The 56312-nt window shown below is 50.6% G+C and carries 60 protein-coding genes and 1 pseudogene (1 of these 61 running past the window's edge); 37 read left to right on the forward strand and 24 right to left on the reverse strand.

Annotated features, from left to right (window positions below; genetic code table 11):
- Both repA and SSARUM_RS24060 read left to right on the forward strand, forming a co-directional pair.
- On the forward strand, window positions 1–864 hold the full coding sequence (gene repA, locus SSARUM_RS24055) for an incFII family plasmid replication initiator RepA (protein ID WP_128884999.1): 864 nt from the start codon (window positions 1–3) through the stop codon (window positions 862–864).
- A gap of 885 nt (window positions 865–1749) precedes the next feature.
- Window positions 1750–2619: a hypothetical protein gene (locus SSARUM_RS24060; protein WP_128885000.1), complete on the forward strand. Its 870-nt coding sequence runs from the start codon at window positions 1750–1752 to the stop codon at window positions 2617–2619.
- A gap of 211 nt (window positions 2620–2830) precedes the next feature.
- Here SSARUM_RS24060 and SSARUM_RS24065 read toward each other — a convergent pair whose 3' ends face one another.
- The 5 genes from SSARUM_RS24065 to SSARUM_RS24085 form a co-directional block, all read right to left on the reverse strand.
- Window positions 2831–3541: a replication initiation protein gene (locus SSARUM_RS24065; protein WP_128885001.1), complete on the reverse strand. Its 711-nt coding sequence runs from the start codon at window positions 3539–3541 to the stop codon at window positions 2831–2833.
- 567 nt (window positions 3542–4108) lie between these two features.
- Window positions 4109–6082, reverse strand: coding sequence for an acyltransferase family protein (locus tag SSARUM_RS24070; protein ID WP_128885002.1), 1974 nt, complete (start codon window positions 6080–6082; stop codon window positions 4109–4111).
- A 76-nt stretch (window positions 6083–6158) separates the two neighbouring features.
- Window positions 6159–7421: a translesion error-prone DNA polymerase V subunit UmuC gene (gene umuC / locus SSARUM_RS24075; RefSeq protein ID WP_128885003.1), complete on the reverse strand. Its 1263-nt coding sequence runs from the start codon at window positions 7419–7421 to the stop codon at window positions 6159–6161.
- Window positions 7422–7423: 2 nt separating this feature from the next.
- Entirely contained in the window at window positions 7424–7840 is a 417-nt protein-coding gene (gene umuD, locus SSARUM_RS24080) for a translesion error-prone DNA polymerase V autoproteolytic subunit (RefSeq protein ID WP_128885004.1), read from the reverse strand.
- Window positions 7841–8037: 197 nt separating this feature from the next.
- On the reverse strand, window positions 8038–8724 hold the full coding sequence (locus SSARUM_RS24085) for an SOS response-associated peptidase family protein (protein WP_128885005.1): 687 nt from the start codon (window positions 8722–8724) through the stop codon (window positions 8038–8040).
- Between the two features lie 309 nt (window positions 8725–9033).
- On the opposite strand from SSARUM_RS24085, the gene SSARUM_RS24090 reads away from it, so the two are divergent.
- From SSARUM_RS24090 to SSARUM_RS24100, 3 genes are all read left to right on the forward strand, one after another.
- A complete protein-coding gene (locus tag SSARUM_RS24090; protein ID WP_128885006.1) occupies window positions 9034–10029 on the forward strand; it encodes a DUF6685 family protein in 996 nt (331 codons plus the stop codon).
- A 97-nt stretch (window positions 10030–10126) separates the two neighbouring features.
- A complete protein-coding gene (locus SSARUM_RS24095) occupies window positions 10127–10582 on the forward strand; it encodes an STM2901 family protein (RefSeq protein WP_128885007.1) in 456 nt (151 codons plus the stop codon).
- Window positions 10576–10911: a DUF1493 family protein gene (locus SSARUM_RS24100; RefSeq protein WP_128885008.1), complete on the forward strand. Its 336-nt coding sequence runs from the start codon at window positions 10576–10578 to the stop codon at window positions 10909–10911. Before SSARUM_RS24095 ends, SSARUM_RS24100 begins: the two co-directional genes overlap by 7 nt.
- A 332-nt stretch (window positions 10912–11243) precedes the next feature.
- On the opposite strand, the gene SSARUM_RS24105 is transcribed toward SSARUM_RS24100, so the two are convergent.
- The 5 genes from SSARUM_RS24105 to SSARUM_RS24125 all read right to left on the reverse strand — a co-directional run bounded on the left by SSARUM_RS24105 (window position 11244) and on the right by SSARUM_RS24125 (window position 17066).
- On the reverse strand, window positions 11244–12050 hold the full coding sequence (locus SSARUM_RS24105) for a Shedu immune nuclease family protein (protein WP_128885009.1): 807 nt from the start codon (window positions 12048–12050) through the stop codon (window positions 11244–11246).
- 212 nt (window positions 12051–12262) lie between these two features.
- The gene (locus SSARUM_RS24110; RefSeq protein WP_128885010.1) at window positions 12263–13204 is read right to left on the reverse strand and encodes a hypothetical protein; all 942 of its coding nucleotides are present in this window, start codon (window positions 13202–13204) and stop codon (window positions 12263–12265) included.
- A gap of 48 nt (window positions 13205–13252) precedes the next feature.
- Complete coding sequence (locus SSARUM_RS24115) at window positions 13253–13423, reverse strand: hypothetical protein (protein WP_161568993.1); 171 nt, start codon at window positions 13421–13423, stop codon at window positions 13253–13255.
- A gap of 320 nt (window positions 13424–13743) precedes the next feature.
- Complete coding sequence (locus tag SSARUM_RS24120) at window positions 13744–15993, reverse strand: KAP family P-loop NTPase fold protein (RefSeq protein ID WP_128885011.1); 2250 nt, start codon at window positions 15991–15993, stop codon at window positions 13744–13746.
- 2 nt (window positions 15994–15995) lie between these two features.
- Complete coding sequence (locus SSARUM_RS24125; protein WP_128885012.1) at window positions 15996–17066, reverse strand: hypothetical protein; 1071 nt, start codon at window positions 17064–17066, stop codon at window positions 15996–15998.
- A gap of 283 nt (window positions 17067–17349) precedes the next feature.
- Between SSARUM_RS24125 and SSARUM_RS24130 the strand changes: the two genes are divergently transcribed.
- The 5 genes from SSARUM_RS24130 to SSARUM_RS24150 all read left to right on the forward strand — a co-directional run bounded on the left by SSARUM_RS24130 (window position 17350) and on the right by SSARUM_RS24150 (window position 21579).
- Window positions 17350–17850 carry a HEPN family nuclease gene (locus SSARUM_RS24130; protein ID WP_128885013.1) on the forward strand — a complete coding sequence of 167 codons (501 nt, stop codon included), beginning with the start codon at window positions 17350–17352 and terminating at the stop codon, window positions 17848–17850.
- Between the two features lie 12 nt (window positions 17851–17862).
- The gene (locus SSARUM_RS24135; protein ID WP_128885014.1) at window positions 17863–18651 is read left to right on the forward strand and encodes a hypothetical protein; all 789 of its coding nucleotides are present in this window, start codon (window positions 17863–17865) and stop codon (window positions 18649–18651) included.
- A gap of 15 nt (window positions 18652–18666) precedes the next feature.
- Window positions 18667–18960 (forward strand): korC, encoded by a 294-nt coding sequence (locus SSARUM_RS24140; protein WP_128885015.1) that lies wholly within the window; start codon window positions 18667–18669, stop codon window positions 18958–18960.
- Window positions 18961–20115: 1155 nt separating this feature from the next.
- Complete coding sequence (locus SSARUM_RS24145) at window positions 20116–20766, forward strand: hypothetical protein (protein ID WP_128885018.1); 651 nt, start codon at window positions 20116–20118, stop codon at window positions 20764–20766.
- 3 nt (window positions 20767–20769) lie between these two features.
- Window positions 20770–21579, forward strand: coding sequence for a site-specific integrase (locus tag SSARUM_RS24150; RefSeq protein ID WP_128885019.1), 810 nt, complete (start codon window positions 20770–20772; stop codon window positions 21577–21579).
- A 528-nt stretch (window positions 21580–22107) separates the two neighbouring features.
- Here the strand turns inward: SSARUM_RS24150 and SSARUM_RS24155 are convergent.
- A complete protein-coding gene (locus SSARUM_RS24155; RefSeq protein WP_128885020.1) occupies window positions 22108–22329 on the reverse strand; it encodes a hypothetical protein in 222 nt (73 codons plus the stop codon).
- Window positions 22330–22428: 99 nt separating this feature from the next.
- Between SSARUM_RS24155 and SSARUM_RS24160 the strand changes: the two are divergent.
- Window positions 22429–22919, forward strand: a pseudogene (locus SSARUM_RS24160) (tyrosine-type recombinase/integrase); the annotation flags it as partial.
- Between the two features lie 168 nt (window positions 22920–23087).
- Window positions 23088–23366 carry a helix-turn-helix transcriptional regulator gene (locus SSARUM_RS24165; protein ID WP_128885021.1) on the forward strand — a complete coding sequence of 93 codons (279 nt, stop codon included), beginning with the start codon at window positions 23088–23090 and terminating at the stop codon, window positions 23364–23366.
- Window positions 23367–23398: 32 nt separating this feature from the next.
- Here SSARUM_RS24165 and SSARUM_RS24170 read toward each other — a convergent pair whose 3' ends face one another.
- Both SSARUM_RS24170 and parA read right to left on the reverse strand, forming a co-directional pair.
- A complete protein-coding gene (locus tag SSARUM_RS24170; protein WP_128885022.1) occupies window positions 23399–23602 on the reverse strand; it encodes a plasmid partition protein ParG in 204 nt (67 codons plus the stop codon).
- Complete coding sequence (gene parA, locus SSARUM_RS24175) at window positions 23599–24225, reverse strand: ParA family partition ATPase (RefSeq protein ID WP_128885023.1); 627 nt, start codon at window positions 24223–24225, stop codon at window positions 23599–23601. The genes SSARUM_RS24170 and parA overlap by 4 nt, the downstream gene beginning before the upstream one ends.
- Before the next feature lie 461 nt (window positions 24226–24686).
- Here parA and SSARUM_RS24180 point away from each other — a divergent pair, with 461 nt between their 5' ends.
- From SSARUM_RS24180 to SSARUM_RS24290, 23 genes are all read left to right on the forward strand, one after another.
- Entirely contained in the window at window positions 24687–25457 is a 771-nt protein-coding gene (locus SSARUM_RS24180; RefSeq protein ID WP_128885024.1) for an N-6 DNA methylase, read from the forward strand.
- A gap of 457 nt (window positions 25458–25914) precedes the next feature.
- A complete protein-coding gene (locus tag SSARUM_RS24185; RefSeq protein WP_128884948.1) occupies window positions 25915–26418 on the forward strand; it encodes a hypothetical protein in 504 nt (167 codons plus the stop codon).
- Between the two features lie 46 nt (window positions 26419–26464).
- Window positions 26465–26806, forward strand: coding sequence for a DUF3085 domain-containing protein (locus SSARUM_RS24190; RefSeq protein WP_128884949.1), 342 nt, complete (start codon window positions 26465–26467; stop codon window positions 26804–26806).
- Window positions 26807–27064: 258 nt separating this feature from the next.
- Entirely contained in the window at window positions 27065–28039 is a 975-nt protein-coding gene (gene parM / locus SSARUM_RS24195) for a plasmid segregation protein ParM domain-containing protein (protein WP_128884950.1), read from the forward strand.
- Window positions 28040–28041: 2 nt separating this feature from the next.
- A complete protein-coding gene (locus SSARUM_RS24200) occupies window positions 28042–28446 on the forward strand; it encodes a plasmid partitioning/stability family protein (RefSeq protein WP_128884951.1) in 405 nt (134 codons plus the stop codon).
- A 79-nt stretch (window positions 28447–28525) separates the two neighbouring features.
- On the forward strand, window positions 28526–28933 hold the full coding sequence (locus SSARUM_RS24205) for a hypothetical protein (RefSeq protein WP_128884952.1): 408 nt from the start codon (window positions 28526–28528) through the stop codon (window positions 28931–28933).
- A 68-nt stretch (window positions 28934–29001) separates the two neighbouring features.
- Window positions 29002–29634 carry an IS66-like element accessory protein TnpA gene (gene tnpA, locus SSARUM_RS24210; RefSeq protein WP_128884953.1) on the forward strand — a complete coding sequence of 211 codons (633 nt, stop codon included), beginning with the start codon at window positions 29002–29004 and terminating at the stop codon, window positions 29632–29634.
- Window positions 29631–29978: an IS66 family insertion sequence element accessory protein TnpB gene (tnpB, locus tag SSARUM_RS24215; RefSeq protein WP_128884954.1), complete on the forward strand. Its 348-nt coding sequence runs from the start codon at window positions 29631–29633 to the stop codon at window positions 29976–29978. Before tnpA ends, tnpB begins: the two co-directional genes overlap by 4 nt.
- A 19-nt stretch (window positions 29979–29997) precedes the next feature.
- Window positions 29998–31563: an IS66 family transposase gene (gene tnpC, locus SSARUM_RS24220; protein ID WP_128884955.1), complete on the forward strand. Its 1566-nt coding sequence runs from the start codon at window positions 29998–30000 to the stop codon at window positions 31561–31563.
- Window positions 31564–31778: 215 nt separating this feature from the next.
- Window positions 31779–32717, forward strand: a complete 939-nt coding sequence (locus SSARUM_RS24225; protein WP_128884956.1) for a pectate lyase family protein — start codon at window positions 31779–31781, stop codon at window positions 32715–32717.
- A 629-nt stretch (window positions 32718–33346) separates the two neighbouring features.
- Entirely contained in the window at window positions 33347–33751 is a 405-nt protein-coding gene (locus tag SSARUM_RS24230) for a DUF1281 family ferredoxin-like fold protein (RefSeq protein WP_128884957.1), read from the forward strand.
- Window positions 33752–33805: 54 nt separating this feature from the next.
- Window positions 33806–34042, forward strand: a complete 237-nt coding sequence (locus tag SSARUM_RS24235) for a hypothetical protein (RefSeq protein WP_128884958.1) — start codon at window positions 33806–33808, stop codon at window positions 34040–34042.
- 349 nt (window positions 34043–34391) lie between these two features.
- A complete protein-coding gene (locus SSARUM_RS24240) occupies window positions 34392–34895 on the forward strand; it encodes an antirestriction protein (protein WP_128884959.1) in 504 nt (167 codons plus the stop codon).
- A 518-nt stretch (window positions 34896–35413) separates the two neighbouring features.
- Complete coding sequence (locus SSARUM_RS24245; RefSeq protein WP_128884960.1) at window positions 35414–37462, forward strand: ParB/RepB/Spo0J family partition protein; 2049 nt, start codon at window positions 35414–35416, stop codon at window positions 37460–37462.
- Between the two features lie 42 nt (window positions 37463–37504).
- On the forward strand, window positions 37505–37969 hold the full coding sequence (psiB, locus tag SSARUM_RS24250) for a conjugation system SOS inhibitor PsiB (RefSeq protein WP_128884961.1): 465 nt from the start codon (window positions 37505–37507) through the stop codon (window positions 37967–37969).
- Window positions 37966–38730 (forward strand): plasmid SOS inhibition protein A, encoded by a 765-nt coding sequence (locus tag SSARUM_RS24255; protein WP_128884962.1) that lies wholly within the window; start codon window positions 37966–37968, stop codon window positions 38728–38730. The genes psiB and SSARUM_RS24255 overlap by 4 nt, the downstream gene beginning before the upstream one ends.
- 518 nt (window positions 38731–39248) lie before the next feature.
- Window positions 39249–39689, forward strand: a complete 441-nt coding sequence (locus SSARUM_RS24260) for a dehydrogenase (RefSeq protein WP_128884963.1) — start codon at window positions 39249–39251, stop codon at window positions 39687–39689.
- Between the two features lie 94 nt (window positions 39690–39783).
- Complete coding sequence (locus SSARUM_RS24265) at window positions 39784–40035, forward strand: type II toxin-antitoxin system Phd/YefM family antitoxin (RefSeq protein ID WP_128884964.1); 252 nt, start codon at window positions 39784–39786, stop codon at window positions 40033–40035.
- Complete coding sequence (locus SSARUM_RS24270) at window positions 40032–40319, forward strand: type II toxin-antitoxin system RelE family toxin (RefSeq protein ID WP_125460859.1); 288 nt, start codon at window positions 40032–40034, stop codon at window positions 40317–40319. The genes SSARUM_RS24265 and SSARUM_RS24270 overlap by 4 nt, the downstream gene beginning before the upstream one ends.
- 643 nt (window positions 40320–40962) lie before the next feature.
- Entirely contained in the window at window positions 40963–41421 is a 459-nt protein-coding gene (locus SSARUM_RS24275; protein ID WP_128884965.1) for a hypothetical protein, read from the forward strand.
- A 57-nt stretch (window positions 41422–41478) separates the two neighbouring features.
- On the forward strand, window positions 41479–41628 hold the full coding sequence (locus tag SSARUM_RS24280) for a hypothetical protein (protein ID WP_161568991.1): 150 nt from the start codon (window positions 41479–41481) through the stop codon (window positions 41626–41628).
- Window positions 41629–42089: 461 nt separating this feature from the next.
- Complete coding sequence (locus SSARUM_RS24285) at window positions 42090–42911, forward strand: DUF932 domain-containing protein (protein WP_128885025.1); 822 nt, start codon at window positions 42090–42092, stop codon at window positions 42909–42911.
- Window positions 42912–42933: 22 nt separating this feature from the next.
- Entirely contained in the window at window positions 42934–43260 is a 327-nt protein-coding gene (locus tag SSARUM_RS24290; RefSeq protein ID WP_128884966.1) for a DUF5983 family protein, read from the forward strand.
- 71 nt (window positions 43261–43331) lie between these two features.
- Here the strand turns inward: SSARUM_RS24290 and SSARUM_RS24295 are convergent, their stop codons facing one another.
- Entirely contained in the window at window positions 43332–43646 is a 315-nt protein-coding gene (locus SSARUM_RS24295; protein WP_238476108.1) for a mobilization protein MobC, read from the reverse strand.
- Window positions 43647–43919: 273 nt separating this feature from the next.
- Between SSARUM_RS24295 and mobA the strand changes: the two genes are divergently transcribed.
- Together mobA and traI are read left to right on the forward strand one after the other, a co-directional pair.
- Window positions 43920–44261 (forward strand): plasmid mobilization protein MobA, encoded by a 342-nt coding sequence (mobA, locus tag SSARUM_RS24300; protein ID WP_128884967.1) that lies wholly within the window; start codon window positions 43920–43922, stop codon window positions 44259–44261.
- Window positions 44258–46186 carry a TraI/MobA(P) family conjugative relaxase gene (traI, locus tag SSARUM_RS24305; RefSeq protein ID WP_128884968.1) on the forward strand — a complete coding sequence of 643 codons (1929 nt, stop codon included), beginning with the start codon at window positions 44258–44260 and terminating at the stop codon, window positions 46184–46186. The genes mobA and traI overlap by 4 nt, the downstream gene beginning before the upstream one ends.
- 52 nt (window positions 46187–46238) lie before the next feature.
- Here the strand turns inward: traI and SSARUM_RS24310 are convergent, their stop codons facing one another.
- From SSARUM_RS24310 to SSARUM_RS24355, 10 genes are all read right to left on the reverse strand, one after another.
- Window positions 46239–46556: a hypothetical protein gene (locus SSARUM_RS24310; protein ID WP_128884969.1), complete on the reverse strand. Its 318-nt coding sequence runs from the start codon at window positions 46554–46556 to the stop codon at window positions 46239–46241.
- Complete coding sequence (locus SSARUM_RS24315; protein ID WP_128884970.1) at window positions 46553–46891, reverse strand: phospholipase D-like domain-containing protein; 339 nt, start codon at window positions 46889–46891, stop codon at window positions 46553–46555. Before SSARUM_RS24315 ends, SSARUM_RS24310 begins: the two co-directional genes overlap by 4 nt.
- A gap of 23 nt (window positions 46892–46914) precedes the next feature.
- Window positions 46915–49095, reverse strand: a complete 2181-nt coding sequence (gene trbC, locus SSARUM_RS24320; RefSeq protein ID WP_282495020.1) for an F-type conjugative transfer protein TrbC — start codon at window positions 49093–49095, stop codon at window positions 46915–46917.
- A 56-nt stretch (window positions 49096–49151) separates the two neighbouring features.
- Window positions 49152–50090: a thioredoxin domain-containing protein gene (locus SSARUM_RS24325; protein ID WP_128884971.1), complete on the reverse strand. Its 939-nt coding sequence runs from the start codon at window positions 50088–50090 to the stop codon at window positions 49152–49154.
- A 24-nt stretch (window positions 50091–50114) separates the two neighbouring features.
- Window positions 50115–51440 (reverse strand): secretion/conjugation apparatus DotM-related subunit, encoded by a 1326-nt coding sequence (locus SSARUM_RS24330; protein ID WP_147823515.1) that lies wholly within the window; start codon window positions 51438–51440, stop codon window positions 50115–50117.
- Window positions 51441–51586: 146 nt separating this feature from the next.
- On the reverse strand, window positions 51587–52165 hold the full coding sequence (locus SSARUM_RS24335) for a hypothetical protein (RefSeq protein ID WP_128884972.1): 579 nt from the start codon (window positions 52163–52165) through the stop codon (window positions 51587–51589).
- Window positions 52162–54306: a DotA/TraY family protein gene (locus tag SSARUM_RS24340; RefSeq protein ID WP_128884973.1), complete on the reverse strand. Its 2145-nt coding sequence runs from the start codon at window positions 54304–54306 to the stop codon at window positions 52162–52164. The genes SSARUM_RS24335 and SSARUM_RS24340 overlap by 4 nt, the downstream gene beginning before the upstream one ends.
- A gap of 46 nt (window positions 54307–54352) precedes the next feature.
- The gene (gene traX, locus SSARUM_RS24345; protein WP_128884974.1) at window positions 54353–54922 is read right to left on the reverse strand and encodes a conjugal transfer protein TraX; all 570 of its coding nucleotides are present in this window, start codon (window positions 54920–54922) and stop codon (window positions 54353–54355) included.
- Window positions 54915–56135 carry a conjugal transfer protein TraW gene (gene traW / locus SSARUM_RS24350; protein ID WP_147823517.1) on the reverse strand — a complete coding sequence of 407 codons (1221 nt, stop codon included), beginning with the start codon at window positions 56133–56135 and terminating at the stop codon, window positions 54915–54917. The genes traX and traW overlap by 8 nt, the downstream gene beginning before the upstream one ends.
- Before the next feature lie 130 nt (window positions 56136–56265).
- On the reverse strand, window positions 56266–56312 hold the end of the coding sequence (locus SSARUM_RS24355; RefSeq protein ID WP_128884975.1) for an ATP-binding protein. It continues 3028 nt past the right edge of the window; 47 of the gene's 3075 nt are visible here — the last part of the coding sequence; its start codon lies beyond the right edge, outside the window; the stop codon is at window positions 56266–56268.

A 56312-nucleotide genomic window follows, 5' to 3' on the forward strand; every position in this document is an offset into this window, starting at 1 on the left:
GTGGCTGAACAGTCGAACAACCAATTTACTCATTATCGGCAGGTCAAGAACCCGAATCCGGAATTTACACCGCGTGAAGGGAAGAATACGCTGCCGTTCTGTCGCAAGCTGATGGCTAAAGCCGAAGGCTTCACATCCCGTTTTGATTTCTCTATGCACGTTGCCTTTGCGCGATCGCTTGGTAAGCGCCGCCGTATGCCTCCGCTTCTTCGCCGGCGGGCGATTGATGCGCTGTTGCAGGGGATGTGTTTCCACTATGATCCATTAGCTAATCGTGTACAGCGATCTATCACAAATTTGGCCATCGAATGTGGATTAGCCACGGAGTCCCATAAGGGCAACTTGTCTATCACTCGGGCGACACGAGCCTTGTTCTTCATGTCCGAACTCGGGCTGATTACATATCATACGGAATATGATCCGCAGATAGGTTGTAACATCCCGACCGATATTACTTTCACACCGGCGCTGTTTTCTGCTCTAGACGTTTCCGACGTAGCTGTTGTAGCTGCACGGCGTAGTCGTGTGGAATGGGAAAATAAGCAGCGTGAAAAACAGCACCTGTCACGCCTTGGAATGGACGAATTGATCGCAAAAGCCTGGCGGTTCGTGCGCGAACGCTTCCGCAGCTATCAGTCCGAACGTAAGGCACACGGACTCCGTCGCGCTCGAGCTCGCCGCGATGCCGAGCGCACTCGCCGCGATATTGAAACCATAGTGAAGCGACAGCTGACGCGTGAGATCGCTGAAGGGCGTTTCATTGGCAACCAGGCTGCAGTCTTCACTGAGGTGAAGCGACGAGTTAAAGAGCGCATGCTCATGTCTAGGGGAAACTACACCCGCCTGGTACCTGATCCCACCTGAACCACCTTTTTATGATCCGGTTGACGCCGGAGGACCCGTCACGCCTATCATACACAGCTGTTGAAAATTTGCACAAAACGACTTCTCGTGGTCGTGTTATTCACCGCTAGGTAGGCGTGAAAATATAGAAAAACCTATCACCGACAATCAACTGATGTAATCAGAACAGTTATACACATATAACTGCAAGGGAAAGTTCCACAAAGCTACAATCGATAGATCCATAGAGTGCGAAACGTGTATGTTTTAAGGTGCGTGGTTCCTTTTAAAGAACTAATGAATTCTTCTTTTAAAGACCTTTCTTTTCTTCATATAAAAATAAAACCTATTCATCGTCTGCCCTGTGGACAGACTCAAAAAATGTCCGCCCTTGCAGCGGGCATAGCCCGCGCCGGTTCGGTATCGAGTACCTCCCATTGCTACGCAACGGGCCCCATTAAGAAACATAAGTTAAAGCCGCTACGTAGCTGTTATAGCGATAAGAACAAGATACACGCCCGTAACCAGCCCTAACGGGCTGCTAACGCGGAGATACGCTCCAGCTGCGGCATAGCCTTGCTGGACCCACTCCGACGGCGTACAGAAGCTCCTGAAGCGCTGTAAGCTCGCTCGGTCTAGCAGGGCGAGGGGAGGATTGAGGCTCTATGAAAATATCGAACCGGCTTCGCCGGGCTACCGGCGACCCTAACCTGTCGCTGATATCTGTTTAGCCCATCTGTCGCCTACCTGTTACCCTCTTAATCTGATCGATAAGTGATCAATCAAATTTAGAGCTTGCTCAAAGTCAGGGTATGTTGGCGATTGATTCAAGGGGTTTGGGGTGCTATCAGGATAAATCTTAAGTATATTAGGAATTTAGCAACTAACTTAACCAGACAGGCATTTATGGCGACGTTGTTCATCGATCTACTTATCAAACCGCGCAAAAGATTTCGAGTTAAAACAACGTCTCAGGATGAGTTGACGCAGCAACTGGTGTTGTATGTGCAACGTCATTATCTGCGAGTGCCTGGCTGGGAGCTCTATAAGTATGGGCGTAGCTGGGGGTGTTTATGCCAGGTCGTGCCGCTTCCGTTCTTAGACTGGTTATCTTCGAACGAGAACTGCGCAAAGGCTAAAGAGATCGCTGAGACTTGCCGGCCGTTCGTAGAAGGTGCACGCAATACTGCCGTTCCGCCGATCGCTGTATATATTCCTTTAAGCTGGTTATGCATCATAATTCCGCCCCTGGAGCTCATGCTTCGAGAACATTGGCAAACTCAACTCAGAACAACGCGGACGGCGCCAGATGTTGATAGCGATACATCCTTCAAACCGTCTGATTACTACCTGTTATGCGAAGGACGGGCAATTCCTGACGTTTGGCAGCGGCATTTTGAATTATGTATGAAAAGAGGTATGCCGTTCATCGTTTTATGGCATTTTCCTCCTAAGCAGGCCAGATTTGCCTCACGCTACGACATTCTTTTTTCTTGGGAAACCTTAGTTAAAAACCATGGCCATGTATTTGATAACCCCGATTTTCCTGATATCACTACGATCGTGACTAAACGTATTATGCAGTTATTGAGGGAGCGACGACATGAAGAAGGCTTTGGCCGGGTATCTTTGCAGAATGTACTTGGAGAAGGGCAAATAAACATTTTAAAGTTAAGTTTTGAAGCTGCTGAACAGCTCACTCTTGAGCTGGTGAGATTGATCCAAGTGTTGATTAACGAAGCAGAAGTAAGTTTGCAGAATAACTTGTTAGGTTAACAAAATAGATATCAATCAGTATGTTGGTTTTCCTTTCTAAGGAAAAGCCGCTTATGCGGATTTTTTATTTGGTCGTCAAATAAGATCTTAGCATGAAGGCAGACCAGACAGATTCAGGTATGGGAAACACCTAAAGTAGGTTCTTGAAGTAGTGCTATCAGGGTATGGGAAATAGCACATGTTCTTAAAGGCCATAGTATGTGGGAAACGGCTAAAGTAGATGGGCTGGTTCAGGGGTTTTGGTTACGATCGTGAAAATAAGTTTGCCATCACCAGATTCAGACATCGTGGCCATCAAAGGGGTTTCTTTGCTGATCTTTTCCAGTGCAGGCTTGATAAATGTGCGTTTCATCTCGGCGAAGTTATCGCGCTGTGACTGTGGGAGCTGATAACGTTCGGCTAGCCAATCCGCGGTGGTGATCCAGATCCCGGACTTTCGATACTGGCATAGGCTTTCGTACAAGCGGATTGCCCTCACACTGTTGATTCGGCCGCAATCATAAAGGTTGTAGGTCGTGAATTGACTGCTTAGGTCCAGCAAATACGGCATTACCTTGTTGTTAAATTCTATGTTCCATGAACCCCTTCCTCGCTTCAAGCCTGCCTCAGCAAGCCAGGGGCGTTTACGTTCTTCATATTCACCATCCGATGGGAAAAAGGTAACAGAGCTATTGGAAAGCGCGTCAATACCTTTCCTAACATCAGTGCTTGCAGTCGCCTGGCTAACCTTAAACAGGCGCTGATAATCAGCGACCCTGACAGTGAACGTGCCTGGATGCTCGTCTTGTCTGTAAGTTTCCATGAGGCACAACCACAGGACTCGCTTAGCCTGTAATGACAGATAATAGGCAGCTTCCGTTAGCTCGTTTGATTGAGCAATGGCAGGTCTGTTGGTTTTCACAATCCCTTTATTTTCAGTCATATGTTGTTCTATGGGTGGTTTGGATTTACCCCATAGTTACATTCGTTTTATAGCATGGTCAAGGCAAACTTTTGGTGATTCCCATACCTGAATTAACTTTAGCTATCCCCCATAGAAACTTTAGCTGTTTCCCATTCCAACTTAAGCTTTTACCCACAATAACTTTGGCTGTTTCCCATACCTGCTTTATCCGTTTCCCATATTGACAGCCCTGAGAGGCAAGCGTGACAAGGCTTTAGAGCATGTCTAAAAAGCATTTAAAATCTTTAAAAATCAAAAAAATCTTTAAAAAACATTACTGTGGATATGTTGATATCTAAACTATGGGAAATACCAAAAGTTTCCTTCATGGAACTGCAGTAGCACCCACCGGGTAACCGGTGGGCCCCAAATCACTGCCTCAACAGCTCAGATCCTGCCTCAGAAACCCATGGTAGCTCTTTGTCTGTAAGCCAAGTGTCGCAACGGCTCGTTGCGATCTAGGCTCCTGTGGTGCGTCCAGCTTCGAAAAAAGACTGGTCTTAGCAGGATCGGGGGGGGAGGATCCTTTAAGATCCTCTATGGTTGCTATTTGATGAAAGGATTTCCTTTCGATTGGAGATACATCTGACCAAAAACATGTGATGCATAATCGTTGAGATGGCCAACATCCCTATACACGCTCACTCCATTAACTTCTGTAGCACATCCAGTCTCTGAACATTGAACGTCTTTTATGTCAATAATCACTAGAGATGGATGTGATTTTTTTAATTCTTCAAATTTTTCATCAAACCATGAAGGAGAAGGCTTAGTATTGCGAAGTGAGTTGCATTCACCATTTTCAAAATCATTTCTTCCTATCAGTTTCCTTTTCAAACAAAACTCATAGCCGTCTGGTCTATTAAATATTTCTTTCATTATCACCGGAGTGGAGCCTGCTTTTTCGATGATTGTAAGCGCTTCATTAATAGCAGAGCTTAATCTCTCTTTTGAAAGTTCTAAGGTACGGGTATCTCCTTGATTATTTATAATCTTATCGCTGACATACATTGGCCATAGCTCACCAATAATAACATAGTCATATTTATTATTTTCTATTTGTTCATAATATTGCTTAGTGTTTTCATGACAAGTTTCATAAACTGTATTAGAAAAGTGCCACCAATCAAACTGATAGAGACCTGGCAACGTTAAACAACTTGCTGTGCTTTTTGCAGTAATTGCTAAATTAGCATCTTTTGCTAAAGTCTCTAAGAACATCCAGTAGTGATTAGAGTTTGAATCTCCAATGAAGAATGCAGTCTTTTTTGGGGATTCAACTCCGAACGTACAGTGTTCGTTTGAATATTTTCCTTCGATTTCATCTGTAAGACAATCTGAACGATGTCCCGACATTTTTTTGTACTTTAATTCAAGGTTTGTTGCTGTGTTAAATGAACTTCCAAATCGCCATGGGAAGTAGTTTTGATTTTTTGCAACAGAATATAGAACAATGCTTAATAATAATGGCGTTACAATTAATAAAAGTATTGATGCTTTTAGGTTTTTATTGCATTTCCGCAGGGGCATCTCTATATAACTATAAGAAACACACGCAAGGAGTAATGATGATGTAAGTAATGAAATAAGCAGAAGTGAGTCGTTAAACACATCCATATAATGCAACAATGCCAGGCAAGGCCAGTGCCATAGGTAAAGAGAATATGAGCGTTTACCAATGGCTACGAGAGAATTTGATGCAAGCAACCTCGATGCATAGGATCTGGATGATTCACCAGAGAGGATTATAGCGCCAGTTGCTAATGCAACCACAAGGGTATACCCATTTGGGTAGCCAGATATTAATTCTGGAGACATTGAAAGAGTAATAATTAGAGATAGTGATACGATACCAACAATATTGGATAGCTTATGTTCTATCCTAAATGAGGTAAATGCGATGCAACTGCCAATTTGCAATTCGAAGCAACGCGAGAAAAAATCATAGTATCTCACTTTACTAGTTGTATAGGATAGGTATAAAGAAACAATAAGAAAAACGGCTGTAATCACATAGTTTGCTAAAGCGACTTTGTCTTTTTGATAAGACTTTAGTGTAAAATACAGAATTACAGGGAATGTCAAATACCATTGCCACTCAATAGAGAGAGACCATGTATGAAGCAACAATAAGTAGCTGGAGTCTTCTGAAGCATAACTAGTTGTTACACCAGAAAAATACTGGTTTGATGTGAAGTACAGAACATTTTTTACGCTGTGCAGGAACGTGTTGTAATCGGCTGGAAGGTAAAAAATGCTACCGATAATTATAGAAATGAAAACGATGAGTAGCAGCGATGGTTGTAGTCGCCAAATTCTACGAGTATAAAAATCACTTAAATTAAATTTTTGGTCATTAGTTCCGTCTAAAATTATTTTGGATATCAAATATCCCGATATGACGAAAAATACATCAACACCGATGAATCCTGCAGGGAATTGGCTTAGTCCCGCATGAAAAAAAATGACTAAAGCGACAGCTATAGCTCGTAAGCCGTCAATATCACTACGGTACTTCATTTTTAACCTCAAAGTTGTTTTTTTCGTTTATATTATAATTTAATTCCGAGGTCAGATAAATATACAAGTTTACATTTTAAATTATTTTGGCAATCGGTATATCGCTTAATCGTGTGGTGTAGGAGGGAGAGAGTAATTCGCGGCGCATCTTCCAGGTTTTACTTATCCCTTGGCCGGCAAACCAGACTTTCCCCAGCCCGGAGTGATTTATGCCATCGACGGCTTTCATCAATTGTTCGCTACCGGCGCGCGGTGGATGTTCGTCGAAGAGATCGATCTGGCCGGGTTTGTCACAGAAATCGTTAAGCATGATGCCCGCTTTTTGATAGCGAAAACCGTCACGCCAGATCGCATCGAGGGCTTTCACAGCCGCCGCAACAATGTCGCGGGTGTCTTGCGTGGCCAACATGAGCTGGACGCTGTGGCTGTTGGCATAATAAGGCTCATGAGGTGCAAATGGGCTGGTTCGTGCAAACACTGAAATGTGCCGGCAGTATTGCCTCTCTCGGCGGAGTTTCTCGGCGGCCCGCTCGGCGTATTGGCACACCGCCTGGCGCATGTCCTGCAGCTGCGTGACGCGCTGGCCAAATGACCGGCTGACGATGATCTGCTGCTTTGCCGGCAGCGCATCGATCGAGATACACGGCACACCGTTTAGTTCACGCACGGTGCGCTCGAGCACAACCCCGAACGTCCTGCGTATCAACGCCTGGTTGCTGTCGGCAAGCTGCAGTGCAGTCGTGATCCCCATCGCAGCCAGCTTTTTGGTCAACTGGCGCCCACATCCCCACACTTCGCTGACCGGCACCAGCGCCATCAACCGTCGTTGCCGATCGCGGTTTGTCAGATCAACCACACCGCCGGTAGCCGGCCAGGTTTTTGCGGCGTGATTAGCCAGCTTTGCAAGGGTCATCGACTGCGCAATTCCAATGCCACAGCTGAGGCCTGTCTGCTGTAGAACGGTATTACGCACACGGTGGCCGTAGTCTTCGAATGACTCTGTGGCATCGATGCCGGCAACGTGAAGAAATGCCTCGTCGATGCTATAGATCGTCATCGCCGGCGCGAGGGATTCTAAAATCGTCATGCAGCGTGCCGACATGTCGCCGTACAAGGCATAATTGCTTGAAAAGACAGTTACGTTTTGATTTTTAATGATTTCTCTGGCCTGAAAAAACGGCATGCCACGTTTCAGGCCGAGCTTTTTTCCCTCGCGGTTGATTGCCACCAGGGCGCCGTCGTTGTTCGAAAGAACAGCCACTGGACGCCCTTTAAGATCCGGACGGAAAACCTGTTCGCAGGCGCAGTACATCGAATTGACGTCAGCCAAGAGAAACATGGTCACCTCACGAACGAGTGCAGGGCATGGATCACTACCCCGAAAATTTCCAGCGTTTCGGGATAAATAGGACTGTAGGCGGGATTCATCGGCGCCAGGCAAACCTTGGGCGTAAGCAGCAGCCGCTTGACGGTAAACTCACCGTCGACCGCGGCGATCACGATGCTGCCATGCACGGGTTTTTCAGCCCGATCTACGATCAGCAAATCTCCTGACAGTATGCCGCCATCGCTCATTGACTCACCCGTTGCGCGGATGAAATACGTGGCGGCCGGGTGTCTAATAAAATCATTTAAATCAATGGATTGCTCTATGTAATCGTCGGCAGGGCTGGGGAAACCTGCCGGGCATGGTGTCCCGTATAGCGGGAGTTTGACCGGTTGACCTGGTGAAAAAAAGTACAATTCTCTGGCATTCATAATAGTAATAATTTATCTGTATATATATACAGTAAATCATAAACGAAACGTGCGCACACGCAAGCCTGAAACCGGGTCTCGTAGCGAGATCCGACGTAATATAATAATTTTCTGAGTGATTTTTTTCTGCAGCTTTTGGCGTTCCTCATGTGTGCTTGCACACATGATATCCACCAAAACTGTGGATAACGCGCAGTTCAGACCGTTGGTGTATCAATGGCCAGGATGAGTGAGGGATTGTCATTGCGAACGGCGCCCACAGCCGGCGAGACCGGTTGCCAGCTGAAATCCTCCGCTTGCAGGCTGTACACGTCAGCATGCATATGGCCAGAGGGCGGAACTAAGCTGGTATCGAGCCAGTCGCGCGCGGCAGCGGGTGGCAGCACCAGAGGACGTCGATCATGAATATCCGCCAGGCCGGCATGACTGGCGGCCGTGATAATGATAAAGCTGCCGCTGCCGTCGCTGGCTGCTACGTACAGCGCCGCAAAGAACAACGGCTGGCAAACGGCGCCACGGATAAAATAGGGCTGCTTCAGCCGTGGATTCTCCGTCGACTTTTTCCATTCGTACCAGCCCGATGCCGGCACCAGCGCGCGGCCATGCTTCCAGAGCGGGGCGAACATCCGGCTGTGCTCCGCGGTTTCAACGCGGGCATTGATGAGCGGTGGTTTTCCCTGTTCACGCCACCATTCCGGTGCATAGCCCCAGTTGACCAGCGTCAGCTGCAGCTGGTCATCGTGGTGATGAAACACCGACACTGGCGTGCCGGGGGCGACGTTATACCGTGCATGCCAGTCGCCGGCGGTGCTAACCGGCGTATCAAGCGCCAGGGCGGTGAGAAATTCGTCTCGGCAATGGAATTGTGCAAAACGGCCGCACATTGCGCCTCCTGACTTAAATAAACTAAGTGTAGAAAATTATTATAAACCTTGCACAATATATATAAATTCAACTCGATTATTATGATAGTATTATAAATACTGTATTTTATGGGTTTGGTTTTTATTCCATGATTAGAAATTTATTTTTCATCTCTATTTTCTTTGTCTTTGTGGCGTTCCTTGCGTCCATTGGTGGCTATTGGATGGTTTCGGGACTGGCTTTTATTAATTTATTTATTTGCTTGATTTTTATATTTATATTCTATGTGGTAAGGTTTTATAGATATAGAGGGGTGAGATGAAGAAACTATGAGTGATGATCCGGGAAGAAGTAAATTTGTCGATCTGCCGGCAGATGCCAGACCTTCTTTCTGGCGCAGCATAGCTGGCAGGGTATACGAAGGGATTATGCATTCTCTGGGACGGCCTGCCCGCCTGGAGAATGCGATTGCTTCCGGGCAGCTTATTCCCTGTCCGCTCATCGCCCCTGTCGACACGTTCTGGACACGGTCTGTGGTTTACTGGCAGGACTGGATGTCTTCACCTTTGCCATCATTCCATTCTAGCCCTTGGACGATCGACTACCGCAAACTGGGCTACCAGCGCGAACTCGAAAGTCATTCACTTGCTGTTCCCGAGCTTCAGCAGCTGATTAGCAAAGAAGATGTCCCTCATTTTACATGCGACATCACGGATATCCGGGGAATGTCGGCATCGAAATCTATGGAGCATGATATCCGGGACATTGATGAATTTCCCATCCTAAGATGCCGTGAACTGGCTGAACCCGTGACTAAAGAGTACTTGTGGAAAAATATGAGTCACAGGGAATTACGGCTCGACCGGATGCGATTTGCTGAATATCTGTGGGCAGAGCGGAGGCTCTACTGGCTGAACGAAGGTGGCTCACACCATTTTGGCGCTGCACGCTATCAGGCATGCCGCCTGGGCATTGCGGTTCCACTTACCGGCAGACTCTGTCGCTACAGTGTTAACGCGAGGATGGCCTCCGCTTTACGTCAGCAATGGCACCTGTTTGCTATTCCGGCAGACGAACTCTTCTGCAGCTTTTTAGATGCCATGAATGCTTTTGAATGCCCATTTGGTAATTCAGATTTGCCGCGTCACATGCATGATGCGGACAAATCAGGTATAGCTCTCAAACTCGTCTGGCTTGATCGTAGCCACCCCAGAGCCAATGCTGTTGCTGATGTACTTTCCGCCGCGGGTTTCCCTGATTTCGGTAAACAGTTGAAGCTGCTGGCGACCCAGACGGCTGAAACAATATCCCGAGAAGTAAATTAAACCTGTTCCTGGTCTTACCTCCCTGTTCATCCTTTGAACATTGATAACTTTTCTACCATTGGCTATGTTACGAACATATTTAGCCAAGGAAACGGGTATGGATACTGTTGAAGAGTTAGGTGGCACCTATTTTTACGCTGGAATGGAGCGCCTTGGCGCTGGTGAGCTGTTCTTCTGGGTTTTTGTGGATAAAACCATGCAGCAGCTGGGCGTCGGTGATGTGGGGGCTGTAGCGGCCATCGTCTCAGGCATGGCTATTTTACCGACCAGGCAGAAACCTGCCGGAGCCAAAAAGGGAACATCACTCGCCAGTGTGGCTTCACGAAAGGTCTTTGGGAACGCTAAATTCCCGTATGGAATTCAGCTACCAACATTTATCGGTAATCCCGTGGAAGGCATTAGGCGAAAGATGATCTCGAACATCGGCACCTTCGTTGGCCGGACAGTACCGGTCGTCGGCTGGCTCATTCTCGCCTATGATGTCTCACGGATCGGCGTCGAAAGCGTTGTAGCCTATAACAAAATCGCCCGTGCTGAGGATCGCTTATGGTAATCGAGACGCTTGAAGAGCAGGTAATCGCCCTCGTCAGAAAGCATTATGGTACGGTCATCACTGGCTGTTCACCCGAGATAACACCAGGTTCTGATATTGATGCTGACATTGGCATGGATTGGGCTGACGCAGAAGGGCTGATGGAGGATTTTTTTGAAAAGTTCTCAGTCGATAAGGCCAGCTTCAATATCAAAACCTATTACCCCGATCCGCCGATGGGGACATTACTCAAAAATTTGTTTAGGCGTGAAAAGGAGCTCCCCGAAGTACCCCAATTTACCGTCAATATGCTTATCGAGTCCGCCAAGGCTGGGCGTTGGTTGTACTGACGCCAGCTATGCAGTGTTCAGTCAGGGATATACCAGGCGTATCAATCGTCGGCATGTCGGACACTGAGCAGCAAGAAATTTATTATGCCGTATTTCATTTGTGGGCATACGACCTGCTGGGCACCATCCAGTGGCGTGGCGTGGCGTGGCGTGGCGTGGCGTGGCCTACCACTCGCGTGTCGCAGCTGCAGGCAGGTGACCTCAACTGGTTAAATAATGCTCTTAACGTACAAAATTTTCCGATCTCCAAACTGACCCCTATGTTGAAAAGGCCGCTGAGAAAAATTCTCCCGCAGCGGCCTCTTTAGCATAACGTCATTATGCGAACCATATTATATTATTTTTATTTTTGGAAGAACTTCCTCCATGACTTTGACGGCTTTTCCATCCTTGATTACATGGCTATTCCAACTACTTGATTGTGCCATCGCATCATCGTATATTCCTTGTGATATAGCTAGTAAGTCCGTATTTACCCATGAGAATAGACCTTCATCAACAAACTTTTTTGATATTAACTCATAGTGGCTGTTCTTTTTTAATGCAACATATAATGGGTATTTTTTTTCAATATTTTCAGCCAAACTGTCAAATGAAATTATTGAGAAGTCGCTTCGTTGCTGGCCTCTTATTAATGCTGTTTTCTGTGTGTTATTCTCATATTCTGATCTACGTCCATGCACTAAAACATACTTGAAGTTAAAAGGATTTTTACCCATGTGAGCAGGTTCAATGAAGCCTTGTAATATATTATTTTTGAAGTGACTTCTATTGGATTCTTCATCAAACCAAGCCCTCCATGTATTCATTTGCTGCAAGGCAAGATTAAAGTCAGCATGGAAAGTTGTGGAGTTATTCTTGAAATATTTTGAAGATGGCTTTTCTATCTCAACTAAAATTACATTCCAGTTGTCAGAGCTTTTAGAAAGATACACAAAGTCTGGTTTATAATCACTCGATAACGGTAATTTTCTGAATACCGTACAGAAATGAATTCCATGATTCTGTTCAAACTCTCTAGGAATAAACATTGTATTTTCTTCAAGATAGGTTTGATAAACTTGTTCTTTTTCATTTTTATTTAGCAAGTCAATATACTCTTGCTTTTTTTTGTTTATTTCTTGACCTGTAATGTACATGAGATTTCCGTTTTTTAAATTTAGGATTGTGTATAGTAACTATTTTTAACTCATTCTAATCTATAAAAACTCAATGTTACTTGTAATCTAGCTGTTACGAGTATGCCGCGAAGCGGTTCGATGGCCTACATCAGTTAGTATTATTCTTGATGCCTCCTATTAGGTGAGCGAGGTTATCCGATATCTCTTTAGTCATGACTGTAATTCCAGTTTTAACCTCGTTGAAGCTGTTTGTTTTTTGTAAGTATTTCGCGATGAATCTGTGCTTTTTTGCGCTCGATTTGTAACGATAGCTGATGAATAGTATTTGGTAGTTCTTTTGTTAGGAATGCATGATTATTTTCTTCAAATTCTCCTGATTCGGATAATTCAGAGTGTATGAGTTCAAGCATCTTGATGATATCAATTTGATGTTCTACTATAAATCTACGATAAGCTGTTTTCCCTACTTCTCTAACGAACAGATCTAGAAACTTACGGCCGTTACGAAATTCTTCAATGAAAAACTTTTCAATGATAAATGCAACCACAGGAACCATCAATGCCTTTATACGGGCAACTTCTTGCACTACATTTCTTTTAACCCCTTGAGTGACGTTGTGAAACCTTGATGCCATACAAGTAATGGGATTCAAAACCCTGACTTTATCATGAGCTGTATATTGAAATTTCTCCATGGGTAAATGAAAAACTTCTGTATTGATAATAAGTTTTCTGCCGTTAAAATCAGAGGGAGTAAGATATGAAGCGCTCGACAGGACATCCACAATGTTGGGTTCTTCAATGTGACGGTCATCGAAAATTTCTTTATTGACAAACTTTTTATGAAAATATGTTTTAATTTTCCCGTCTTTTATGTTTTTTAACGGCAGGATTGCCAGTGAAGGTGGTGAGCCATCATTATAATTTACGGGTACATCTAATACTGATGATATTACTGAAATGTCGATATTCCGTGCTGTCACATCAATATCATTGGAAGTAATATAATCAATAGGGGGATGTTCGGAGTAAATATCCTTGTACCATACCACCCAGTAGTGCACAGCCTGACCGCCTACGGTCACGATTGGCGACGTGAATTTATCACCATGCTTCATTAGTTCAGCGTTAAGGATATAGAGTTGGTCCAACGGACTCATATGTTCTGACATAAAAAAACCACCTTAAAAAAGATGGCTTATTATCACGTAATCATATGATTAGGCAAACGAGAATTTTTTCTGCAGCTTTGCAGTAGACTTCAGCTGACCAAAGTCAGATTTTGGTGAAAATGGTTGAGGCTCACGTTCACCTGCTTCGATCATGTGAAGCCTTTTTTCATAGAGCTCATGCTGTAACTGTTTAATGCTTCTCGCTGAAAGGTTTGCCATCGCAATCACCTGAAGTTAGTCTTTCAAAACCTACTTAATGTACGAATTATGCGCGTTTTTACGAAGGTCGTCAAACTTTCCTAAAGGAGAGCCTATCTGCAAAGCGGTGGCTTCATGCTATTGCTTTGCATAGAGTGTTTCTGCCAAGGGCTCGATACCAAGCTGATAAGACTATCGGGTGGTAGGGTTCAGAAGTTACATGAACTTATCAAATTTTTTAACCTCCCTGTCGCCGCGCCGCTGAGGTGCAGGGACAGGAACGGCGGCAGGCCGTCGTTGGCGCCCTGCCCCGCGATCAACCACAATGAATTCCACGGTGATTAACGGCTTCTACTGATCGACTGTTCGACCTGTTTAACCTGTTCCGCGAACTTGCCGGCCTGCTTGATGTGTTCAATACGCGCTAGCACTTTCTGAGTCTCGCCCAGATATTCAGTCATATTAGTCAGTGGCAGCGCTTGATAATACCCATGCGCGCTACTGAAGCCATGATACCGGAGCTGCAGCAGCACGCTCAGAAAAGCCTCATCCTTCTTGACTTGGCGATCGACCCATTTCCGTACTGCCTGGATCCCGCTAATATCACGCCATGCCCAGATATATCTATTCAGCAGGGGAAAGGCCGCCAACTGTTTGGTGATGGCCGGGCTGTTCAGTCTCTTCCCCATGGTTTTCTGTAAGATGACGACGTTACTCCGCTCCATCCACTCTTCCAGCTGATGGCCCGTTCTGTCTCCGACTATCCCATGTTGCCACAGCAGGTGACGGACATACTCAGCGCCCCAGTACCAGGCTTTCCCAAGCTGGAGTTGCGCAGTCAGGAACTTATTGGTAGATGTGACATCCTCACGTAGCATTCGTTGGATTAGCCGATCGGCCACGCTGTAGGTATCCAGGTCCTGCAGCTCAAACCACTCGTTGTCTTGCCGATAGCGTTTCACCATGTCATCCCCGTTGTCGAAGAAGAACTGCAGCAGACCCTGGCACTCGGCCAGCGTTCTGGAATCAATCTGGGGGGATGTTAGCTCGGCCAGCATGTGCTCAAACCAGGTGCGGGAAGATAAGTTCTTTTTTCTCTGGATATGACCGAGCAGGCGTTGTGCCAGTTCCTGCTGCTTTTCAGGCTGGTCATGCTGGCCGGCGAGCGCGAAGATTTGGTCAAAATCTTCCGGTAACAGGATATTTTGTGGCGCGCAGAAGGCGAAGTAGTAACGCCAGTATGCCTGGCTGCCAAGCCGCTTCCCTGCTGTGAGCCAAGCACTTTCCTGCGGACCGGTGCTTACAAAGAGTTTATCGGGATGCACTGTCAGTCCATCTAAGATCCCCGGGACCCATTCACTCAGCTCCGTGATGGAATGCGCTTTGGCCGGGAAATACCGCATCAGGTGTTGCTTAAGGTTGTCTGTCAGGACTTTCTGCTCCTCTTTACTGACATGGCCATCTCCGGTCTGCACCACGTTCCGTTCCGACAGGTATTCTTCCACCCAGTCATACAGACCCGAATTTGTCGTGCGGAGCAGCTGCAGGAAGCACAGATCCGGGAAATACACATAGTCCCGTATGCCCGCATAACGGAACCGTAGTGCATTTAGAACGGTCTGGACTTCCCGGGGCGATTTCAGCATGGCGCCATAAATATTCGCGACTGCCGTCAGGTCATCCAGTATGCCCTTCTCCGGGGGAGATTTATTCACCGTTTGGTATAACTCAATGGCATCATCACGAAATTGCTGGCGCAGCGCAAAGGATTCCGGGCGCGGCAGTCCGAATGAGATCTGGACAATTTTCTGCAGGTACAGGCTCCCGTCGGTGACGCCCAGCCCCTGGCTGATGGCCTGTGACAGCACCGCCTTGTCATAACAGAGCAGGTAGCGGAAGCGGGGAAAATCCGCGACCGACTTCACCAGTCGGATCACCTCCACGGCCTGGGCCGGTTCGAGGCGATCGAGATCGTCGAGCAGGATAATGAAGCTCAGATCCAGCTCTTCGATTTTCTGAGCAATCTCGGCGCGCATGTCGGCCGTGGTTTTTTCCTTTTCTTTCAGCCAGTGCGAGTCTGCCACGGCGTTCAGTGCGCCGCTGGCATCGGGGACACCGGGAATGACCGCGGCGATCTGAGCGACAGGCGACAGATTCCGGGCGGTGGCCCGGGTGTAGTCCATCAGCGTCTTGGCGGTACCGGTCAGCGCTTTTTTCTTTTTGAGGGCTGCCCGTTCCTTCGCTGAAAGCCGACGTTCTTCTTCCTCGGCAATGATGCCAGCTACCGGAAGCAGTAAGGACGCCACCAGAGGCGTATCACTGCCATCGAGCCAGGGGGAAATATTCAGCACGAAGGTTCGCGCTTCCTGTTGTTTATCCAGCGCCGTGCGCAGCAGATTAAGGAGGCTGGTTTTCCCCGTCCCCCAGGCGCCTTCGATACCGATCACGGCACTGCCCTCCCGGCCGATCTCCTTAATGGCGCGGGCCAACTCGGTGGCAATGTGGGTGAAACCATAGCGGTCTTCGTCGTTATTGCGGATGGCGCGATCGGGATGTTGCCCCTGGCGGTTTTCTTGCGGTGAATGCGTCATGGTTACAGATCCCCGTACAGTGCGGCGAGCTCGGCCAGCGCCGCGGCTGTGGACGGGTGCTCCAGCTGCGCCAGCAGCTCGGCCTCGAGCGCGGTGAAGGTGTCCGGCGCCAGCCGCAGCCGCAAATTCGGCAGCACCAGACCGATGTCGCCGCTCTCCGGCACATGCAGCGAGACATGCCGCCCCTGATAGCTGCGGGTGCGATCGCCGTCCTGACGCGCGCGCAGCAGGCGGCGCAGTTCGGCGAACACCGGCCAGCCGAAGGTCGACTGGAAGACCGCGCCGCTGATGTGCAGGGACAGGAACGGCGGCAGTCCGTCGTCGGCGCCCGGATAGGCGCCCTGACCGGCGACGATCTCCACCGTGGCGCTGAGCTCGCCGGCGGCGGCGATCAGCTGCTGGCGCTCCACGAAGGGCACGGTCAGCGCCAGGTACTCGGCCAGCGCCGGATCGTCGGCGCGCTGCGCGGCGACCGCCAGCGGGAAGATCGCCCGCAGCCGCACCGGGGTGCAGGCGCGGGCCAGCGCCTCGTCGCTGAAGTCATCGAGGTTCAGCACGCCGCTGGCCAGCGGTCGGGCGAAGAACTCGGCGCTGCCGGCCGGCGGGGTGCATGTGGCCGTAAAGCGGTCACGCAGCGCCTGCAGCCAGTCCTCGCCGCGCAGGCCGAAGGTGCGCCGGTAATAGTGGGGATCGACATCGAGCCCGCCGCCCACCGCCGTCTCCAGCAGCGCATCGGTGATCAGCAGCAGCGCGGACAGCGGCGCCCGGTTGACCGGCCCGCGGCCATCGCGATAGGCGATCTGCGCCTGGCTGAACAGCCAGCGCAGTTCGGCGCGGCTCAGCGCCTGGCCGTCGACGGTTTCCGCGCGCACGACCTTGCGGTACAGCTGGCCCAGGGTGGTGTACGGCGCCGCGCAGAGCGCGCGGTATTCGTCGCCGGCGACCGAAGTGGCCAGCGTTTGCTGCAGCAGACGTTCTGCCAGGGTGTTGACCGGCACGGCTTCGGCGGCGGCGCGGTTTTTCAGGGCGGCGATCAGGGATTTCGGAAAGCGGAGGTTCAGCTGGCTGAGCATGGCGGTGTCCTGCTGTCATAGGAATCTATTGTGATGATAGCAACATCCTATAAAGCAGAAATGGAAATTACAATGCTTTATCCAATGCAGCTAGCTTCCTTTTACTATGGTTGCAACAATGAACCATTGCTAACAATTTCGCGGTCTGCTAGCGAAGCTGAGTGCGGCGGTCGGCGTTTTTGCGTCGCAGATCCGAAAAAGCCCATAATCGGAAATCCCGTACCTGAGCCGTCAGGCTGACCGGATGATATAGTGGATTCTCGAACCGGAACGGGAGGGTTAAATGGGAAATTATTCAGATTTTGAGACCGATTTTGTTCAGCGAACACTGGCGCTTATTGATCAATATAACGAAATGATTGAGGTGCAGGGCAAGCCATTCAGGGAGCAGTACAACTACACATTGACCCTGAATTGCCTTCTGGGTCTTATCGTGTTACCGAAAGAGAGGGCGCTCTCTTTCCTGCCTGCCGAACGTTTAACGCTGCAGCTTAAAGCTGAAATGGGATTACATGAGTCACAGCTGCCCGGACCCGAAATGAACCTGCGGGAGTTGATCCATAAGATGCGGAATTCAGTGGCTCATTTCTGTGTCCAGGTAGAGTCAGTCAACGATGCACACCTTGTAGACTGGATTGTTTTCAGGGAATCCCAGGGAGATGGGGACGTCTACGCCAGGTTCAGCGCTCCGGAGCTTTTACCCTTTTTGAAATATTATGCGACCCTGCTGCTCGACAATATGGCCCGCCGTCGAGCCAGAGCTGTTAACGTATTGGATTTGTAAGGGATTTACACAATGTTGATTCTCGATTGTTCCTCACGACCTCAGGCGTTGCATACATTATCTGCCGGGTTTGGCTGTAGCCCAGAAAAGCTGAAAAAATTACTGCTTTCGCTCGATCTTGAAAGTATCTACGAGCTTAATCCTCGCTTGTTGGTTGATGCACCCCATTACCTGAGAGAGTACGTCTGTGCGGAACTGGGCGAACCTGGTCCATTCACCCGAGCTCTGTGGTTTCATGGTACCCGGACTTTCGCCGGTAATACTTTTCCGGCGGGGTTACTGGCGCTAAATCAGTCAGAGCCACTCGCCATGAAAATGCTGCTCGAGCTGGCCCCGAGTGAGATGGTCCGTAAAAACCTGCGGGAATGGGATGTTCCGGGGGGCGTCCCGGACGAGATGTTTCAGCTCAGAACCGGCGATAAAATGCACTGGGGACCTTATGGTCATCTAGTCCGGGAATTACATTTTAACGCCAGTGAAAATGGACAGCATGATTACCTCTGGCTGCCGGAGCTGGTCGAGGATGTCTGTAATGCCTACCAGGAGAAATATGGTCACGATCTTAAACCGCATTATCTCAGAGTGCTTCATCCCTGTATTGTCTGGTTCGAGGGGGAGATTGTTTATGAAAAAGGAGTTCTTGAAACAGCTCTGGCATATGCCTATACATCAGTCCGTGACCTCCCGCCGGACGGGAACGCAACTTTCGGCATAGACTGTGAGGGAAAATCTGTGTCCAGATCGGCCATTGCCAGAATTGAGTTTCTGCAGCACCGGGTTCCTGGCCTCAGTGGCTCCTGACAGGTGGATGGCACGATGAGCAATCAAGCACACTTGGCGCACATCCACTTGCTGGTCAAAACCAATGCGTTTAACGTTTACACACTGGCCAGCACAGAGACCTGGCAGATGCCTTCGGTCCGGGACATCGCCGTGGTCCGGGGGCTGATCCCCCTGACCGACATGCAGCTGGCCCACCGGCTGGCGGTGGACGAGCGTACCATCCGCAAATGGAAATCCGGTCAGACCCGGATGGTGTACACCACCTGGTGCTGTCTGTGCTGGATGGCTGGACTGGGGATGCCGCTCGATAACATTATCAGTGACTAAAGATACGCTTCCAGATGCGTCTGAGTATGAAACGTCTCTGGAATCGCCAGTTTCGTTTCCAGATATGAAGAAGGTCGTCAAAATTGGTCAAAAACCACGTTAGACCACGGTAAGCGACCACGATTGCCCAGATGAACTGGCCGATGGCGATTAGGGTATAGATGACAGCTAATACTGCAGTTATTAATGTAGACATATTGTTCTCCTTAATGTCTGTGTTTATCTGCAAATATTTACTGCCAGGGGGGCGGCCTTTAAGGCCGGTTAGAAAAAAAAACTGAAAAAAAGTTTTCCTTTCCTCTTTGTTGCTATTTAAGGCTTAGTCATTAAAGAATTTTGCACATCAGGCAATAATCCCCAATTCGCAACAATGTGCAGGTTTTTGTGACTTTTTAGCAATAATTCTTCTTTCCCTCTCTGCAGATCCGAAAACTCATTGTTTCGGATCAGCGGATCGTCACACTGCCCCGCTACCCCGGAAACCACAACATGTGGCACCGCTTAAGCTGCGTTTTCTTCTATATATTGTGTTTTACCGGGGTGATCGTTAACGGCGGTTTTTGGCCGACAACCGCGCTGGGATTATTTTTACGCCGTGGTACACTTCCGGAAAGTTGCCATAATCCAGAAAGTCGGATCACCTGAAAACCGTCGTCCGGTAATTTAACGACGTGGCTATATGGCTGCTTATTATAATGTGAGTGATGTTTACGGCAGGAAACTGCGAGGGCGATCATCGTCACTGAGGGGAAGGGGTAAGGTGATTGCGGGAAGTGATAATTTTATTAGAGGGTAAAGCTAGGATGGTTTATAAGGACGTGATTGATGAACTGATTGCTGACGGTCATAAAACAGTCACCCTCTATGAGAATAGGCTGAGCACCGATGACGACGATGTACCTATTACCCAATATCTGATTATTACAGTAAACGGTGACGTTGTTGCCCGACGGATCGTTTCCTTCGGCTGCAACTGGTCAATGATCTTTTGGCCGCTTCCTTCCTCAATGTGCTCATCCCTACGGGAGATTTGGGAAATCGATTTATCCAACAGAGAGGAAGCGTACTCACTATTGAGCATATTTCCGTAATGCTGTCCGGGGAGATTAAAGAGCTGTGAGGCAGACAGGATTTTACACTCAATAAGGAACACACATGGGTGACTGGTTTATTGCCACCGAGGGCGTGAAGATCGTCAAAGACAGCCCCGGCCTGTGGCCGCAGATCATCACGGCGGTGGCGTCCATCGGGGCGGCGCTGGGTGGTGTGGGGCTGACGCACCGCTTTACCCGCAAACGGGAGCAGGCGGCCGCTGAGCAGAAACTCGCGGGGGAGCGTTATTTCATCGCCACGGAGCTGGTATTCAAGCTGGAAGACTTTGCGGAAATGTGTGCGGAAGTCTCGCAAGATGATGGCAGGCGGGATGAAGGAGATGAATTCCGGCCTACTGTCAGTGTGTACTCCCTTGAATTTGATGATGTGACCGGTGACTGGCGTGCCCTGCCTCCCCCGATCATGTACCGGGTGCGGGAAATGAGCGTTCTGCAAGCTGAAGCGCGCGGTTCGATTAACTTCCGCGATGAAGTCGACACTTCCTCAAGGCATGACAGCTATTATCGAGAGAGGCAGTATCAGTATGCACGCCTCGGCCTGCGGGCTCTCTTGCTGGCCAAACGTCTGCGCAAACTCACCGGCATGCCCTCTTCTCGCCTCGACAAGTACGACTGGTCGCCGCAGAAAATCCTGTGGCAAAGCTGGCGTGAAGGGCGAAAGTTTAGAAATGAGGAACGACTGGATGAGGAATAATACATGAGCGGTTTAGTGGTGCCGGCATTCTACCCGGCGATGCCGGCGCAACCGTCGGTGGCTGGCGTTTCGTTGCCGGTCGCCATCGACTACCCGGCCGCGCTGGCGCTGCGCCAGATGGCTCTCGTCCATGACGAACTCCCGAAATACCTGCTGGCGCCGGAGATCAGCGCCCTGCTCCACTACGTGCCGGATCTGCACCGCAAACTGCTGCTGGCCACGCTGTGGAACAGCGGCGCCCGGATCAACGAGGCGCTGGCGCTGACGCGCGAGAATTTCGCGCTGGCGCCGCCCTACCCGTTCGTGCAGCTGGCCACCCTCAAGCAGCGCACGGAAAAGGCCACGCGCGGCGCCGGCCGGTTGCCGGCGGCCAGCACGCCGCCGCGCGTGGTGCCGCTGTCCGATCCGCAGTACGTCGCGCAGCTGCAGACGATGGTGGCCACGCTGAAAATTCCGCTCGAGCGCCGCAACGCGCGCACCGGCCGGATGGAAAAGGCGCGGCTGTGGACGATCACCGATCGGACGGTGCGCAGCTGGCTGGCGGAGGCGGTTGATGCCGCGGCGCGCGACGGCGTGACGTTCTCGGTGCCCGTCACCCCGCACACCTTCCGCCACAGCTACGCGATGCACATGCTGTATGCCGGCATTCCGCTCAAGGTGCTGCAGGCGCTGATGGGGCACAAGTCGGTAAGCTCGACCGAGGTGTATACGAAGGTGTTTGCGCTGGATGTGGCGGCGCGGCACCGGGTGCAGTTTCAGATGCCTGAGGCCGAAGCGGTCAGCATGCTGAAGGCCCTGAGTCCGGGGCAGTAAACCCCTTCTGCATAAAGGCATCCTGTACTGTTCCGGATTGTCGTTCTACCTCAACGAAAAAATACGATCAGCAAAAATTTTTGATGGACAATTTTTCCGAAAGTGCCGGAATGTCCAGGCTGGATAGCATTTTTTGTGCGTCCCCGGGGGGCGTCAGTGGAAGGTTTATCATTGAGGAACGCGAGCTGGACAGAATACCTGAATGTCTAACGGCGCGGGTAATTAAACGAGAGCCGTAAAAAAGGCCGCTGGCGCGGCCTAAATGTATGACTGTTTACTCTAAAACCCACGTTATGCCACCATCGCGGCTTCTGTGGACAGTGTTAAATGCTGGTATATTTTCGTGATATTGCTTTATGACAATTTCACTGTCCGAAATTATCTCAACATCAGCGGTCATCGTGCCGTAGTTGATTCTGCACTGGCCGATGCAATAAATGTGATAAAGCCCTGTTAATACATCACTTCTAAGCGGCTTATGCATACTCTCTCCTGTTTCCTTACTGAATGATTTTGGTACATAGATTTTCACGGGTTAATGCGTTTTTCGGTGTCATCCAGTAATCCCGGATTGTTGAACCAATTCCGCGCTTCTGCATAGTTACCAACATCGATTGCAGCCATGACGTGAGCCAGCGAATTCATAGCGCTGTCACGCGACAAGGTTCCGTTCTTATAACCATCAAGAGCAGCATTGATCAGGTTTTCCATACCTTTATGGTCGGCGGTAGTTAAAGTTTTTTTAGTCATATAAAAGCCCAGAGCTATTGGTTAGTGGAATTGAGAATATGGGGATAAATCCGTGGGTTTCAAGGTGTTAGCCGCGTCAAAAAGTGCTAGATGCAACTGAGGGAACTGGACAGAATGACCTGTATGTCTAACTGCGCGGGGATTAACGAAGCGCTGGCCCTGACCAGGGGTGATTTTTCACTGGCACCACCCTATCCGTTTGTGCAGCTGGCGACACTCAAACAGCGTGCGGAGAAAGCGGGGAAACGGCCGGGAGGACTCCCGCCGGCAGTCAGGCGTACCGGCAGAACCGAGAAAGCGTGCATCTGGGAGATTACTGACCGCACCGCCCGCACCCGGCACACCTGCAGCAGACGGGGTGACCTTCTCTGTGCCGGTGACGCCGCACTCGTTTCGTCATTCCTACTCCATGCACATGCTGTATAACGGGATTCCGCTGAAAGTGCTGCAAAGTCTGATGGGACACAAGTCGAATCAGTTCGACGGAGGTGTATACCAAGGTGTTCGCCATGGATGTGGCGGCGCAGCAGCGCGTGCAATTCTCGATGCCGGGGGCAGAGGCGGTGGCGATCCTTAAAGGTCGGCGCTGAATGGCCGATAGGTGAAACAGGCAGGCCGGTCAAATGACCGGCCTATTTTTTTCCCTGGTGTTTTCTGGCGTACTGCATGGTTGGTGTCTCAGATGTTTAGTAACTCTAAACAAGTTTGATGTTAAGTGATGCTAAACATGTCGTCAATCCCTTATCTGACGACTGCCTATGGTTCCTCAACGACTGAAAGCCGCGCGCCGGCGAGCCGGACTCACCCAGGAAAAACTCGGTGTGCTGGCCGGTATCGATGAGTCCACCGCCCGCTCGCGGATCTCCCAGTACGAGAACGGTACTTACACGCCGGCGTTCACGACGATGTGCGCCCTGGCACGCGTGCTCAACGTGCCGGAGTGCTATTTCTATATACTGGATGAGGGGTTTGCGGAGAAAGTTCTGGGATTATATGAGTCTGAGATTACATCATTACACGATGACAGGATTGTATAATCCTATAATTAAATAATTATAGGATTACATGATTATTCATTATCTTTCAGCCAATTACCAATCAACTCTATAGTGATCTCGGTCATTTCCTTATCTTGTTTCAGACAAGCTAGCTTAAATCTCTTATGCAGGTCTTCGTCGATATTCATCTGCAGTTTCTTCGTCAGCCCCTTAGGGGCCTGAATAGCCTGCAGAGCCGGGTTCAGCTGTTTATGTTGTCCCAGTTTCATCTTCATTGGATCAGCTCCAGGATTTCTTTGGTCATTACATCAATTTCTCCTTTCGCTTGGCTGTCTGTCGTATCATAGACGGTGCCGCCATCCAGCATGGTTCTGATGTATGCCTGCCGCTGGCCTGTCCCGGTTTTTAATGCTGGGATGCCAGTATCGGCAATGGATTCTTTGAGGACTTCCAGCATTTTTGCAGACGACACTTTTTTGGTTATCAGGAACCTGGCTGTTATAGGTTGTAGATTTTGCCTCGCCTCTATAACTGCAATAATTGCGCTGCATGCTGCGAAATCTAGCGGGGAAGGTGTTACCGGGATTAAAACGAGATCGCTAACCATAACTGCAGCCGATGAGATTGCCGAGATTGCCGCGGCGCCATCGATGATGATGAAGTCATAACCTGTGAGCTGTTTCCGAACGGTGTAAACCTCCTTCTCAGAAGACGCTTCCGCCAGGTCGAACTTGCATTTATCTTCCTCATACCAGTTGCCAATACTTGCCTGTGGATCTGTATCGACAACAACTACGCGGAAACCTTGTCTCGCCAGACAGGTTGCAACGTTGATAGACGTCGTTGTCTTCCCGACCCCCCCTTTACCATTCAAAAATGAAATAACGTTAGTTTTCATACATAACCTCACTGTAGAGTAATCCTGTAATCCTGTAATCCTGTAATCCTGTAATCCTGTAATCCTTGGCGGATCTCCGATTAGAATCACATAGTTATTTGATTATGTAAATATGTAATCACATGATTTTGTAATCCTGTAATCCTGTAATCCTGTAATTATGAAATCCTATGATTTTATGATTCTGTAATCTTTTAAGGCTATGGCCAAGAAACTCTGTGTTGCCGTTGTTTCCATTGCAGCGTCACCCATTAACTCGCCGCGCCTAACATAGCCTCGCCTTGGTCTGCGGCAAGTATTCGCTACCGCCGGCTGCTTTACCCGTTCGCACTCCCTCCACGTTGTTCCAGTCGCTTGCGCATGCGGCTTCAGCAGCCGTACCTGCCTCATCCCTTGCCGGCGTGGCTAGTTCTTGCGCTATGGCGAGAAATGGGTTCTCGCCTCCATAGGGAGACAACACCGTGAACAACCAACTTTCCTTCGATGCTTTGCTGACAACTGAAGCGCCAGTGAAAAATGAATCAAGAACCACGCCCAGTGAAGCCAGGAAACTATTTATCAAAACGTTCTCGTGCGTTGCTACTTACCATCGGCGCCTCGATGTTTTCCGTGACTTTATTCGGCTGGCTTCTAATGAACTTGACCTGGCACGCGTGCGATCGGAGGAGGGGAGGGAAGAGGCAATGCAGATTTGTAAACGGTATGAGGCTGCCGATTTAGAAAAGATGCACCATTTGTTCTGTTTCCTGGTTGATGCGTTGGAAGCTGGAATGCATGACCTGTTGGGGGGGGTATTCATGGAACTGGAATTCGGCGCCGCATCAATGGGGCAGTTTTTCACGCCGCTTGAACTTTCGCGCTTGATGGCAAGGCTGACAATCGGAGAACACGTTAACGAGCTGAAACAGCGACCGTTTATTACGTTGGATGAGCCGGCCAGCGGATCGGGAGGGATGGTGATCGCTGTGGCCGAGCACTTGTTAACGCAAGGCTATAACCCGCAGCAGCAGTTGTATATTCGTTGTACTGATATCGATCCGATGGCCGCCGATATGTGTTTTGTACAGCTCGCATTATTGGGGTTGCCTGCAACAGTTTATACCGGCAATACCTTATCCATGAGTATGTCGAAGGTTCGCCATACGCCGATTTATTACATTAATGGATGGGGTGAGAAACTTCGCTTGCTTGATATCGCAACTCGATTCCAAAAAGTGCTGCAAGCGGTTTAGTTTTAGGGAAGGGGAGACAATTCTCCCCTTTTTGCTATTGGTTTCCGGCGACGTTGAGTCGCCAAAAACCAACGATCGGTCGCTTGCAGCCGGCGATGCCGGCGCCGCTTTCACTGCCCGGCCGCTTGTGCGGCCGTTCGCTAAGGCAGCCAGGCTAAAGGCCTGGCACTTTCTGGTGCATCCCCTCAGGCCCGGCATCCGCGCAGAGAGACTGTCCCCGTGACAGACGCTGAGCCGGGGCGCCGCCGGCACAAGGGTAAGCGTTGCCGGCGTCCTCACCCGTTCGCACTCCCTTCCTCCCTGCGGTCGTTTGGTCGCTTGCGCTGCGGCCTGCGGCGCCGCCCTTGTACCGTCAGCTGATACCCCGTCTCGGTCTTGTTGTCACGGCGCCAGGCTCCCCGCGCCGGCGAAAGCCAAAAGGGGAATACACCAGAAAGAAGTCGTAACGGGAGGGTTTATGACGAAATCACTGAAAGAGATGTTGGCCGAGCTGGCTGTTAGCAAACAGGGCAATCCGCTGCAGGACGAGCGCACGGAGGACAATTTGGCCCGCATTTCATTGGCAGCGGAGGCTGTGTTGGCTTTCTTGGCTAGATGTCCGGGTGATGAACGCGACGTCACGTCGATTTTCGCTGATTTAATGGCCGATTTATTCCACTTGGGGCACCGCCTGCACATGGCTGGATTTTATGCCGATTTTCCATTATGGCGGCAGTCTGTATTACTCACCGCCATGGGCCATTTTGACGCTGAAATTACCGAGTTTTCAGAGGAGGTGATTTGTCATCCTCATGCGGCCTTCGCACTGCTGTCGTTCCTAAACAGCCGTAAGCAACCTGATCAACACATCAGCGTATCGGCACGCTTACTTGCGACTGAACTGGTCATGATGAATACCCGTCTTGAATCGTTACCGAAAGCTAATGCACTGGCCGCCGTCATCGCCGAAATCTACAAGTAATCATTAGGGCGGTGCGCCTGCCGCCCTATCTAATTATGGTATCAATATGAATAATAAGATTTATTTTAAGGGTAAAAAGACAATTGAGGTGATCACACATGCGCGTCAACAGGGGAGTGATGTGCTGTTGGTCAAGGATGAGGGGGTGTATTTGATGGCGGCATCGCATGCCAAAGGAAAGCGGTTATTGGCCTATGCGGAAGGGTTGGATCCGACGACCCGTGACAGTAGAGACGTATTTGATGAAGCCTGCCGATTATGTGGCGGTGACGACTTTATGGAGCGTCTCCCGTCGGACGACCCGACCTTTGATCATCTGCTGGAGAAACAAGGTTATCTTGAGTTTCTCATTACACAAACCGAGTTCTGTATGACGTCTGTGGGTTAAAAGCGACGCCCGGTTCGCATTGGTGATAGTTCCGCGGTGTGGCAAAGCCCCCTTGATACTCATATTGAGCATCAAGGGGGCCTGTGGCGGGAACTCTTCAATAATAAAGTGACTCAGTTTGATGCGTAACAACGAAAGTTAGCAACCAATAAACTCATATTGAGTTATTTAAATTACTCATTTTGAGAAACTATAGCTTGATGCGCTCTCTGATTTACTTATAATGATACTCAAATTGAGTAACTAAAGGGTTGTGAAATGCATATTTGCTGTGATGATGGTTCTACCAATGTGAAGCTGGCCTGGTATATGGCGGGGAATTTACATACGACCCTATCGCCTAATTCTTTCCGTCCAGGATGGAAAATCGACGGCATCGGCAGCCGTCGGACGTACAACTATTCCGTTGATGGCCTGAAGTACACCTTTGACGATGTTAGCCAGCAGGCGATCAGCACGACCAATATTGAGTATCAGTACGGTGATACCAATCTGCTCGCGGTTCACCATGCCTTGCTAAACAGTGGCATTGAGCCACAATCGGTTAAGCTGACTGTCACATTGCCAATCAGCGAGTTCTATACCGATGACTGTCAGAAAAACACAGTCAATATTCAGCGAAAAATCGACAACCTGCTTCGACCTGTGACGTTGAATAAAGGAGACGCTTTTACGGTGACAGCAGTTGAAGTGATGCCTGAATCCCTACCGGCGGTGTTTTCTCACTTGGTCCAGGAGAATGTTGGGCCGCTGGAAACGTCCCTGGTTATCGATTTGGGTGGCACAACGCTTGATGCCGGGGTGATCGTCGGGCAATTCGACGATGTGACGGCGATCCACGGTAATCCTACCCTGGGTGTTTCTATGGTGACGCAGGCCGCGCTGACGGCGCTGCGTATGGCGGACAGCGATACGAGCGCCTATGTGGCGGATACGGTGATCCAGCGTCGTCACGATCGGGCCTTTTTGTCACAGCTGATAAATGATGCTTCCCGTGTTGATGACGTTATCGCCGCGATAGAGCACGGTATCACCCGGCTTGGCGATCGTGTAGTGAACGAACTGGCGCGATTCCGCCACGTTAACCGGGTTTGGCTGGTCGGTGGGGGCGCTCCGCTGATAGAATCCGCCGTAAGAAAAGCCTGGAAACTGTCGGCGGAACGTATAACGTTGGTCGAAAACCCGCAAATGGCGCTGGCGAGTGAAATGGCATTGTATAAACAAGAGGGATAACCGTGAGCGAAAACAGCAGTGATACCCGCCGAAAATTTACCAGCTATTTGCAGCTGGACTGCGAGGCAGATCGCCAAGCTCTGAATGTGGTTGAATCCATTTCGCAGCGAGTGCGCGGGGATTTTCTGCGTAATGCCATCATCACAACGGCGGCATTACATCAGCTCGATTCACGATTACCAGTATTGTTGGCCACGATGTATAACGGCCAGTTGACCAGCGAGCAGCTGGTCAACCTGGTCAGTCAAACAACAGGCTGGAGACCCGAAATGGCCGCGATCCGCGACGTGGTTATGGCGTTGTCTGGTGATAATTGTCGATTGGTGGATCCGGTTGAACCTGTACAGCAGCGTAGCGAATTGGGGCCCCTGGATGAGGCTCGCAAGAAATTGGATAAATTGCTCTAAGGGGCAATTATTGCCGGTTTGTCTGCATTTTTGTCTCGTTTAGGGTGCAAAAATTGCCTGTTTTTTAAGGGGGCAATGCATGGATGTTTTTGAGTTGAGATTATGGCGCGCCGGCCAATACTTTTCGCTGTCTGAGGCGCGTTCGCTGCGCCTGGGGAGCCATTGGCGGCAAGAGGATGCCGCCAATGCTCTGGGGGTGTCAGAACGGACTTATCGGACCTATGAAAATAGTGGCGTGTCCCGAACAGCTCGCCTGGGGATCCAGACACTGATGCTGGTCCGCTTGTTACCCGATTTGCGTCGAATGGAGCAACCGCAAATCGTTTTGCAACTGCAGGCGCTAACGCGCCACGATCAGACTACACCTCAGTCCAGGGGCGTGGTATCACTTATTATGCCTTCAGCAGGTATGAAGGCATGGCGAGGGGCGCTGGGTTGGACGCAAAAGCAGACCGCGGATTATCTTGGGGGTAAGCGTCACATTTGAACCGCCTGTCAGAGAGGCCCGCTTTCCCTGAAAATAATGTCCATCATCTGTTTAATGGACATTATTTTATGAGTGAACGGGCATGGTTGTTTGAGGTCTTTCGTCTTCACTATCAGGAACAGCTGTCTCAGAACCGCATCGCCAAACAGCTGGGGCTACCCAGGTCAACAGTCAACAGCTGTTTCCAGCGCGCTATCAAGGCCGGTGTTCGTTGGCCCGTCAACGAACTGACGCTGGAACGCACCCTTTATCCCGGTAAAAAACGGTCACGCTCCTCAGCATCACCGCCGCTACAAACACCGATAACGGCCGTGCCATCAAAACCCAAAAGAAGGGGACGCAGACCCAACTTCCCGCTGGCGTTCAAGCTGGCGCTGGTTGAACAATCAATGCAGCCTGGCGTCAGTACCGCCAGGCTGGCGCGCGAGCATGGCATCAACGACAACCTGTTGTTCAACTGGCGCAACCTTTACAAGCAGGGGCGCCTCGGCACGCCTCTTCCCGCTGAGCACTGCCTGTTGCCGGTGGAACTGGAAGATATGCCATCATCACCGCCTATAACTGAAGCAGATAAAACACCACCCTCCGATGCCGCGGAATGTGAACTGGTGCTGCCTGCCGGCACGTTACGGCTCCGGGGTGCACTCAGTCCTGCCTTGCTGAGCATGTTGATCCACGAGTTGAAAGGAACGCGCCGATGATGTCGCTGCCGGCGGGCAGTCGCATCTGGATCGTGGCCGGCATCACCGACATGCGTAACGGTTTTAACGGGCTGGCTTCACGGGTTCAAAATACTCTGCGTGACAATCCCTTCTCGGGCCAGGCCTTCATCTTCCGAGGGCGCCGCGGCGATATGATTAAAGTGCTGTGGGCCGACGCAGATGGCCTGTGCCTGTTCACCAAACGCCTGGAGCGCGGTCGCTTCGTCTGGCCGGCGGCGAGAAACGGCAAAATTCATCTGACACCGGCCCAGCTGGCGATGCTGTTGGAAGGCATCAACTGGAAACACCCGCAACGGATGGAACGGCCTGGCCTGAGGATATAACCTGTTGTAAGGTAGGGGTATGGTTGCTTCCTACCCCGATGAAAACGCCCGACTCCGGGCGCAGCTGCTGGAGCAGCAAAACACGCTTCGACAAATGGCGGAGTACAATCGCCTGCTCTCGCAACGGGTGGCGGCGTATGCCAGCGAAATCAACCGGCTGAAAGTCCTGGTTGCCAAACTGCAACGCATGCAGTTCGGCAAGAGCTCCGAAAAGCTGCGGGAAAAAACGCAGCGCCAGCTACGCGAAGCGGAAGAACACATCAACGCCCTGCAGGAAGAGCTGGCTGAGACGCTGGGCGAACAGCATGATCCGGCGTTGCCGCAGCCGTTACGGCAGTCCTCTGCTCGCAAGCCCTTGCCAGCTAGCATACCGCGCGAAACACGCGTGCTCCCTCCGCAAGAAAGTACCTGCCCGGCGTGTGGCGGCGGCCTCAGCCTGCTCGGGTGCGATATCTCGGAACAACTGGAGCTCATCAGCAGCGCCTTCAAGGTCATCGAAACGCAGCGGCCAAAGCTGAGCTGTTGCCGGTGCGACACCATCGTGCAATCGCCGATGCCCTCAAAACCTCTCGAGCGCAGCTACGCCGGTCCCGGCTTACTGGCGCGCATCGTCACGGCGAAGTTCGCCGAACACACGCCGCACTACCGCCAGTCGGAAATCTACCGTCGACAGGGTGTGGAGCTGAGTCGGGCCACGCTCGGGCGCTGGTCTGGCGCGGTGAGTGAACTGCTGGAGCCGCTGTATGAGCTGTTGCGGGAGTATGTGCTGATGCCGGGCAAGGTGCATACCGACGACATCCCGGTGCCGGTCCAGGCGCCGGGGAGTGGCAAGACCCGCACCGGCCGTCTGTGGGTATACGTGCGTGATGATCGCAACGCGGGCTCGGTGATGCCGCCGGCGGTGTGGTTCGCGTACTCACCGGACCGCAAGGGCATCCATCCGCAGCAGCACCTGGCCGGGTACAGCGGTATCCTGCAGGCCGATGCGTATGGGGGCTACAACGCACTGTATGAGAACGGGCGCATCACGGAAGCCGCCTGCATGGCGCATGCGCGGCGAAAAATCCACGATGTTCATGTCCGCACACCGACCGACATCACCACGGAAGCGCTGAGACGCATCGGTGAGCTGTACGCCATCGAAGCCGAGATACGCGGCAGCCCTGCGGAGAAGCGGCTGTCGGTCAGAAAAGCGAAGACGGTGCCGCGGATGCAATCGCTGTACGACTGGATCCAGATACAGATGAAAACGCTGTCACGCCACGCGGAGATGGCGAAGGCGTTCGCTTATCTGCTGAAACAGTGGAATGCGTTGACTCTCTACTGCGAGAAAGGCTGGGCGGAAATCGACAACAATATCGCAGAGAACGCCCTGCGCGGTGTCGCGCTGGGGCGAAAAAACTGGTTGTTCGCCGGGTCAGATGCAGGCGGAGAACGTGCTGCGATACTGTACTCGCTGATCGGCACGTGCAAACTCAACGGCGTGGAGCCGGAAGCGTGGCTGCGCTACGTCATCGGACATATCCAGGACTGGCCGGTAAACCGAGTCCGCGATCTGCTGCCATGGAAGGTCGATATCATTTAATATTGAGCGCCTGTACGACCTGTATGTAGCTCTTATAAAAATAACATCACTAATTAAATTATAAAGTTGGTGTTATTGCATAAGTTTAGATATATCACGTCCTGTGAGCCCTCTCACAAACGTAACCTTTATACAAGGAGTACGACGCCGTCGTAATCTTACTTCGTCAATTACTGGCTCATTTAAACGGGCTCAACTTACGAAGAGAGGTTCCAATGTCATATCCACAAACGAAACTATCTGGTCTGACTGGTTTTGCTAAAGCGGCCAACGTTACAGGGGGGTGGTCAGGTTCAGTGGTGAGTATTACCACGCTAGATCAACTTAAAGAAAATATCGCTGACAACACACCGCGAGTCTTGGTGATCGACAGAAACATTTCCGCACCAACCCTCACAAAAGTTCCGTTAGGCGCCAACAAAACCCTGGTTGGCTCCTTTCAAAGTCGTACGCTGAATAACATTCATCTGCGTGCCACGGCGAGCTCGCAAAATATCATATTTCAGAACTTGGTATTTCAGCACTCACAAAGCATCAAGGATAATGATGATATTCAATTATACCTGAACTACGGTAGTAAGTATTGGGTCGACCATTGTTCGTTTGTGGGGCATAGTTGGTCATCAAATGATGGAAGTCTGGATAAGCTTCTATATGTTGGTGATAAAGCGGATTATGCAACCATTAGTAACTGCTTGTTTTCAAACCACAAATACGGTCTAATCCTCGGCCATCCGGCGGACGACAATAACACCGCCTATAACGGCTTCCCTCACCTGACACTATGCCACAACCATTTCGAAAACATGGAGGTCCGTGCACCTGGCCTGATGCGTTACGGTTATTTTCACGTTTATAACAACTATATTAACCATTTCCACCTTGGTTTTACGCTGGCGCAAAACGCCAATATCCTTTCCGAGAACAACTATTTTGGTGCGGGTAGCGAGAACAACGGCATGTTGGATGACAAAGCCAACGGTACTTTTACTGATACAGGCAGCGTTCCCGCCATCACAAATCAGAAATCGCCAAAAGCGAATTGGACAGCGTCGTCCAATTACAGCTACACCCTTAAAACCGCCGTGCAGGCGAAAGCCTTTGCCACCACTAACGCCGGAGCACAGTCTGCTTCGCTGGTATTTGGAGGATAATCAGGTAGTGACGTAAATTTATAAAAAAGGTTCCGGAGGGGGATTTGTCTCCTCTCCGGAGCATTATAGTAAGCATCAATACGGTCTGCATGTGACGCTTACTCTTGGGGTTTCGCTTCGGACCGTCAAGAACTATGAGCAAGGGGTTTTGCCGCGTCGACTGATGTTGGCCGCACAGGCTGTTACGCTGATAACGTTGTTGCCGGTCTGGGCAACCTATCCGTCAGCCAGGTTACTGCAGGTTCTGGAGCAACTGGTTAATATTGAAGTGAAATAACACACTGTTTATGGTGGCCAATTCTGGCCACTCAAAGGATCCCCGGCCTTGCCGGGGCCCCATCTCTGACTTCAACTTCTGCGATTTGCATTTTTTCCGCCCTGCGGGCGGGGATCTAAATGGTATGTCGTCGCCTGGGCTTACGCCGTAGCCCGAACGTAGCCGTGCCGCTGCGCCTGCAAGGGTACGCGTTGCCCATATCCTCACCCGTTCGCACTCACTCTCTCCCTGCTGTCGTTCGCTCGCTTGCGCATGCGGCTTGCGGTATGGCCCCTGCATTCTCCGCTTTCCGCACGTCTGTGTTTTGGCTACGGCGCAAGCCGATATCCGACAACCTGACTGGAGAAGAATTATGCCGAATTGGTGTGCAAACCGCCTTATCGTGACTGGGACGCCTGATCAACTTACCGCTTTGGCCGAATTTTCACATTGCGAAGGAAGTGACAGTTTTTTCAGCGATGTTGATGTTGCATTAGTGGAGTTCGACGGTGAAATACAGCTGGATTTTCATACCCGGTGGGCTCCCCCTGAAGGTTCCGAGATCCGCAGTCTGAGTAAGCGTTTCTCCTGCCATATTTGCCACACGTTTTGCGAGGAGGGGGAGGGTTTTTGCGGGTATCACGTCTATTCAAGTGGCGAATATATAGATAGTGCCAGTGACGATATTGAATGGTCAGACGATCTGGACGAATACGGATATGCCGAGGTTGTAGGCCCGGAGTATGTCTTGGGGAATGTACCAGATTACGGTGGTTAACGATTTTCTCGCGCTCCTGACAGGGCGCTTAACTGAATAATACGGAATATTAGGATGCTTGCAAAAATGACTATCGCAGGGCTTATTGCCCGGCTAAACCGTTATCCCAATGACGCGCTGTGCGTGGCCAGTTTTTGGCTGGATGATGATTTTCTCGCGTTGGATGCAACGTTGACGGCTGACGATATTGAGCTGGCGATGGAGGTTGTCCATGACAATCATGATGCCAATATTGGCATCAACTGGGACGTGCTGCAGAACGCGATTGATATTGTAAAAGTTCAAGAGTGATAGCTTGCAGCCGGTCTATGACCGGCGCCGCATCCACTGGCCGCCATGGGCGGCCGTTAAGGAAAACCGTTACAACGGCTTCATGGCGCACTTTTCCTGGCATCTTGTGCCGCGGCGTTCACTTATGCTGTGACGGACGCTGCCCCGTTCCGGTACGACAACAAGGGAAAGCTGGCGCCCGCTGTCCTCACCCGTTCGCACTCCCTGCGGTCGTTTGCGCTGCGGCTTCCGACATCGCCCTTGCTGTCGTCCCCAATGGAACGTGGCGGTCTGGTGTCACAGCAACGTGCTCCCCGCTCTGTGCAAGAGCGAGAAAAAGTGCACCATAAGTGAAGCCGGAGAATGAAGTATGAATACTGCAGTAAACGCCACCCAGCCAGCAACAGAAGTGAGCAGAATTGAAATTACCGATCCGCGTCGCCGTTTAGCTTTTGTACCTCAATTATTCGCCACGCCGGTAGGTGAACGCTTGGCCATCAACTTTTTAAGCAGACACAGCAATTACGATGGGGGAATGTGGAATTTTTATGAGGTTCCAGTAGGGCTCACCGGCCGAGTCGGGCCATGGGCTGACATGATTATTAACCACCCAACCGGTTACATCGCGCCAGCGGATGGGGTTTATCGTTTAACTATTCCGGGTAATTACTTCGATGCTGATGTTTCGGCGGATGCTGCAGGGATCATCGCAACGCTTTTTGTTTTGAATCACCTTTCCTGGAAAGCTTCAGAACTGGGGAAAGATTATGCGCTGACCTGTCAACGATTAATCGAGCGCCAAGATGCGCTTAAAGATTACATCAGTATCATTCAACACCCTGAAAAGTCGCTGATATTCCAAGCCATCGATTAATAATTTATCCGGGCGAGTAGCCCGGATATCTCCTCCACGTGTGATGTATCGACGTTGCGCGCGTTTGGTTTTTAGCGACGTTGAGTCGCTAAAAACCAACGATCGGTCGCTTGCAGCCGGCTTCGCCGGCGCCGCTTTCACTGCCCGCCCGCTAATGCGGCCGTTCGCTAAGGCAGCCAGGCTAAAGGCCTGGCACTTTCTGGTGTATCCCCTCATGCCCGGCATCCGCGCAGAGAGACTGTCCCCGTGACAGACGCTGAGCCGGGGCGCCGCCGGCACAAGGGTACGCGTTGCCGGCGTCCTCACCCGTTCGCACTCCCTTCCTCCCTGCGGTCGTCCGTTCGTTTGCGCTGCGGCCTGCGGCGCCGCCCTTGTACCGTCAGCTGGTACCCCGTCTCGGTCTTGTTGTCACGGCGCCAGGCTCCCCGCGCCGGTGAAAGCCAAAAGGGGAATACACCAGAAAGAAGCCGGATTGGCCTACCGCTGGATGAAATTCATTACTGATGGAGGAGTTAACCATGCCAAAGACCATAACTAAACCAAAAGCTAACAAAGCAGAGCCGAAGAAAAACGCGGCGGCGAAGTTTGTCGAAGCCGCGCTGGCCAAGGCCGAGCGTAAAAATCTCATGCTCAAAGAGCTGACTTTTTCGGATCAGAACGCGCGTATTACCCCTCGCTCTGAGGAAGATATTGAGGAGATGGCAACCAGCATCGAGGCCACGGGTCTGTTGCAGAATCTCGTCGTTCACCGCATGGCGGATGGCCGATACGGTGTGGACGCCGGTGAGACCCGCCGTCTTGGGATGGATTTGTTGATGGTGCAAGGGCGTTCAGCTGCTGGCGTCCCGGTAACGCCGGAGTTTATCGTTCCTGTTTTAGTCGTCGATCAACAGGACGCCTATGCGATTTCTGTCGCGGAGAACGTGCGCCGCACCAACCTGCAACCTGCCGATCAGCTCGAAAATATCCGTTTGTTGGCGATGAAAGGAACGCCCCCTGAGCAAATCGGCGCCATCCTCGGCTTCAGTACCCTGCATGTTAAAAAATGCCTTAAGTTGACAACCGTAGCCCCTGCGCTGCTGGAGCTGCTGAAAAAGAATCAAATCAATTTTGACCAGCTGGCGGCGTTGGGCGCGACGGATGATCACCAGCGCCAGCTTCAGGCATGGGAAAAGAGCAGCTATTACGCGAACCTCCGCAAACCGAAGGCGTTACGCGAAGCTGTGTTGAACGATGAAGTGTCGGCGGCAGACAGCCATATCGTTGAATTTGTCGGACTGGAAGCCTATCAGGCTGCAGGGGGGGAAACTCGAGAAGATCTGTTTGCTGAAAGCGTCATCCTGACAAATCCGCTGATGCTGGAGACGTTGGCTATGGCCAAGCTGCAGGCTGCGGCAGATGAAGTGGCGAAAAATGAAGGGTGGGCATGGGCGGTTGGCCGCAGTCGAGAGGTGCGGAGTTATAACGGAGACGAAAAGACCTTCGAGATCCTTTTTGTTCAGGCGAAATTGAGCGACGAATTGCAGACAGAGATGGATCAGCTGCTCACCGAGCAAGAACTGCTGGATGACATGTTTGATACTGCTGGACTCGATGCAGACGAAGAATGGGAACATGCGCCGCGCGTTGAGCAAATTGAGGCGCGCATCAACGAGATCAACGACGCCGCCGAGATCAATAAGTGGTCGCCGGAAGTTCGTGCGACGGCGGGCGTAGTCGCTTACCTGAAAGATGGCCAGATCCAAATCCAACGCGGCTTGATGAAAGTGGAAGACATCAAGCAACAAGAAAAAGCCAACCGCGAAGAAATCAAGAAGAACACCCCACCGTCAGAAAAAGGGCTTTCCCAAGTATTGGTGGCAAGTTTGTCCGCCGAACGTACTTTGGCAGTATCTGCGGCGCTGGCGCAGAACACCAACGTCGCGATTGCACTCCATACGTTCACGCTGGCACGGCGGGTGTTCGACGCGGGATATTTCTATGTGTTGCACACCTCTGTAGAAAGCATGCGCAGCGGCTGCTTATCCCAGTCAGAAGAGGCTGGCAGCGTGAATGGTATCGCTAACCTGAAACTTAACGAGATGCATGAGAGCTGGTTGAACCAATTTCCTGAAAATTGGAGCGAAAGCTTTGAGTGGCTGCTGGCGTGGCCACAGGGTGATGTTCTCCGGTTGTTGGCATACTGCGTTTCCCACGGCCTCGATGGCCGAGACAGTTATCTCAAGGATAAGCGGGTTGGCACCAAGCTGGATTCGGTAGAAAAAGCCCTCGATTTCCAGATCGGGGAATGGTGGAAGCCGACGAGTGACAACTATTTTTCGCGGATTGGCAAAGACCAGATCGTTGATGCTCTCAATAGCGCCGGTGAAACCGGGAAGGCCAAAGATGCCGAGGGCATGAAACGTAAAGATGCCGCTGAGTTCGCCGCGGCGGTGCTGAGCGAAACCGGTTGGTTGCCGAGCTGCATGGCACCGCAGCCGCAGGCCGATACGGAAAACCGGGCTAATGCTACGGCCAGTTCTACAAACGCCAATGATACTGACGCTGACGACAGCGCTGCCGCCTAACTGACAAAGGAGCTGCCGCCCTCGGGCGGCAGAACAAACATTATGAAAAACCAAAAATTAAGCCTTGCGCAGTTAGCCGTAATGAGTGCCTTTGAGCTGGAGCAGTATCGTGACCGGGGCAGGGAGGCGCGTCGTCAGTTGAACAACGTTGTTCTCGGCCAACTGGCGCTGCCGGATGGGTGGAACGCCATTGCGGAAGAGGCCAGCGAGTTTTGCGGGCAGGTGCCTGTTGTTTGTCGTATCAGTCCAACAGGGGATGACAATCTGGCCATTTACCTGTGCAGTGCTGGGAGTGAAGTGCCGGAATGGTCAGCCTTTCTACCATTCCAGGAATCAACAAATCAGGCTGACCAGGGAAATCGTGTCGCCTGGTTACATACTGCGGAGAATTTTGACCCGGAGACGGTCAACAAGGTGTTGGAGACTGTCGGTGATTACTACCGGCACGGGTTTAACCAGTCAGCGCAGCTGGCCGCCGCTCTACGGATGGGAGGGCTGTGCGTATGATCCCGAACAGCCGCGCACTGGTGCCGATAAACGAATATCAGCATGCCGCCGTCCACGCCGTGGCATTGGTCGAGCGCAAGAAGGAGCAGGGCAAGCGGCTCGCTGAATTCCCGTATGCCAAAGCCTTTTTTAAAGTGTTGAACAATGGGCGGGTGCAGGTTTTAGCAAACGACATTCGCCTGATTTCATCCAATTATTTTCCTAATGAACGGGGCGGTGCAAACATCGCGCATTATGTAGCGGCATTGGACAGACTGATCGAAAGCGGTGGACAGTACAGCCCGCTGCCGCTTGCTGGGGATGTCGCTGGCAAGCTGTTCCCGGCTTACGATGTCCTTTGCCGTGAGCGCCGCGAACGGCAGTGGGATATGCAGTATGAACGACAGGAACGGCGGCGTTCTCGTGAAGAACGGCAAAAGCGCCGACGCTACCAAAACCAGTTAGCGCAGGCAGAAGTCGAGCTGGCGTTTTCAACGCCGAGCACCCTTGGGACATGGTATGCACGTTGGAGCAAGCAGGACATATTTGAAGACGATCTGGTTGAAAGCGTTCTGACATGGGTAGAAAGATTCCCCAGTATGGCAGGCAGGGGGTTGCAGCATTACAAGAGCGACGCATTGTGGAGCGTGATGGATCGATTGACGCGAGCAGATGCTGATATTTCTGAGACAGAACGACTATTTAATGCACTGCTCATTCCAAATAAGTTAAGGCTTGCTGCAGGGGAATCTGCAATAGATACTGAGTTAAATTTGTCCTAAGAAACAATAAACTGAGAAGGCGCCAAGTGGCGCCTTTTTGTTATTGGTATGTCAGGCAGACCACGGATGCTGGAGCTTCCTCCGGTGGCAGGCCGCTCGCGACCCGCCATCAGCCCTACTCGACTAGCAGTCCGCACGCGGTCAGCAAGTCTCGCCGAACCCGCGTTGCGGTTTCGGGCCAGTAGGCTAAGGTCTGAAAGCCAAAATCAAGATCGACAACCTACGCTTGCAGCCGGCTATGCCGGCGCCGCTCCCACTGATCGCCCCTAGGGCGGCGATCGCTAAGGGCGACCCGTCGTTCCGCCGTGCCGAGGGTGTTCATCCTCATCAATTCCCTGTGGCCATCTCTCTGAGAGTTTTTGCGGAGGGCTATTCGTAGCGCCATTCCGTTCAAAAAACAAGGTTCTGGCAAGCCACGCCGCAAGCGGCGCCCTTGTTTTTCTCCGGGCCTGTCGCAACTCGGCCCTACGCCGCAAAGAACTCGCTGAGATATGGAATCACAAGAGGAATAGACCAGAATGAACCCCGATAACGTCAACGTCAAAACCGCCGCTGCAGAATCTGCCGAGATATGTGAAAAGGCAGGAATGTGCGAACCAGAGGCCCCAGAGCCGTGGGAAAAGCCCGGCGTGCAATATCCTGCCGCCGTTCGAGCGTTGGAAATGGAGTTTTGCTATTTAGACGATCTGAATGACCTGTATGCGCAAAGCAGCACGTCACCCGACGAGCTGGAGCAGGCGCTCTATGTGATTTTCGGCCGGATGACTGAGCTTGTCCAAAGCTGTGGTGCTGATTATAAGCAGCCGGACAAACCGCGAGTTGCCTACGAAATGATCCAATATTGGGTCAGAGCGCAACGGGTCGCACAGCGTGACTACGGGGAGATCGGTCAGCGCGCCTGGGAGCATGCACGTTACAGACTGGCGCAAGAGATGGCAGTGGAGTATTCGTACAACTGACAAGCTGGACGATTTTTATCAAAAAGACCTGTTAACAGGTCTTTTTGGTGGTATAATAAGACCACTTAACAGGTCTTATTAAGTCGAGGATACCATGCCAAATATCATTCTGAGTGACACAAGTGCGAGCATCAGCGAGCTGAAGAAAAACCCAATGGAAACCGTTGGCGCCGGCGCCGGGTTTCCGGTGGCCATACTGAACCGCAATAAGCCAGAATTTTATTGCGTGCCGGCGGCGCTCTACGAGCAAATGCTCGATGCCCTCGATGATCAGGAGCTGGTGAAATTGGTCAATGAGCGTCGTAGCGAAGCGCTGGTTGATATCGATCTGGATCAGTTCGCATGACGTATACGGTCAAATTTCGTGAGTCGGCGCTGAAAGAGTGGGGCAAGCTGGACAAATCGCTGCAGCAGCAGTTCGCCAAAAAGCTGAAAAAATGCTGCGAGAACCCGCATATTCCGTCAGCAAAACTGCGGGGGATGCCGGGATGTTACAAAATCAAGCTGCGCGCCTCGGGGTTTCGTCTGGTTTACGAAGTGATCGACGATTGCCTGATTATCGCGGTGGTTGCCGTCGGCAAACGTGAGCGCGGCGATGTGTACCAGCTGGCCAGTGAACGTCTTAAATAAAAAACCATGCAGGCAATTGGCCTGCATTAATCTCACTGCGGATAATAACGAGAATTTACTGTCGTACAGGCAGATGCATTAAAATTAAGCTATGAGCTTCCTCCGGTGTCTGGCCGCACGCGTCCAGCCATCAGCCCAACTCGACTAGCCGCCCGCCTGCGGTCGTCAAGTCTCGCCGAACCCGCGTTGCGGTTTCGGGCCAGTCGGCTATGGTCTGAAAGCCAACTGCAACATCAAAGACTAGCGCTTGCAGCCGGCGATGCCGGCGCCGCTTTGACTGCCCGCCCGCTAATGCGGCCGTTCGCTAAGGCAGCCAGGCTAAAGGCCTGGCACTTTCTGGTGTATCCCCTCATGCCCGGCATCCGCGCAGAGAGACTGTCCCCGTGACAGACGCTGAGCCGGGGCGCCGCCGGCACAAGGGTACGCGTTGCCGGCGTCCTCACCCGTTCGCACTCCCTTCCTCCCTGCGGTCGTTTGGTCGCTTGCGCTGCGGCCTGCGGCGCCGCCCTTGTACCGTCAGCTGATACCCCGTCTCGGTCTTGTTGTCACGGCGCCAGGCTCCCCGCGCCGGCGAAAGCCAAAAGGGGAATACACCAGAAAGAAGCCGTTGCGGCTTCTGAGTTACTGACTAACGGGAGTGGTTATGTCAACGATCGAGCAACAGCAGCAACAACAAATGGTTTTTTATATTCCGGGAACAACGTGGCCACTGGATGTCGCAATCTGGCTGGAAGATCGCTTTGTCACGTCGTCAGGCAAAACGCTTGAACAGCTACAGCAGCGTAATCCTGCATGTGTTCTGGTGTCGTATGAAGAAGCGAAGCGCGGGATGTATGAGGCCGCAAGTCTGCCTGTCCGTCGTATCAGCAAAGATGAGTACATGGACAAGTTGGAGATGTTGCCGCCGCTCGATTGGAAGTATTTTGATGGCCAAGAATCTTTCAAGATGATGGAAATGTATTGCGGGAATATTACCGATATTTTCGCCCAGCTTGGCAATAGCTATTTTGCGATGCGCGATCATGTTTCGTTACCACATGCTGAGATCATGCAGCGTGTGCGTACATTTATAGATGCCGAGTCTGCGGCCGTAGCAGCCTGAATAGTTTCCCTCGGTGTTAGCAACACCGGGGGATCCTCGATAAGAAGGAAATCGACAATGATTATTGATGACTATATCGCGGCAATCGGTCGTAAAATTTGGGAACAATGGCAAGAAAATAAACCGGTAATTATTCCAGCTCTTAAAGGTTTTGAGTGGGCACAGTTGCTCCGCTACTTAGAACTAAAACGGGGCTATGCGTGTTGACTCATGATATGAACTGAGCCACCCAATTGGGTGGCTTTTTATTTCGGCTGTCGCCTGTCTGCGGCGTCGAGCCGCTGACAGGCGAACAAAGCGCTTGCAGCGGGCTGAGCCCGCGCCGCTTTTGCAGTTTCCATCAAGATGAAAACTGTAAGGCTATCAGGCTCCGCCTGATGTTACGTTTTGGTGTTTCCATTTCCTCTGCGGTGCTTAGCGGCATGTCTTTTGCTGTGACAGACCTTGTGCCGGGGCACCTACATCGCAAGGGTTCGCTACCGCCGTCCATCCTCGCCCGTTCGCACTCACTCAACGCAGTTTCGTTCGCTTGCGCATGCGGCCTGCGGTGTCGCCCATGCGTTGCAGGTTTATACCCCGTCACGGTCATTGCGTCACAGCACAAGACGCGCCGCTCCGGCAAAACCGGAATAAATGGCAACACCGAAAACAGACTGAAGGGGATGAATATGAAGCGACTGTATAGCGGATTTCGCCAGGCAAATGTGATCCGCCAAACTCGACCATTGACAAATGATGAGTTATTCCGTCACGTACCAAGTGTTTTCTCTGAAGAAAAACATGCATCACGTAGTGAGCGTTATACCTACATACCAACGATTAATTTGTTGGATAGACTCCGCGAAGAAGGTTTCCATCCATTTTATGCTTGCCAAACAAAAGTTCGCGATGATGATAAACGTGGTCACACGCGGCACATGCTAAGGCTTCGTAGAAATGGTTTCGGTCAAAATGATGAGGTTCCTGAGATTATTTTACTTAATAGTCACGATGGGAGTAGCAGCTATCAAATGATTCCGGGCATATTTAGATTTGTTTGTAACAACGGTTTAGTGTGCGGCGACACGTTCGGGGAAGTCCGTGTTCCACACAAAGGGGATGTTGTTGGAAGAGTGATTGATGGTGCTTATGAAGTGCTAAGTTTTTTTGAAAAAGTAACGGATTCTCGTGATGAAATGAAGGCGGTTATTCTTGATAAGAACGAGCAACATGTGTTTGCTGATGCCGCATTAGGGTACAAATATTTTGGAGAGCATCAACCAATAACAGCAGAACAGGTGCTGAGTCCACGACGCTGGCAGGATAAGAAAGATGATTTGTGGACAACGTTTCAAAGGGTGCAAGAAAACATAATAAAAGGTGAAATACCTGGAATCAGCGCCAACGGAAAGCGAAACAGAACTCGTGCAGTCAATAGCATAACTGGCGATGTAAAGCTCAATAATGCGTTGTGGAAAATGGCAGAAACCATGAAAAACCTGAAGTCGTAATGATAGGGTTCTGGCGGTTTAAATGCCGCCAGAAATTAAAAATATGAAAAGACAAATTGAATTTAAACGATGCCTTGTTTGCAGTACAGAACACTTGACTTATGAAGATAACTTGCTTTTAAGTAAAGCAACAAGTGAAAACTGGGTTTTTGGTTATGACTACGGGTTTGTTATTGATTTATGGAAAAGACATCATTTTGTTTTGCATGCAAAACGATTCGGATTATCTAAAGATTTCAGAAAATTGATTTTTACTCTTATAAAAAAGTATGAAATAGAAATGATACAGTTCGATTGTGATGCTGATATTATAGAAGGAGTTAAGTTGCATAAATCTGACTACTGGTGACCCGTTTTATCCGGTATCGGCATTGAACCGATACCGGATAATCTGTCGTCATTGTGCATTAAAAAAGAAATTCATACCTGTGATGATTCTGTTTTGTTTTTATCTTTGATATGACTATTTCTCTTCTTTCCTGATTTGATTGTGCTTGTGTTTTTTATAATTTCATTTATGGCTCTCTCACTGACAACGATTTCACAGCTTTCAAGTGCAGATTTGATATCTTTTGCTGTGTAACCTTTTTGCGTTGCTAGCGATATGATCTGTCCCTTAAGTTCATCCAAAACTTCCTTGGAACTTAATCTCTCTTTGCTCAAGTCCGGCAACTCTGTTAGAGCTACTTTTGCCAACTCAACTTGTTCTTGACTGTATTGGTTCTTAGCCGCCATTTCTCTTTCCTGTGTTAGTCATCAATCAACATTGTGTATCAATGATATACGTCAGCGTCATCATGACACAACAGGCAAATTTGTTCTCCCATGGTGTAATGACAATCCAGGCAAAGTAGGCCATAATACGCTAGTCCGGTCTCAAACACGGGACAGGATATGTTTTGTAGCACCGCCTGCACGCAGTCGGCTCTACAAAACGTCCTGGTCAGGGCAGAGCCCCGACACCCCACGAGACTGTAAACTGACGAGACTGATAGGGATAACATCACCATGAGTAAAAGCGAGCGCCGGAACAGAACAGCCCTGCTGCCCAGCATTCGTTGCTTCCCAGAGGAAAAGTCAGTGATCCAGGAAAAGGCGACCGCGGCCGGTTTAAGTATCGGGGCGTACATGCTTAAGTGTGGCCTCGGTCGCCGAATCGATGCTCGTTGTGACGTTGAGCTCATCAATGAACTACGCCGTTTAGGTGGCCTTCAAAAACACCTCTTCAACGAGGGGAAGGGAAATGTAAGTGATGCTTTCAGCAAGCAGTATTCGGATGTGCTTGTTGCGATAAAAAAAGCCATCATCGCAATCGATATGGGCATGACCAATGAAGGTGATAAGGCATGATTCCTATCGTTCCTGAGAAGCGAAGAGATGGCCGCTCCAGCTTCATTCAGTTGGTCAGTTATCTGACTCTGCGCGATGAGGATAAGCCTGATTTGCCTATCTCTCCTGAGAATCCCTATGTTCGTCCATCGCGTTCAAAGGCTGCAATCTTTGACCGCCTGGTAGGGTATCTTGATCGTAATGCTGGGGGGGGTCAGCAGACCCTTTTGGCTATGTTTGCAGACGGTACGCAGCAGGTTAAATCAGGCGAAGTGGTGTGTGAAACGAACTGCTTCAGTCTGGAAACTGCATCGGCGGAGATGAACGCCGTGGCTATGCAGAACACTCGCTGCGTCGACCCGGTTTATCACTGTATTCTTTCGTGGCGTGAAGAGGACACTCCGACCGATCAGCAAATTTTCGAGAGTGCGCGTTATTGCATTAATCAGCTGGGAATGGCTGATCATCAGTACGTGTTTGCTGTCCATCGAGACACCGATAACGTCCATTGCCATATCGCGGTTAATCGTATCCATCCCGAGTCCTATCGTGCGGCTAACATGTATAAAGATGTCGACACACTTCACAAAGCCTGTCGTCATCTTGAGTTGAAGCATGGGTTTACACCTGATAATGGTGCATGGAAAGTAAATGAACATCAGCAGGTTGTTCGTAGCCAAAATGAATTCAAATGTATCCCACGTAAGGCTCGGCAGCTGGAGTATTATGCCGACTCAGAAAGCCTCTTTAGTTATGCTGTAGGTGAATGCCGTCAAGCGATTGGCGACATCATGGCAGATCCTGAACGCCTATCCTGGCAGAACCTCCATAATGAATTGAATCGTGCAGGCCTTGTATTGAAACAAAAGGGGGAAGGGTTAGCCATCTACTCGATTCAGGATTCGAGCTTGCCTCCTATTAAGGCAAGCGGCTTGCATCCTGATCTTACACGTTCCTGCATGGAACCGTATTTGGGGGAGTTCACTTCCGCGCTTGATGTTGACGCTGTGGCATCTCCTAAGCATCCAGAATACGTATATGACCCGCGTTTCCACGCACGCGATCTGATGGCTCGGGTTGAACGTCGCCAGGCTAGGGCTGAAGCAAGAGCAGATCTTAAAGCCCGTTATCAGGCGTACAAATCGGCATGGGTTCGTCCAAAATTGGATGCTGATGAAATCAAAGCCAGGTATAAAAACATGTCCAAACGTTTTGCCTGGCGTAAGGCTAAAGCACGCGTTGAATTACGCGATCCCCTTTTGAGAAAACTGACTTATCACATTATTGAAGTTGAGCGGATGAAGGCTATGGCCGCATTGCGATTGGCCATCAAGGAAGAACGACAGGCGTTCAAAGCTGCTCCGGAAAACCGACGTCTGTCATATAGAGGTTGGGTCGAACAACAGGCGTTGATGCACGATCAGGCCGCAATTGCTCAGTTGCGTGGATGGTCCTATAGATTGAAACGCTCATCCCTGACTCCTAGCGTTTCTTTGAACGGGATCCGTTTCGCGGTATCGGATGACAGCAAACCATTAGCCATAGACGGTTACCAGACCCGAATCATGCGAGACGGTGTTGTTCAGTATGTTCAGAATGGGGTTGTTCAATTGCAGGATCGTGGTGAGCGCATTGAGGTTGCCGATTCACAGGTTATGGATGGGCAGCACATTATTACCGGGCTGGTGATAGCGCAGAGTAAATCGGGTGAGGAGATGGTACTGGAGGGCGATCGTCAATATGTCCAACAATCTTGCGAACTTGTCTCTTGGTTTAATGAAGAGTCAGGAACCTCCCTGCCATTAACAGAAACCAGTCAAAGAACGCTTGCAGGGTATGGATCATTGCCAACCGAAAATTCTCACGGAGCAACTGATTCTAGTGTTAACGAGCAGCGTGAACTGGATGGTTATATCCAGCGGCCAAATGGTCCTCGTCCACACTAATTTTTTGAAAAAAAAACCGACTGCAGGCCTGATAACCTGAGTCGGCTTTTCATTAATGGAGGCGTGAGTATAACGTCTTCAGCATGGGTTGATAGGCTTGCCAACCCTCGTCATCGTTCCCTTCCAGCTCTGTGAACATATCAATAAGACGGTGAAAAACATTGTCATGCTTTTCTTCAGTAAGTACATCGGGAGCTGGAAAATGGTTGAGTAGCCTGGCAGCTTCGTCATGCAACGTTTCGATGTGAGTTTGTGATTTTTGATCTTCCGTATTCTTTAATTTTTTCTCTGCCAGGACTATCAACAGGGTGGCGCATAGTCGAACCATCTCAATGTACCCGCGTTGATAGTCCATGGTGTCTTCACTCATTTTTGTGCCTCAATATCCTGGGGGTTACGGTTGGCTTTCACGCCAAAGCCGTTCGAATTCTTTCTGGTATATTGCAACCAGATTAGGTTGATTGTGAATGACCAAGACGTACTCAGCATTTTTACGGCGGCAGCTGAATAGTTATAGCTTCCCAGCTGCACAGTATTATCAACGTTCAACATCAGCTTATTGTGCATGATGACGTATTGGCCATTGCTACGTACAAAGATACCTTTGTTGGTAAGGCAAGTGGCAACGATATATTTTGCGTTAGCCTTGGCTTCTACCACAATGCGGAATTTTACTCCTCGGCGTTTTGCTGCAACAAGGCGCAGCTATTGCGGCAGCCGTTTGGCATTTACCCATATCGCTCCTCTCGATGGTGTTCGGACGTAGCGAGAGCCTTCGCTATGTCCTTTGACACTCTTATTGGTTTTGGCGCCGTAGGTTGTTGTTTCCAACGTCGCTTGTGCAGCTTCAATGCCACCCTGGCGGCTTCAAACAGTAAAATACCGCGTTGTGCTGACGTATAACTGACGTCTGCCCGGTGATTAAGATCCAGAGATAGCGCCACTACGCTTTGCAATACAGGGTCCATCAGGCCGTTGCAGGTTGTTTGAGATGGTGGCGATTCCAGGCGTGTAAGGATGGTTTCGACTTCTTGTGCGGACGGCGGCAGCTTTTTCTTGAGTGTGGGGTTTGCATCCAACAGTTCAGCCTCTGTTGGCATATCTAGGTTCACAAACCGGTTGATACGCATTGGCAGTGCTGAAGTCATCTTATCGTCATCTTGGATATAGATGGCATTACTTGGGATCAGTGCGCTTTTGAAAGAGATCATACCTTCGCCAGGGTTCATATCTTTCAAATCCCCCAAATCGAGACGGTCCTTTTCCCTAATGACGTTACTGCCAGCATCCTCGAAGTGTGGGGTGATCAGCCCGCCCTGTTGCTCTACGGCTCCGAGCTCAGAATAGTACCCTTTACCGCCGGTAATCCGTGCAAGTTCGAAGGTATCCTTCTCGTCCTGCAACGTCATGAACCACTTTGTCAGTAGGTTGGCGTTTACGGTCATGTACTCGCCCTTGTGCTCGGCGATGAAACGTTGAATGTCCTGTGCAGATACGATGAGCATATAGCCCAGACTGCGCATCTGGCTTGCCAGATTATCCATGCCAGGACCGAAATAGGCGCCCAGCTCGTCCATGGCGATCGGGAACGGGAAATTTCCTTTGTATTTTTTGACGATCAACACATCGTTCATCATGCCCTCAAGCTCAAACCCCAAATCTCTGGCCATGGTCATGCGTATCGCCGAAATGTAGAGTTTGCCAATATTGGCAGCTTCGCCTTTAGATAACTCCAACGCAGGAATTGTGGTGCAGAGGATGCGGTCGTTATGCAGAACGTCCTCAATATCGACGTCGCCGGCGTCAGTAGAAAAAATATGGCCGTAGAGATCGTTAAACATGGTCAGCATGCGGTTGAATTGCTGAATGAGGTAGCCATGCTGGTCGTAAACCCCTTGTTCCCACTCAGAGGGGCGGCTGATCAGTTCGATTCTAAAGCCTGCCAGAGTGTTGAAGTAGTTCTCCAGCGGGTTATAAGCCTCCTGATGCCAACCATCTCTTTTAGCTTCCAGATAAAGCTCCGCCAGTTTTCTCAGCGGTAAGTATTCCTGAATGACCCTTTGCGAGATCCGCCGCTTTTCGCGTTTGCACTTGTAGTAAACGGCATATACCAAAGCGGCAAGCATTGATTTGGCCTTGTCTTGCCAGCCTTGGTCGCCGCTGCCGGCAGGCGGCAACATGGATTCCATCAACTGAATGATGAACGTTGTGTTGGCAGTACCGAATAGATTTATGGTGTTCGAGGGCTGTCGCTTTTTGTCATTGAGCAGCAGCTGCAGCAGCTTGTCGGAACCGCCTGTCATGAAGTTGAGGACGTAGAAATCATCCTCACGCCCAAAACGGCGTGCGAGTGACCACATGGCAAATGCCAAGGTATTCTGCCCCTTACCATCGGAATAACAGATCCCCCGTCCCCAACAGATGGCATTGAGGAAGACAGATAACAGCGCTTCTGTTTTTCCGGAACCTGTTGTTGCCAATAGCAACATGTGCCTCAGTGCATCATCGAGTGTCAACCACAGCTCGCGTGCAAGGGCTTTGCCCCTGGCAAATCCCAGGCACATCACACCGGCCGCGCGCTGGTATTTACGGGTTCGCACCACATAACGGAAAAATCCGCCAATGCCGTTACGATATTTTGGCATTTCACGTTCTGTAGTCAGATCCATGCCACCTATATCAGTAGGTAAACGGAGCGGCATGCGAAAAGGCTGATCGCCGAATAGCATCAACTGAAGTAACGCCGCCGGCGTTGTGAGCAGCAATGAAGCAGGTGAATGTATAGCGAGTCCAATGGCGCCGGCGAGAGAAAGCTGAACGCCTATCGGTGAAAGTAATGCATCTTGAATGATGGTTTGGCCAAGGGGGCGTCGAACTCGACGGACATCGACTTCTACAGGCTGAGACATAGGTGTTCCTGGTGATCTAACGGGGATTGGGCCCGGAGCTGAGTCCAGGCGAACAATTATGGAGTGACGATGGTTTGGCTGAGGAATGTATCTAGAGCTTCATCGCTTTTCAGGGATGACAGCGGGATATAGCGCCCATCATCAGCGATCAGTGAGGGGGTGCCCGGCAAATTGTAGATGTCGAAGGCCTGATCGTTTTTGGCGATCGCCTGGTTACCGGCATCACAGATTTTATTTGATACAGTGTTCTCACCAGGTGAAATGCCTGCGTCGGCCTGGAAAAGTTGTTTCCATAATTGGCGCCGATATTGCGGTGCCTGGCAAAGCACAGGGCTCACTTGGTCGACGGTTTGCTGTTTTCCGACGAGAGTGACCGGGAAGATCTCAATATTAAATCTTTCGGAGAGCGCTTCCAGGGCCGGCTCAATAATTTGGCAGTTGTGACATAACGGATCGGCAAAAACGTAGAGGGTACGCTGATGCCCACTGGATAGGGGAATGGTGTACTGCCCTGTTTTTGCCGCATTACGTAGTGCCTTGGCAACGGCCTGGTACTGATCTGCTGTTACTTTCAATTCAGGCTGTGAGGTTGCGGCAACGGTGTTCGAAAGCGTGTTTGGCGTAACTTGCTGCGTTAGTGTTGCTGACATATCCTCCGGTTGATTTGAATACCAGAAGCCTGCTATAGCCAAGCTGAGGGCTATGGCGCTCATCATGTAACCTAATCGTTTCCAACAGCGGCGATATGCTTGGCGTCGGTGTAGTAACGCTGCATTAATCGCGTGAAGCATCTCAGCAGCATCCTTCGTTCCAGAGCCCTGTACGATTGCCGCTGGGCCAAGATCACGATTATCGTGCCAAATGGCGTCATCTTTTAGGTAGAAACGAGGATACGGGCCGGGATCGAGTATGGCGACCACCTGGTCGTTTTCTTGTTTGTGATTAAATACGGACAAGGTTCTGCCCTGCAGTGAAGCAGTATAGTTCGATTTCATTGTCATTGACTCTATGGTGTGGGCTTATCTCGCCCGAGGGATGAAGTGGGCGCGGCCAGGTTTTTGGGGGGAGGTATTCGCTCCAGGGATGGTGGCTTTCGTCTGCAGCGGTGCTGTTTCGCTGGTAGTCTTCTCCGTAGTGTCCATTAGAGGCTGCAATATCACGATTGGAGCATCTTCATCCTCATCGAAGACTGGTTCACTGAGGACAGAGGTATTCGTTGTGCGATTATCGATGATCAACCCGACGCTGCGGAGTTCGTCCTCGAGGCCTTTAATGGCTTTATCCATCCTGTTTTCCGGCACGGGGATTGATGTGTGAAGGCGTTCCTCCATCTGAGCTACAACGGTTTCCCAATTAGCGACAGCAATGACTCCTGCACCTTCAATAAAAGCCTTCGGGCGTCCCGTTGATGCCAGGGTGTACCAAAGTGGCCGATCGAGACCTTTGAGCCAACGGAATCGAGCGCATGGCAGGCGCATATCCAGGTTATGTAAGGCATAAAGCGCTGTACGTGTTGTTGAATGGTGTTTAAGCCAATCTTGAGCAGCTGGTGTCTGCGTTACTTTTTCGAATGCCTTGCTGGCGAGCTGAAGTACGGGATATCCCATTTGTCCTTTGTCCCGCCTGCTTTTGATAAGGCATGAACGGTTCAGGCTATCGAGCAGAGCTTCAGCGGCTTTACGATCGTTTAGAAATGCGACTAGGCCAAATATGGCAACCAGAGCTCGCTCATGGGCGCTAAAACTTGAAAAGCTTTCTAACGGAGTGCCAAGTTGGCATTCGAACGCAGTTTGGGTTCTATGGGTATCAAGGCGATCACCAATAATCAGCTTGTGTTCAACTGCAAATTCTTCCGGCCACTGGGCGCTGCGATGTTCAGGCGGGTCAACGTTCAGCAACTGTGTCTTTTTATCGCCATAGCAGAGTGCCGGTATTATGCTTGGAGAAAAGCGCGCCATGATATGGGGTAGGGTATAGACATCAATATGGCGCCGGGTCTGGTTCCGCGGATGGTTGCGCACCATGAGCAGCCCACCCATAACAATCAGGACCATCGGCGCCAATAAGATCCCCGCAGTATGATTCATAACGTCGATAAACTGACCCCATGACAGTTGATTAACTTGACTGCCTGCCCAGGCAAGGAGGTTGAGCTTTTCTGCGACCTGGTTATGGACACGGGGAAAGTCGCATAATGACCACAGTTGGTAAAGTAGCCAACAGCATCCGTACATTACAGGGGGTTGATAGATCCAAAGCAGAAATGCTGCCAAAGCGGCAACGAGTAGCAACATAAGACCTTGCTCGTTACCGGCTCTGGGCTGCAGGTGACTTTTGGCATTCATGAATTACTCCAATATGTTTAAACCCAGTCATAAGGAAAATGACTGGGTTTAAACAAGAGGTTGCACCAAATAGGGATGTTGGAAAAGAAAGAGCGCCTAGAAAGGCGCTCGATAATATGAACTGAGTTGAAAAAATTAAAAATGAGTTAATAAGCCAAAGATTTTTGTTTCACGAACTTGTTGAAAGTGTTGCCTGAGTCTTTTTCTGGTCGATAAGATGATGACAGTAAAGCATCCAACTTGCGACCAAAGTTCATGCATTTACTTTCCGTTCCTGCACTGATACGGAAGTAGGGGAAATAAACGTCATTAAACTTCAGTGTTAGCATATTTCCATTGCACTCATACCCTGAAAGTTCGAGTGTCGTCTTTCCTTGGTAAATGGACTCAGTAGTTGACACCAACAACATGGTTCCACTTCTAACGTCAATGCCTAAATATTTACCTGCATCCAAGGTTTTGAGTTCATACTCATCGGTTGGAGAAAACTCATTGCACTTGAATACCTCGATTACGTTACGTGTTTTTGATTTTGATTTTTCTTGCACTTTCGAAAATGCATAAATGAACGTTGCGCCAATTACCAGGAAGATGTAAGGCCACGATGGGTTGCTTCTTGCGTCTGATACGTAAAAAAGAACCATTGAAAAGAGTAGGCAGCCTACACCAGAGGTTAATGCAAAAAGTAAAAAGAGAGTCCTTAAGTGATTTTGGTATTTCGTCATTTTATACCATCTCCATTTCCATTGTTGTTACTTCTCATATTAGATCTTACACCAGGAGATCTTTGTAGTCCATTTGAAAAGCCGGCAAAGATACTTTTTGTTGATTCAACCATACCACCAAGAATGCTTGCAGCTTCACGACCGCCGAGCCATGAGATGATGTAGTCAGGCATGGTCACTTGCAACCCGAATACACGGGTAACTGTAGTAGTGCATATGCGGGCATAAAGAGTAAGAATGCCAATTAAAGAGAATATTCCGGTAATAGAGTTTGCTTGAACGTTCGCAATGGCAGGCCCTAGCATGAGGTTGAGTAGTGTACCCATTACGATCAACGTTATGCTTGCGAAGATAAATCCGAAAACCATTAACATTGGCCTAATCATAACGTCAATGAGAAAGATATATCCATATGCAGAACGATGGCCTCTATCTCCTTCTGTTCCGATATGAGTTGCCGCCCATAAGGTACCACCAGTGACGCCAACAAACACACTGACTATCCAGTTCGCAGCCGCTGTTAACCAATAGATAAATGGTATAAATGGTAGATAGATTGACAGGCTAAAACCAATACCAAACAACATGAAAAGAATAAAGTAAACAATCGGAGAGAGGGCATCCAATCCAGCCGCGATACCTTGAGTAGCATTACCAGAAAAGGCGCTGGCTACTTGCCCCCAAAAACCTTCAGTGGAAACCGCAGCAAGAATTTTCGCACCAGTGAATATGCCTAGCGCAGCTTCTGCACCACCTAACGTAATATCACCGACATATTTCATTTTCAGCATTGGATTCATTTGGTTTCCAGTTCCAAAGTCACTGCCTAACTCTGATGTCGCGATAGCGTTCGCTAATTTCTGCATGGGGGAGTTCAAGAAACCGACAAATACTGCACTGGCCTCAGATGCATCTAAGGATTGCTGGGTATCTTTAGCGCTTTCGGTCCCGAGTGGAGGTACAAAAGAAGTATTTTGCTTTTGGGATCGATATACGGTGAATACATTATTAAATAGATCGCTTACGCCAACTTCACCAATTCCAGAGCGACCAGTAATCACGGGTTTTAGCTGTACGGCATCGTTAATTTTATTATTTGCAGTGGCAAATGTTTGATACCACGATCCGAGGGCAAGCCACCCGCTTCTCTTCAACTGAGCGGCCAATACCTCAGCCAGTTCGCTGGTTTGGCCTTGAGCGTTTAGGGTTTGATCGATGCGATTTTCGTAGGCCTGTGCGGCCCTTTGGATGTCAGTTTCGGCGTCCGGAAGCGCGCCAGCCCCACTGTTCTGCTTGTTGACTAATGCCGTTACAAACTGAGCGGCGGCTGTCGACAGGTTATTTTGCATTTCATTCATGGCGCTCCGTTGCGCGCTGATAATGCTTTCCGTGTTTACAGGGGCAGGGAACAACCAGCCTGTGGTTTTGTCGGCGAGGCTTTCCGGCAGTCGAGCTGCGCCGCACAAAGCGCTTCCGTTGCCGATTTCAAAACCATCGCTCAGGGCCTTGATGCCCATTAGTGGTGTGCCGGCCTGGCCGTATTGCTGATACATGTCACGCAGTTCGGTGTTGGTACTGTACATGCACAGGTTCATTTCATAGATGGCTCTCGCGGCACTGACCGTTTGTGGTGCCACGGGTTGTACGACCAGGCTGTAGCCGTCCTTGAGCAGATCGACCGTGCGGTCGGTGACAACGTTCGCGCTGCCAATGCCCATAACGGATGCCGCCCACAAAAATATCAGTTGAGCGATAGACCAGCCTGACACAGTTGGCACCAAGGTCATGAACCCAGCGGCTGTGCTGACGGGACCGACCATTGAGCTCCCTTGGCTGAATACTTTGCCGCGCTGTCCGGCCTTGACCAGGTGCGTGAGGGTTACCACCAAGAACCACACCACGGCGATCGCCATGACGATGCCGTTAAAAACGAAGAAAAGTTCACCGACCATGCTGGTTTCGGTAGATAACGGATTGGTGACAACGTCACCAAATATCATAACCAATGCCTGACGAGACAGATCATCGGTGCGTTTAGCTGCCTGCTCGATCGTGCTGAAGCTGACTGCGGAATCCGCGTGCGCGCAAAGGCAGAACAGGCCCAACAACAGGCCTGTGGCGAGTTTTCGAAAGGCATTCATAAGATTTCACCAGTCGGAGTGCCTGACGTAAACAGGCAAGAGGGAGTTATTGAGTTGGGCGTTCGTACCGTAGAAGAACTTTCCACCAGGTGTTTTCCCGAAGAAAGTCGGGCAGGCTACCGGCCTCCTCCTGGGAAAGGCGTTGATTGCGTAATTGCCATAGCCGCCAGGTGGAAATAAACGCTTGTAGTAATGGTATCGCTGCCATAGCGAACAGTGTCAAACACAGTGTTGCGGTCCGGATCAGCAGAGCCGGGGTAAATACCTCGCCGGCCAGAACCAGCAGAATGATCGACAGAGCGATCAGTATTGGTACTGCCCCCAAAACGAGACACAGATGCTTGCGCCGCCGGAATCTGTCTATCAAGGTGCTCACAGACTCGCCGCTTGCGATCACTGCTTCCTCAAACTGTAGCGTGGGGAGTGTTTGTTGATGTTCAATCCGGTAGCCGTAAGCAAGCATCAGACTGCGCTTCAAGTTGTTGGCGAGTGAAGGGCCAATTTTTGTCGCTGCGTAACGCAGTTCCGATAACGGTAGGAACAGATTTGCAGTGAAATACAGTCCCTTGCTGGCGCGCTTCCAAGACGTTTTAGATTTCGGGGATTGGTCAGTCATTACGAGCCCCTCCGGCGCTGAGTTCGTGCAGCTTGGCCTGCAGTTGTGGACGATAAACCTCGTTGGCATTTAGGCCCAGTTGTTGGCCTTGCAGGACGTTGCCTTTTTGCAGCTGCTGCTTTATCCCCAACAGCAACCAGTTTTGTTGCGCTTGCACACGGATAGATTCACGCGCCAGGTTGTCTCCGTCCATCGCCTGCAGGTCGGTTTGATAGTCGGTGTTGGCATAGCGCCGACCGACGTCGAACTGCTCAAATTCCCGCTCCGACATCATCCCGGTACGCCGGGCTTCATCAGATGCTGTCTGGTTGAAGTAGGCGGCAGCTGATGGGATCTGCATCACTTCTTTCAGTACATCGCGTGTTGCTTCACTGGGTTGACTGGAGGCCACCATGGCCAACATGGGTTCGCGTGCCGCTGTGTTCACTGCTTCGTACTGCGTCATCAGGCCGATATATTGGCGGCCGGAGGCGCTTTTTACTTCGCCTTTACTGAGCTGTTTCCCGGCCGAGGCTGGAGCACTGTTAAGTGCGTAAGCCATTGCTGCGTCGGTCTGTTTCTGATCGAAGGTTAAATCAGGCGCTTTGCCTTCAGCGCCGGCGCCATCGAGTAGGGACGTAAACCGCTTATCACCCCCCGGCAATTCAGAGAGGCGGGTGCATACCCCCGTGCCGCCGTAAGCAGCCATATCGGTGGCATCGCAGTAATCGGCATGCACGCCTGCGGCCCGAAAGGCTGTCTGTTCAGGTGCTGGAGCCGGGGCGGTCCATCCTTGGCGGATCATGGCATTGCTGATTCCCTGGCCCCGCGACAGCGCACTTTGTCGCGCGCGAGCGCGACTTTGAACTTGTGTAGCCATACCCGAACCAGATTCAGTACACAGGCTATCCGGTATGGTATAGGTTCGGCGCGATCGCTCGAGGCGTTCGGTTTGACGAGCAAAAATATCTTGATCGCGTTGTGCTTGTGCTGCTTGTTCGATTTGCGTGGCGATCTTGCCGCCGTTTTGGTTAATGGCGGCGCCGATCTGCTGCTGTGTAGCGGCCATCCCTGTCAATGTACCGCTCATCTGCCCAAGGACCGGAGCGACCTGTGTCTCAATGGGAACGCTAGAGGTTACGACAACGGAGACAGCGTGCACTGGAGAAGCTAATGCGGAGAGTACCAGCACGACCAGAGGGGAGAGCCTCATGGTAGGAGGGTATGATTTCATTTCAAAGCGTCCTCAAGAAAATACCGGCAAATAGCGCGGCCCAAAAAATAGTGTTGTAAGCGAGGATGTGGAGGTTAGGTCTGCGGAGGAAAGCACGGATATACCAGTGATAAAGGCGCATGGTTGCTCCTTATGCTGCATCCCCCTGCACATAGCCGAGGCTTGCCAGCATGTCGT

It is taken from the genome of Serratia sarumanii (assembly GCF_029962605.1).
In the GTDB taxonomy this organism is placed as follows: domain Bacteria; phylum Pseudomonadota; class Gammaproteobacteria; order Enterobacterales; family Enterobacteriaceae; genus Serratia; species Serratia sarumanii.

What these genes read in the sequence shown, in the direction of transcription:
- SSARUM_RS24130 (WP_128885013.1), top strand. Translation starts at nt 17,350, where the DNA reads ATGGGAAATTATTCAGATTTTGAGACCGATTTTGTTCAGCGAACACTG.
- SSARUM_RS24115 (WP_161568993.1), bottom strand. Translation starts at nt 13,423, where the DNA reads ATGGCAAACCTTTCAGCGAGAAGCATTAAACAGTTACAGCATGAGCTC.
- SSARUM_RS24170 (WP_128885022.1), bottom strand. Translation starts at nt 23,602, where the DNA reads ATGAAGATGAAACTGGGACAACATAAACAGCTGAACCCGGCTCTGCAG.
- tnpA (WP_128884953.1), top strand. Translation starts at nt 29,002, where the DNA reads ATGAGTGAACGGGCATGGTTGTTTGAGGTCTTTCGTCTTCACTATCAG.
- umuC (WP_128885003.1), bottom strand. Translation starts at nt 7,421, where the DNA reads ATGTTTCTCTTGGCTGACGTCAATTCGATGTACTGCGCCTGCGAACAG.
- SSARUM_RS24145 (WP_128885018.1), top strand. Translation starts at nt 20,116, where the DNA reads ATGGGTGACTGGTTTATTGCCACCGAGGGCGTGAAGATCGTCAAAGAC.
- SSARUM_RS24125 (WP_128885012.1), bottom strand. Translation starts at nt 17,066, where the DNA reads ATGCTCAGCCAGCTGAACCTCCGCTTTCCGAAATCCCTGATCGCCGCC.
- SSARUM_RS24085 (WP_128885005.1), bottom strand. Translation starts at nt 8,724, where the DNA reads ATGTGCGGCCGTTTTGCACAATTCCATTGCCGAGACGAATTTCTCACC.
- umuD (WP_128885004.1), bottom strand. Translation starts at nt 7,840, where the DNA reads ATGAATGCCAGAGAATTGTACTTTTTTTCACCAGGTCAACCGGTCAAA.
- SSARUM_RS24240 (WP_128884959.1), top strand. Translation starts at nt 34,392, where the DNA reads ATGAATACTGCAGTAAACGCCACCCAGCCAGCAACAGAAGTGAGCAGA.
- SSARUM_RS24060 (WP_128885000.1), top strand. Translation starts at nt 1,750, where the DNA reads ATGGCGACGTTGTTCATCGATCTACTTATCAAACCGCGCAAAAGATTT.
- SSARUM_RS24190 (WP_128884949.1), top strand. Translation starts at nt 26,465, where the DNA reads ATGAATAATAAGATTTATTTTAAGGGTAAAAAGACAATTGAGGTGATC.
- SSARUM_RS24065 (WP_128885001.1), bottom strand. Translation starts at nt 3,541, where the DNA reads ATGACTGAAAATAAAGGGATTGTGAAAACCAACAGACCTGCCATTGCT.
- SSARUM_RS24270 (WP_125460859.1), top strand. Translation starts at nt 40,032, where the DNA reads ATGACGTATACGGTCAAATTTCGTGAGTCGGCGCTGAAAGAGTGGGGC.
- SSARUM_RS24150 (WP_128885019.1), top strand. Translation starts at nt 20,770, where the DNA reads ATGAGCGGTTTAGTGGTGCCGGCATTCTACCCGGCGATGCCGGCGCAA.
- SSARUM_RS24290 (WP_128884966.1), top strand. Translation starts at nt 42,934, where the DNA reads ATGCCGCCAGAAATTAAAAATATGAAAAGACAAATTGAATTTAAACGA.
- SSARUM_RS24335 (WP_128884972.1), bottom strand. Translation starts at nt 52,165, where the DNA reads ATGACGAAATACCAAAATCACTTAAGGACTCTCTTTTTACTTTTTGCA.
- SSARUM_RS24140 (WP_128885015.1), top strand. Translation starts at nt 18,667, where the DNA reads ATGAGCAATCAAGCACACTTGGCGCACATCCACTTGCTGGTCAAAACC.
- SSARUM_RS24285 (WP_128885025.1), top strand. Translation starts at nt 42,090, where the DNA reads ATGAAGCGACTGTATAGCGGATTTCGCCAGGCAAATGTGATCCGCCAA.
- tnpB (WP_128884954.1), top strand. Translation starts at nt 29,631, where the DNA reads ATGATGTCGCTGCCGGCGGGCAGTCGCATCTGGATCGTGGCCGGCATC.
- parM (WP_128884950.1), top strand. Translation starts at nt 27,065, where the DNA reads ATGCATATTTGCTGTGATGATGGTTCTACCAATGTGAAGCTGGCCTGG.
- SSARUM_RS24155 (WP_128885020.1), bottom strand. Translation starts at nt 22,329, where the DNA reads ATGACTAAAAAAACTTTAACTACCGCCGACCATAAAGGTATGGAAAAC.
- SSARUM_RS24255 (WP_128884962.1), top strand. Translation starts at nt 37,966, where the DNA reads ATGATCCCGAACAGCCGCGCACTGGTGCCGATAAACGAATATCAGCAT.
- SSARUM_RS24100 (WP_128885008.1), top strand. Translation starts at nt 10,576, where the DNA reads ATGGTAATCGAGACGCTTGAAGAGCAGGTAATCGCCCTCGTCAGAAAG.
- SSARUM_RS24095 (WP_128885007.1), top strand. Translation starts at nt 10,127, where the DNA reads ATGGATACTGTTGAAGAGTTAGGTGGCACCTATTTTTACGCTGGAATG.
- SSARUM_RS24185 (WP_128884948.1), top strand. Translation starts at nt 25,915, where the DNA reads ATGACGAAATCACTGAAAGAGATGTTGGCCGAGCTGGCTGTTAGCAAA.
- traX (WP_128884974.1), bottom strand. Translation starts at nt 54,922, where the DNA reads ATGACTGACCAATCCCCGAAATCTAAAACGTCTTGGAAGCGCGCCAGC.
- SSARUM_RS24120 (WP_128885011.1), bottom strand. Translation starts at nt 15,993, where the DNA reads ATGACGCATTCACCGCAAGAAAACCGCCAGGGGCAACATCCCGATCGC.
- SSARUM_RS24265 (WP_128884964.1), top strand. Translation starts at nt 39,784, where the DNA reads ATGCCAAATATCATTCTGAGTGACACAAGTGCGAGCATCAGCGAGCTG.
- SSARUM_RS24205 (WP_128884952.1), top strand. Translation starts at nt 28,526, where the DNA reads ATGGATGTTTTTGAGTTGAGATTATGGCGCGCCGGCCAATACTTTTCG.
- SSARUM_RS24330 (WP_147823515.1), bottom strand. Translation starts at nt 51,440, where the DNA reads ATGAATGCCAAAAGTCACCTGCAGCCCAGAGCCGGTAACGAGCAAGGT.
- SSARUM_RS24105 (WP_128885009.1), bottom strand. Translation starts at nt 12,050, where the DNA reads ATGTACATTACAGGTCAAGAAATAAACAAAAAAAAGCAAGAGTATATT.
- SSARUM_RS24090 (WP_128885006.1), top strand. Translation starts at nt 9,034, where the DNA reads ATGAGTGATGATCCGGGAAGAAGTAAATTTGTCGATCTGCCGGCAGAT.
- traW (WP_147823517.1), bottom strand. Translation starts at nt 56,135, where the DNA reads ATGAAATCATACCCTCCTACCATGAGGCTCTCCCCTCTGGTCGTGCTG.
- SSARUM_RS24225 (WP_128884956.1), top strand. Translation starts at nt 31,779, where the DNA reads ATGTCATATCCACAAACGAAACTATCTGGTCTGACTGGTTTTGCTAAA.
- parA (WP_128885023.1), bottom strand. Translation starts at nt 24,225, where the DNA reads ATGAAAACTAACGTTATTTCATTTTTGAATGGTAAAGGGGGGGTCGGG.
- SSARUM_RS24275 (WP_128884965.1), top strand. Translation starts at nt 40,963, where the DNA reads ATGTCAACGATCGAGCAACAGCAGCAACAACAAATGGTTTTTTATATT.
- SSARUM_RS24325 (WP_128884971.1), bottom strand. Translation starts at nt 50,090, where the DNA reads ATGAAATCGAACTATACTGCTTCACTGCAGGGCAGAACCTTGTCCGTA.
- traI (WP_128884968.1), top strand. Translation starts at nt 44,258, where the DNA reads ATGATTCCTATCGTTCCTGAGAAGCGAAGAGATGGCCGCTCCAGCTTC.
- SSARUM_RS24340 (WP_128884973.1), bottom strand. Translation starts at nt 54,306, where the DNA reads ATGAATGCCTTTCGAAAACTCGCCACAGGCCTGTTGTTGGGCCTGTTC.
- SSARUM_RS24165 (WP_128885021.1), top strand. Translation starts at nt 23,088, where the DNA reads ATGGTTCCTCAACGACTGAAAGCCGCGCGCCGGCGAGCCGGACTCACC.
- mobA (WP_128884967.1), top strand. Translation starts at nt 43,920, where the DNA reads ATGAGTAAAAGCGAGCGCCGGAACAGAACAGCCCTGCTGCCCAGCATT.
- SSARUM_RS24295 (WP_238476108.1), bottom strand. Translation starts at nt 43,646, where the DNA reads ATGGCGGCTAAGAACCAATACAGTCAAGAACAAGTTGAGTTGGCAAAA.
- SSARUM_RS24280 (WP_161568991.1), top strand. Translation starts at nt 41,479, where the DNA reads ATGATTATTGATGACTATATCGCGGCAATCGGTCGTAAAATTTGGGAA.
- SSARUM_RS24260 (WP_128884963.1), top strand. Translation starts at nt 39,249, where the DNA reads ATGAACCCCGATAACGTCAACGTCAAAACCGCCGCTGCAGAATCTGCC.
- SSARUM_RS24310 (WP_128884969.1), bottom strand. Translation starts at nt 46,556, where the DNA reads ATGAGTGAAGACACCATGGACTATCAACGCGGGTACATTGAGATGGTT.
- trbC (WP_282495020.1), bottom strand. Translation starts at nt 49,095, where the DNA reads ATGTCTCAGCCTGTAGAAGTCGATGTCCGTCGAGTTCGACGCCCCCTT.
- SSARUM_RS24235 (WP_128884958.1), top strand. Translation starts at nt 33,806, where the DNA reads ATGCTTGCAAAAATGACTATCGCAGGGCTTATTGCCCGGCTAAACCGT.
- SSARUM_RS24135 (WP_128885014.1), top strand. Translation starts at nt 17,863, where the DNA reads ATGTTGATTCTCGATTGTTCCTCACGACCTCAGGCGTTGCATACATTA.
- SSARUM_RS24110 (WP_128885010.1), bottom strand. Translation starts at nt 13,204, where the DNA reads ATGTCAGAACATATGAGTCCGTTGGACCAACTCTATATCCTTAACGCT.
- tnpC (WP_128884955.1), top strand. Translation starts at nt 29,998, where the DNA reads ATGGTTGCTTCCTACCCCGATGAAAACGCCCGACTCCGGGCGCAGCTG.
- SSARUM_RS24230 (WP_128884957.1), top strand. Translation starts at nt 33,347, where the DNA reads ATGCCGAATTGGTGTGCAAACCGCCTTATCGTGACTGGGACGCCTGAT.
- SSARUM_RS24070 (WP_128885002.1), bottom strand. Translation starts at nt 6,082, where the DNA reads ATGAAGTACCGTAGTGATATTGACGGCTTACGAGCTATAGCTGTCGCT.
- SSARUM_RS24245 (WP_128884960.1), top strand. Translation starts at nt 35,414, where the DNA reads ATGCCAAAGACCATAACTAAACCAAAAGCTAACAAAGCAGAGCCGAAG.
- psiB (WP_128884961.1), top strand. Translation starts at nt 37,505, where the DNA reads ATGAAAAACCAAAAATTAAGCCTTGCGCAGTTAGCCGTAATGAGTGCC.